The organism is uncultured Sphingomonas sp. (assembly GCF_964244265.1).
Taxonomy (GTDB): domain Bacteria; phylum Pseudomonadota; class Alphaproteobacteria; order Sphingomonadales; family Sphingomonadaceae; genus Sphingomonas.
In genome coordinates, this window is the sequence record NZ_CAXTHV010000018.1 from 1 (window position 1) to 53,374 (window position 53,374).

Genomic DNA, 53,374 nt, shown 5'->3' on the forward strand with positions numbered 1-53,374 from the left:
AACGGCATCGAATACGGCCTGATGCAGGCCTATGCCGAGGGCTTCGACATCCTGAAGGGCAAGGTGTCCGACAAGTTGCCCGAGGACGAACGTTTCGACCTCAACCTGGCCGACATTGCCGAGGTCTGGCGGCGCGGCAGCGTCATCTCGTCGTGGCTGCTCGACCTGTGCGCGGCGGGGCTGGCAAAGGATGTCGCGCTCGAACATTTCAGCGGCCGGGTGGCCGATTCGGGCGAAGGGCATTGGACGATCCAGGCGGCGATGGAAGAGGCCGTGCCCGCCTACGTTCTGTCGGCGGCATTGTTCGCGCGCTATCGCAGCCGAGTCGAACATACGTTCGGCGACAAATTGCTGTCGGCGATGCGCTTCGGCTTCGGCGGGCATGTCGAGATGCCGCAGTGAGCGACGTGCCGGTCCGGCTGGTCGTGTCCGACGTTGACGGCACGCTGGTCAGGAAGGACAAGTCGCTGTCGCCGCAGAATATCGCGGCGGCGCATAGATTGCGGGTTGCCGGCATTCCGATGACGCTGATCTCGGCGCGACCGGTATCGGGGGTCCTGCCGCTGATTACGCCGATGGTGATCGATATTCCGCTGGCTGCATTCAATGGGGGCACGATCTTCCGTCCCGACGGCAGCATCGTGGCCGCGCATCGCGTGCCGCCAGAGGTTGCCGCCGGCATCTTCGCGCTGGCCGAGGACGCCGCGGTCGATCGCTGGGTATTTGCCGATGATCGCTGGTTTGCGACAACGGTCAAGGGCGTCCATGTCGAACATGAACGCCTTGCGTCGAACCAGGAACCGGTCATCCGCGACCGTTTCGAAGACCTGTACGACCGGATCGACAAGATCACCTTCGTCAGCGACGATGCCGACACCCTGAAGGACCTTGCCGGACGCGCGACGGCGATTTTCGGTGGGCAGGCGACGATCGGGCAGAGCCAGACCTATTATCTCGACGTGACCTCTATCCACGCCAACAAGGGCGACGGGGTCAAGGCGATCGCCGGCCTGCTCGGCATTCCGCTCGACGCAATTGCCGTGATCGGCGACATGGACAACGACACCGCGATGTTCGCGGTCGCTGGCCTGTCGATCGCCATGGGGCAATCGCCCGACCGGGTTAAACGCGCGGCGCGCCTGGTCACGTCCAGCAACGACGAGGACGGCGTTGCGCACGCCATCGATGCGATAATTCTGCCACGAGTGGGAGCACAGGCATGATCAGATTGGTGGCGTTCGACCTGGACGGAACATTGGCGCTGAGCAAGCAGCCGCTGGACGACGACATGGTCGAACGCATCGCCGATCTGCTGGACGTGGCGATGATCGACGTGATCTCGGGCGGCGACTGGCCGCAATTTGAGAAACAGGTGATCGGCCGCATGGCGCCGCGGGCCAACCTGGCCAATTTGTTCGTTCAGCCCACCACCGGCACGAAGATGTACCGATTTGTCGATGGCGGCTGGCAGGCGGTCTATGCCGAGCTGTTCAGCGAGGAGGAGCGCAAGACGATCATCGACGCCTTCGATACCGCGATGCGCGAGGAGGGGTTCGACAGGGGAGAGACGTGGGGCGAGCGCGTCGAGGATCGTGGCAGCCAGGTGACCTTTTCGGCCCTCGGCCAACAGGCTCCGCTGGAGGCCAAGGACAGCTGGGATCCGGATCACGCCAAACGCAAGCTGCTCCAGGCGCGGCTGCGCAAGGTGCTACCGGACCTGTCGATCAATATTGGCGGCGCGACATCGGTCGATATCACGCGCAAGGGCGTGGACAAGCAATATGGCCTGCGCAAACTGATGCCGATCGCGGGGGTCGCCAAGGAGGAAATGCTCTTCATCGGCGACGCCATCTTTCCCGGCGGCAACGACTATCCGGCAAAGGAAATGGGGCTCGACGTGATCCGCGTCGCCTCCGTCGACCAGACCAAGGGCGCGATCGCGACGTTGGCGCTGCTTCTCAAGCGCTGAACATGGCGGCGGCGGGCGGGGCTGGCGTCGCCCAAAATTGCGGTTAGTGTCGCCCTCGTGCAAGGGGGAACGCCGGAATGAACGATGCCGTCGCGCGACCAAAGGGGTGGCGGCTGTTTGTACGCGCGGTGCAGACGCGCAAGTCGGCGTCCATGCTGGCGTTCGGCTTCTCTTCGGGACTGCCGTTCGCGTTGCTGGTCGGCACGCTGACCGCGTGGCTGGGGGAGGCGGGGGTCAAGCTGGCGACGATCGGCGTGTTGTCGTGGATCGGGCTGACCTATGCCTTCAAGTTCCTGTGGTCGCCGCTGGTTGATCGGCTGGAATTGCCGGTGGTGGGCGCGCTGGGGCGCCGCAAGGGCTGGATCGTGCTATGCCAGGCGGTCATGATCATCGCGCTGATCGGACTGGTGACGACCGATCCCACCCAGCACATCGCGCGTTTTGCGCTTTTTGCGTTCCTGGGGGCGATGGGGTCGGCGACGCAGGACATCGCGATCGACGGCTGGCGGATTGACGCTGCCGACGACGAATCCCCGGTGGAATTGCTTTCCGCGGTCAACCAGTTGGGTTTTCGCGTTGCCGGCATCGTCGGCGGAGCTGGCGCGCTGTACCTGGCGGCGCGGATAAGCTGGCCGTCGGTTTATCTGGTGATGACCGCGCTCATGGCGACGATGCTGATTATCGCGCTGACCGCACCCGACACGAAGCGACTGCCGAGCGAGGCGGTGGCCATGCTTTCCCAGCCGGGCGAGATCGAGCCGCGTACTCGCGCCGTCGCCCTGCTGGTTGTCGCGGTCAGTTGGGTCTGGGCGATCGTCACCTTGATCGCGTTCATGGCATTGATGCTGGCCCCCGTGCCGCCGGGCGGGAAGCCGCCGTCACCGGGCGACTTTCTGAAGGTGTACGGGCCGCTGATTGTCATCGCCACGGTGCTGGTGCCGCTGGGCGTGGCGGCGATCCTCAACGGGATGAAGGCACGGGGTCGCCACATCCAGGCGACTGCAGATCAGACGATTTCGGCCGTGCGCGGCATCGCCAACCACCTTTACGGCGCCCTGATCGCACCGCTTGCTGATCTGGTCGAGCGGTTGGGCTGGGGCGTGTTGGCGGTGATTGGCCTCATCCTCACCTATGCCTTGTGCTATAACATCTGGGCGTCATTCGCTTACCCCTTCTACCTCGACTACATGCACTATACGAAAGACGAGGTGGCGTTCGCCTCCAAGATCTTCGGGATCTTCATGTCGATCCTGGGGGTCAGCATCGGCGGGTATCTGTTCCTCCGGATCGGGCGTTTTCCGACCGTGCTGATCGGTGCGGTGCTGCCGATCTTCGGCAATTTCGTCTATGCCGATCTCGCCGATGGCGCGCGCAACATCGACGTCGTGCTGCATCTCTTGCGGCTCGACCTACTGGCCCAGATGCTGGGCAGTGATGCGCGGATGGCACGGCTGTTGCTGTCAATCTGTTACGAGAACATCTCGACCGGGCTCGCGCTCGCGGCATTCGTGGCCTATTTATCGAGCATCGTCAGCAAGCGGTTTGCAGCGGTGCAATATGCCGTGTTGTCGTCGCTGACGTTCCTGATCGGGTCCCTGGGCAAAGGCGTAGTCGGCGAGATGTTCGATGCGATCGGCTATGCCCCGGTATTCCGCTATGTCGCGGCAGTCGGGCTGTTCGCCATCATATTCGTGTTGATCGAGTGGCTACGCGCCGCCCGTGTAACCGCGATCGTCGAGCCGGGCCATACCGGGAAAGCGGCCTGACGCCTTGTGCTCTATACCGGCAGCTCGCCATTCGCCGCCAGCACGTGCCCCGCGAGATACAGCGACCCCAGGATAAGAATATTTCTCGGCACGGGACCGGCCAGCATATCCAGCCCCGCGGCAACGTCGGGTGCGGTGTCCGCGACCACCCCCAGCGACCGCGCGATCGCTGCGATCTGCCCCGGCGAATGATGCTCGTGGCCGGGGATCGGCACGGCGATGAGCCGGTCGATGCATGCTGCGATTGGCGACAGCAATCCTGCGGCATCCTTGTTGGCGAGCATGCCGACGATCAAGCTCCAGCCTTCATTCGAGCGGTTGCTTCCCAGCGTAGCAAGCGAAGCCGCAATCGCCTCGGCAGCGGCGGCATTGTGGGCACCGTCGAGCCAAACACTCGCGTGGGCGACGCGACGTGTCAGCGCTCCATTACCCAACCGCTGCATCCGAGCCGGCCAGCGCGCACTGCTTGCCGCGGTACGATAAGCCATGGCCGGGATGATCAGCCGGCGTTGATGGCGCAGCATCGCGATCGCCAGCGCCAGGTTGGCCGCCTGGTGTGCGCCTGCTAGCGCCGGCAGTGGCGTTTTGATGGCACCATTGCCATCTTCATAAATCAGCGCGTCGTCACCCGCCGACCACCGCCAGCGGACTTCCTCATCAGCCAGCAGCGCGCCTCGATCATGCGCGACCTTGGCTGTTATCGCCGCTACCGTCGCCGGATAGCGCATCGTCACCAGCGGCACGCCGGGCTTGGCGATCCCGGCCTTCTCCGCGGCAATTGCCTCGATCTTGTCGCCCAGGAAGCTCTGATGGTCGATGCCGAGTTGGGCGATGCCGGTAATGAGGGGCCGAGCTATCACATTGGTCGCATCCAGCCGGCCGCCAAGCCCCACCTCGATTATACATGCATCGGCGGGGATGCGCGCAAAGGCTAGGAACGCGGCCGCGGTCGTCACTTCGAAGAAGCTCGCGCCGATATCGCCGCCGGCATCGAGCACCTCGGCCAGCAGCGGCGCCAATGCGGCATCGTCGATCAGCTCGCCGGCCAGCCTGATGCGCTCGTTGAAGCGGACAAGATGCGGGCTGGAATAGACGTGCGCGCGATATCCCGCGGCTTCGAGCGCGGTACGCAGGAAGGCACAGGTAGATCCCTTCCCATTGGTACCCGCGACATGGAGCACCGGCGGCAATCGTTCCTGCGGATTGCCAACGCGCGCAAGGAGCGCGGTGATCCGCCCCAGCCCGAGGATGTCGGCACCAGGCGACAGCACCCGCAGACGGTCAAGCTGCACCTGGACGGCAGGATCGCTGGAAACGGCGTGATCGGGCATCGGTAGAACGGACGGACGATCCTACGCCGCCTGCCGCGACGTGCATAGATAATCGATCAGGCTGACCAAAGTCGCTTTCAGGTCACGGCGATGGGTGACCATGTCAAGCATGCCGTGCTCGAGCAGATACTCGGCACGCTGAAACCCTTGCGGCAGCTTTTCGCGGATCGTCTGCTCGATCACCCGCTGCCCAGCAAAGCCGATCAGCGCGCCGGGTTCGGCGATCTGGATGTCTCCCAGCATCGCATAGCTGGCGGTGACGCCGCCCGTGGTCGGATCGGTCAGGACCACGATGTACGGCAGACCGGCATCGTGCAGCATCTGCACCGCCACCGTCGCGCGGGGCATCTGCATCAGGCTGAGAATACCCTCCTGCATCCGGGCGCCCCCGGCGGCCGTGAAAATGATATAAGGCACCATATCGGTGATCGCATTCTCGATGCCGCGGATGAACGCCTCACCCACCGCCACTCCCATCGACCCGCCCATGAACGCAAAATCCTGAACGCCGACAACCACCTCGCGACCATCGATCAATCCGATCGCATTGACCAGCGCGTCGTTCTTGCCCGTGGCGACGCGGGCGGCCTTGATCCGGTCGACATAGCGTTTCTGGTCACGGAACTTCAGGGGATCGTCGGTCACTCGCGGCGAAGGCAACTCGCGACACGATCCGGCGTCGAAGAGTTGCGCGAAACGCTGTGCCGGGCCGATGCGCTCATGATAAGCGCAATTTGGGCAGACGTGGAGATTATCCTCCAGTTCCTTGACGAACACCATTTGCCCGCAGCCCCGGCATTTGTGCCATAGATTGTCGGGGCTCTCCTTTTTTGGAATGACGTAGGACAGCGCGTTGCGGACGTTGGTTAACCAGCTCATGTCAGTTCCTTGGCCACGGCATGGATAGCTGTCGACAGGGTTTCGATATAAGCGCGCACCGGGCCAGCCGCCGCCGTTCCATGCCGCGCGACGATCTCGACGATTGCCGAACCGACCACCACACCGTCGGCGACCCGCGCGATGGCCGCTGCCTGATCGGGGGTACGAACGCCGAAGCCCACCGCGACCGGAAGATTGGTCGCCGCCTTCAGCCTCCTGACGGCCTCCTCGATCGATGATTGCTGCGCTTGGTGCAGACCGGTGATGCCCGCAACCGACACGTAATAGACAAACCCTGCGGCGCCCGCGAGCACCACCGGCAGGCGCATGGCGTCAGTAGTAGGGGTAGCGAGGCGGATCGGCGCGATGCCGGCCACGCGCAGGGTCGGGCCGAGCGCGTCGTCCTCCTCGGGGGGTACGTCGACGCAGATCACGCCATCGACGCCGGCTTGCTGCGCAGCATTGGCAAACCATTCAGGACCCCGCCGCAGCATCGGATTGGCATAACCCATTAGAATTACCGGTATCGATGGATGCCGTGCTCTGAAGGTGGCCGCAATATTTAGGAGATCGGCAGTAGTAGTGCCCGCGGCAAGACTGCGCAGGTTGGCCGCCTGGATCGCCGGGCCATCGGCCATCGGATCGGTAAACGGCATGCCGAGCTCGATCACGTCGGCGCCGCCGGCGACGAGCGCGTCGAGGATCGCGCCTGTCGCGGAGGGCGATGGATCACCACCCGTGACGAAAGTTATTAGCGCGGGACGGCCCTGCGCGAAGGCAGCTGAAAGGCGGGTCACTTGCTTTATCAGATTTCCACACCCAGCGCGCTAGCGACTGTGAAGATGTCCTTGTCACCGCGCCCGCACAGGTTTGCGAGGATGATCTGGTCTGGCCGCATTTCCCGCGCGCGTTTCGCTACGGCAGCGATAGCATGGGACGGTTCGAGCGCGGGGATGATCCCTTCTGTGCGGCAGAGCAGCTGGAAGGCATCCAGCGCCTCGACGTCGGTTGCCGCCGTATAATCGATGCGGCCGGTCTCCTTCAGCCAGGCATGTTCCGGTCCGATACCGGGATAATCGAGCCCTGCCGAGATCGAATGCGCCTCGGTGATCTGGCCGTCCTCGTCCTGCAACAGATAAGTCTTGTTGCCGTGGAGGACGCCGGGAGAACCGCCCGCCAGCGATGCCGCATGCCGTGCATCCAAGCCTTCCCCCGCCGCCTCGACGCCCAGCATCTTCACGTCGGCATCGTCGAGGAACGGATGAAACAGGCCGATCGCGTTGGAACCGCCACCGATCGCCGCGACCAAGAGGTCGGGCAGGCGCCCGGTCCGATCCAGAATCTGGGCGCGCGCTTCGATACCGATCACGCTCTGGAAATCGCGGACCAGCTCGGGATAGGGGTGGGGGCCGGCGGCGGTGCCGATTAGATAAAACGTGTCGTGGACGTTCGCGACCCAGTCGCGCATTGCCTCGTTCATCGCGTCTTTGAGCGTTTTCGCGCCGCTGGTGACGGGTCGAACCTCGGCGCCGAGCAGCTTCATGCGGAAGACGTTGGGCGCCTGCCGCTCGACATCCTTGGCGCCCATGTAGATCACGCAGGGCAGCCCGAAACGGGCGCAGACGGTGGCGGTGGCGACGCCGTGCTGGCCCGCGCCGGTTTCGGCGATGATCCGCGTCTTGCCCATCCGCAGGGCGAGCAGGATCTGGCCGACACAATTGTTGATCTTGTGCGCGCCGGTGTGATTGAGCTCGTCGCGCTTGAACCACACCTGCGCGCCGCCCAATGCCTGGGTCAGGCGTTCGGCGAAATAAAGCGGGCTGGGACGGCCGACATAATGTTCGAGCAGATCGTCAAACTGCGCCTCGAACGCCGGATCGGCCTTGGCGGCGCGATATTCGCGCTCGAGGTCGAGGATCAGCGGCATCAGCGTCTCGGCGACATAACGGCCGCCGAACGCGCCGAAATGGCCGCGCTCGTCGGGCTGGGCGCGATAGGAATTGGGAGCGTTCATACGATGCGGCTTTATCACCAGCGCGGGGCGTGTCGAGCGAAGTCGCCGCCCTTTCCCTATATCGTCGCCACCGCCGCGAGGAATGCCGCGATGCTCGCCACGTCCTTTACCCCCGGCGCGCGCTCGACGCCCGACGACACGTCGACCAACGTCGCGCGCGTCCGCCGCGCCGCTTCGGCGACATTGGCGGCGGTCAGCCCGCCGGACAGCGCCCAGGGCAGCCGATGCCTGAAGCCGTCGAGCAACCCCCAGTCGAAACGGACCCCCAGGCCGCCGGGCAGTGCCGCGTCCCCGGGCGTCTTGGCATCGTACAAAAGGCGATCGGCGGCGCCGGCATAGGCGGCGCCGGCGGCAAGGTCGGCGGCGGTCCTGACCGGGATCGCCACCCATGTTTCGCAACGATAGCGGCCGCGGATCGCCGCCACGCGATCGGGCGCGGTCAGGTGCAGCTGGATCGCATCGAGCTGTCCTGCCGCGGTCGCGCCGGCGAGCAGCGCGTCGTCGGGATCGACAAAAATCCCGACGCGCTTCACCCGCGCCGGCACCCGCGGCGCCAATCCCGCCACGCGATCGAGCGGGATGTCGCGCGGACTGGGCGCGAAGAACACGAAGCCGACATGGCTCGCCCCGCCGGCGATCGCCGAGTCGAGCGTGTCGGGCGTCGACAGGCCGCAGATCTTGGCAGCCACCATCAGACCGTCGCGCGCAGCGGCTTTTCGAGGACGGCCATGAACAGGCGCGGGTCGAGGTCGATCGGGAAATCGCGCCGCTCGCCGGTCCGCGCATAGCCGCGCCGTTCGTAATAGGCGATCAGATCGAGCCGGCGCTCGATCACGGTCATCTCGATATGGCGTGCGCTGAACGTCCTGCGCGCCAGTTCCTCGGCGGCCTGGATCAATTGTCCACCCAGACCCGCCGCCTGCAACCGGGGATCCACGCACAGCATGCCCAGATAGGCCATGCAGTCGCCATGATCGGTCACCGCGACGCAGCCGATCGGCATGCCTCCACGCTCGGCGACTAGCAGTCGCATGTCGGGATCGTCGATGATCGCCGCCAGCGTCGCCTGGTCGGTGCGATCGCCCTCGATCAGGTCGGCTTCATGGGTCCAGCCGAGCCGGGCGGTGTCGCCGCGATAGGCGCGCTCGATCAGCGGGTGGAGCAGCGGCAGGTCGGCGCGCGTCGCCAGGCGGATGGTGGAATCATCGTTCATCCATCGCAGATAGCGTCCCGCCGGCGGACGGCAATGCCCGTCAAAACGTGGCGGCGATGGCACGCGCGGCGACGTCGGGATCGGCGGCGGCGGTGATGGGTCGCCCGATCACCAGGATCGACGCGCCGGCGTCGATCGCCGCGCGCGGGGTGACGACGCGCTTCTGGTCGCCGATCGCGGCATCGGCCGGACGCACGCCGGGGACGACGAAGAACCCCCCGGGCCACGCGCGATGCGCCGCCGCCACTTCGGCGCCCGAACAGACGATGCCGTCGACCCCCGCCTCCTGCGCCACCGTGGCCAGCCGCGCGACCTGATCGGCCAGGCCGCCCGACCCGCCGATGGCGGCCAGGTCAGCGTCGTCGAGGCTGGTCAGCATCGTCACCGCGACTACTTTCGTCCCGGTCGGCGCCGCCGCCTTGGCGTCCTCCATCATGGCGCGCCCGCCGGCGGCGTGGACCGTGAGGATCGCCGGGTCCAGCCCGCGCAAGGCCTGGATCGCCTTGCCCACGGTATTGGGAATGTCGTGGAGCTTGAGGTCGAGGAAGATCGGCAGACCCAGCGCATGCATCTCGACCACGCCGTGGCGACCATTGGCAAGGAAGAATTCCAGCCCCAGCTTGATCCCGCCGACATGGTGGCGAACCCGCGTCGCGATGGAGCGCGCCTGGTTGATGTCCGGCGTGTCCAGCGCGACGAACAGCGGGTTGCTCACGCAAGCGGCGCCGTACCGGGCGGGTTGGCCGGTGGGGGCAGCGGCTGCGCGCCCATCGGGACATGCGCCGGACGGATATCCAGGATCACGCGCTCCGCGGTCGCCAGCCGTTGCTGAAGGCGCCAGCGCGCCGCGCGATGATAGAGCCAGGTGGGGATCAGTCCCGCCAGGAAGGTCAGCAGCAGCAGGAACGGCAGATTGACGTCGGCGACCAGGCCGCCCCACAGGTTGATCGGCACCGTGTTCCAATTGCCGAAGGTGAACATCGCCGCGACGAACGCGATCAGGCACCAGAACAATATCTTGAGGAACTGCATTCCGAGAGGCTAGTCTCGGGCGCATGTTTTGACCAGCCTCCGGCAGGCCATTTTCATCGCCGCTCGATCGTCGCCCAGATCGGCAGATGGTCCGACGCCTGGCGGGCGAGCGCCGACATGTGCACGCCGCACGAAACGACGCGCAGGTCGGGCGAGGTCATGATGCGGTCGAGCCGGGCGACCGGGCGGCGCGAATGGAAGCTGGGCCCGGTGGGGGCGAGCGCGAACCGCCGCGTGAACTCGCCCAGGCAGCCGGCGGCGCGGCTCCATTCGTTGAGGTCGCCCATCATGATCGTCGGCAGCGCGCCAGCCTTGCCGTCGAGATGCGCCAGGACCGCGCGCGCCTGTCGCCGCCGCCACAATCCCGACAGATCGAGGTGCATGCCGACCACGCGCATCGTCGCCCCCGCCAGCGCGATATCGGCGCAGATCGCCCCGCGCGGTTCCAGCGTGGGCAGGTGGATCGCCGCGCAATCGGCCACATTGGCTGTCTTGCGCACCAGCAGGACGTTGCCGTGCCACCCCGCCGACAAGGCGCGCGCGCCAGGGGAGTGCGCGCCGGCAGAGTGGGCACCGGGGGCGCGCGTGCCGAACGACACCGCCTTCCACGGACTGTGGTCGGCGAGGTGGTGGGGGCTGAGGATCGCGGCGCGCGCGCCGAAACGGCGATCGGCCTCCTGCAGCGCGACGATGTCGGCATCGATCTCGTGCAGTACCGCCAGGATACGCTCCGGGTTGCGGATGCGGTCGGTGCCGACCGCCTTGTGGATGTTGTAGCTGGCGACCTTGATCATCGAGCAGATTTTATGCCGTTGGCTTTTCACGTGGTCGAAATGGTGCCGGTTGCAGGAATCGAACCCGCGACCTTCGGTTTACAAAACCGCTGCTCTACCAGCTGAGCTAAACCGGCATCCGCGCCGCCATGCGTCAGGGAATGCCGAAGGTCCAGTCGTAGCGGATCGGTCTATACTTGATTGAAAGGACTTTTCGAAAAAGACCGCTCCGTCGGCAGCGCGCCGAACCGGGGGAGAACATGACCGTGAAACGGATATTGGCGGCGATCATGGGGTGCATCCTGTCGGCGGCATGCACCCCCGCGGCAAACACCGGCGACCCGGCAAGCTATGCCAAGAGCATGACCGCGATGACCAGCGACATGGCCGCGGACCGCAAGGCCGAACTGCGCGATGCGCTGGTCGCGATCACCTTCGACCAGGCCGATCCCGCCGCCGGGATGTGGTCGCAGGCCGATGCCGCCTCGCCGGTCTTCGTGTCGGCGGGCGACAAGATCAACGGCAAGACCGCCGACCAGATCATCCGGCTGGGTTATCAGACCCGGATCGGACTGATCGACAAGGCGATCGCCGAGGACGCCGCGGCAATCCAGCGGATCAAGGCCGAGCGCGCCAAATATGCCGCGGTGTTCGACAACATCCATATCGACGGCGCGCGTTACCACGTCGTCAACAACGGGTTCATGGACGACCCGACGATATCGTTCACGATCACCAACGGCGCGAAGTTCCCGATCAAGCGCGTCTATCTCCACGGCATCCTGACCTCGCCCGGCCGCGCGATCCCGTGGGTCAGCGACGACATCAACTATGAATTCAGCGGCGGGCTGGAGCCGGGGGAGAACCAGGCGCTCGACCTGGCGCCCAACATGTTCGGCGCGTGGAAGATCGACGATCGCTACAGCCGCCGCCCCGACCTAATGCTCGTATTGACCGTGACCAATGTCGAGGATGCCGGTGGCCAACAGCTGTTGCAGGGCGACCCCGGCGACGTCGCGGCCAAAGCGGCCGATGCCGACAAATTGCAGCGGCTGCGCGCCGGTCTAGCAGCGAAACTCGCCAAGCTGTAGCACGCGGCGCGTCAGGGAATGCCGAAGGTCCAGCCTTCGCTGTCGGCGATGTCGGGGGTGAGCGCGGACGGGTGCCACAGATCGTCGCGCCCGGCGGACGCCCGCAGCCATGCCGAAGCCAGGATCGCGTCGGTCGCATGGTCGTCGAGCCAGGTTTCGCCGGCGTGCGGCGCGCTGTCGACCCGCGCCAGCGCGGCGTTCAGCGCGGCGATGCTGCGCAGCTTGGCGCGCCCGCGTGGGACCCCGGCGGCACGCGCCGCGATCGTCGTGTAGATCTCGACCACCAGCGCGCCCGACGGCGGCACCGGATCGAACGGCCAGACGGGAATGCGGCCATCCAGATGATGGAGCAGGCGCATGCCGGCGAAGCTGGCCTTGGCGACCTGGGCCGCGCCGATCGCGTCATAGACGGTCGACGCCTTGCCGCCGCCCGCGTCGTTATAGCGCATCTCACAGGCGCGATAATGCAGGAAGGCGGACTTTGCGCCGTCCGCCGCGCCCAGGTAGAAATGCCGCCCGCGCCGTTCCTCCAGGAATGCGGCGGCGCCGAGATCCGGGTCGGCGCTGTGGCGGTCGACATAGGCCCATAAAGCGCGGGCGCCGGGCGCGTCGGTTTCGCCCGGCAGGTGCGCGCCGCGCGTCATGAACGGCGCCGAAAAGCTGAAGTCGAACCCGACCAGCAGCGGCGTTTCCCGCTGGGCGAGCAGCCAGTCGAGAATGCCGCCGCGCGACCAGGCCCGCCCCGGCGGCGCGACCAGTTGCGGCGCCGCCCGGCCGGCCGCGCAGATCGCCAGCGCGATGCCGGGATGATGCCGGCCCCTGGCGCCCGACCAGTCGATCGCGGCGAAGCGGGTGAAATGGTTCCGGCGCCCGATCGCGTCACCGGCCATCGCGCAGCGCCTGCCAATGCGCCAGCCGATCGCGCAGCCGCGCCTCGAACCCGCGATCGGTCGGCGCGTAGAATTTCTGCGCGCCCATCTCGTCGGGCCAGTAGTTCGCGCCCGAAAAACCTTCGTCTTCGTCGTGATCATATGCATAATCCTTGCCGTAGCCGATGTCCTTCATCAGCCTGGTCGGCGCGTTCAGGATGTTCGCGGGCGGCATCAGCGAGCCGGTCTCCCTTGCGCTGCGCCACGCCGCCTTCTGCGCGGCGTAAGCGGCATTCGATTTGGGCGCGGTGGCGAGGTAGAGGCAGGCCTGGGCGATCGCCAACTCGCCCTCCGGGCTGCCGAGGAAGTCGTAGGCGTCCTTCGCCGCGATACACTGCGTGAGCGCCTGCGGGTCGGCAAGGCCGACATCCTCCACCGCGGCGCGGATCAGGCGGCGCAGGACGTAGAGCGGCTCCTCGCCTGCGGTCAGCATGCGCGCGAGGTAATAGAGTGCTGCCTGCGGGTCCGACCCGCGAATCGATTTGTGGAGGGCGGAAATGAGGTTGTAATGCCCGTCGCGATCCTTGTCGTATACCGCGACGCGACGTTGCAGGAACGCCGACAGCCCGGCCGGATCGAGCGGGTCGGGCAGGTCGACCGAGAACAGCGTCTCGGCCTGGTTGAGCAGGAACCGCCCGTCGCCGTCGGCGCAGGCGATCATCGCGTGGCGCGCATCGGGGGTGAGGGGCAGGAGCCGGCCCTCGACCGCCTCGGCGCGATCGAGCAGCCGTTCGAGCGCGGCCGCGCCGAGCCGGTGGAGGATCAGCACCTGCGCGCGGCTGAGCACGGCGGCGTTGAGCTCGAAGCTGGGATTTTCGGTGGTCGCGCCGACGAGGGTGACGGTGCCGTCCTCGACATAGGGCAGGAAGCCGTCCTGCTGCGCGCGGTTGAAGCGGTGGATCTCGTCCACGAACAGCAACGTGCGTCTGCCGATTCGGGCATGCTCGCGCGCCTCGGCAAAGGCCTTTTTGAGATCGGCGACGCCGGAGAATACCGCGCTGATCGCGACAAAGCGCAGGCCCACCGCATCGGCGAGCAGGCGCGCGATCGTCGTCTTGCCCGTGCCCGGTGGCCCCCACAGGATCATCGACGACAGCCGCCGCGCCGCGACCATCCGCCCGATCGCGCCGTCGGGGCCGGTGAGGTGCTCCTGCCCCACGACATCCTCCAGCCGCCGTGGCCGCAGCCGGTCGGCGAGCGGAGCGTCGGCGGGCGCCATGTCGGGAGCGGCGGCAGGTTCGAAACCGGCGAAGAGATCGGCCATCGGGCGAGGATAAGCCAATGTTCACCAAAGTTCACGGGGGTAATCGCCAACCTGGGCCGGACGGCTGGGGTCGAAACGTCATCGTGCGCAGGACGAATATTCCCAAGATACATCTTGACATCGTTAAACTAAGATATATCTTGATGCTATCGTGATAACAAAGGAGTCCACGAATGTTTGCCTATTTCGAAAACGGTCGCTGCCGTCCCGGCGGCGATGGCCAGGTTCATGGCCGGCATGCCATGCGCGGCGGTTGGGGCCATAAGCGCGGCTTTGGCGGTCCGGGCGAGCGCGGGGGACGAGGCGAAGGCCGCAGCCGGCGCATGTTCGACGGCGGCGAGTTGCGGCTCGTGCTGCTCAAGCTGATCGCCGACGAGCCGCGCCACGGCTATGACCTGATCCGCGAGATCGAGCGGCTGACCGGCGGCGCCTATGCGCCCAGCCCGGGAATCGTCTATCCGACGATCACCCTGCTCGACGACATGGGCCTGATCGAACCGCGGCAGAGCGAGGGCGCCAAGAAGGCGTTCGCGATCACCGACTGCGGCACCGCCGAACTCGACGCCAATCGTGCGCTGGTCGAGGCGCTGATCGCGCGGCTGACCGCCCTAGGCGAGGATCGGCAGAAGACCGATTCGACATCGCTACGTCGCGCAATGGGCAATTTGCGCGAGGTATTGGTCAACCGCCTTCGTGCGGTCGATGTCGATGACGACACGCTGCACCAGGTCGTTGCACTGATCGACGAGGCCGCGCAGAAGATCGATCGGCTGTAGGAGTCGGTGTGGAAATTCGCGGAACAGCGAATTTCGGCATCGCACAATGCGCTATCAGCGCGTTTCAACCAAAGGCTATAGCATCATGACCATTACCTCGACCGCCCGCGTGCCGACGGCGAACGCCAGCAAATACCTCCAGCAATTGTGCAAGCACTGGCAGCACAATCTGACCGTAGACTTCACCCCGGACCATGGCACCGTGGTGTTCCCGAAGAACGCGCGCGGCGCCGACTGGCCCGACGATGCGCTGGTAACCTTCGAGGCCGAGGCCGAGACGCTCGAGGTCAGGATCGACGCAAGCATTGAGCCACAGCTCGAGGGTTTGAAAGGCGCCGTCGCCAGCCATCTCGATCGATTCGCCTTCCGCGAGGCACCGCTTGCCTTCGACTGGCGCTGACCGCGTCGGGACAATTGCGAGGATGCCGATCGGCATCACGTTCGCCTGTCAATCGAGCGGGCGGTCCGAGGCGAAGCGCGCGGCGATCGCGCGGATCAGCGCGATCATGTTGGGGATGCCCTGGGTGCGGTTCGAGCTCAGCTGCGCCTTCAGGTCGAACGGCGCCAGCGCGGCGCCGATGTCGGTCGCCAGGATGTCGGCCGGCCCGCGATCCTGCACCGCGATCAGGACAAGGGCGATGATCCCCTTGGTGATGGCCGCATTGCTGTCGGCTAGGAAGTGGAGCGCGCCATCGTCGCGCACCGTCGGATAGACCCATACCGACGCCGAGCAACCGCGCACCAGCGTCGCGTCGGTCTTGAGCGGACCCGGCATCGGCTCCAGCGTGCGGCCGAGGTCGATCAGCAGGCGATAGCGGTCGTCGGCATCGAGGAACGAATAGTCGTCGTGCAGGTCGGCAAGGGTCGGCATGCCAGCGCTATACCGTGGCCCGCGGCCCTGCCAAGCGCATGGGTCTGCACCCGGTCAGAGATCCACCCCGGACGCGATCGCTTCGAGCTTGCGGATGCGCTCCTTGAGGTCGGCGATGTCGATCCGGGCGCCGGCATTGGGTAGCGACGGTCCGTCGTTCGGCTCGCGGCGGCCGCCGAACGTCGCCAGTTCCTGCGCCTTGAGGGTCAACCACCCGCGCCAGCCGGCAAGCGCGGCGAGGCAGATCATGCCCAGACCGGCGAGGCCGGCGACAGCGGCGGTGAAATAGAAATTGGGGTCGGTCATGACAGACGTCTCCATGATTGGTCTCGGCCGGTTCAGCGATCGCGGTCGCGCAGCTTTTCGATCTTGCGGTCGAGATTGCTGCTGCTGCCATTGCTGTCGGTAATGACGCGCTCCAGCACGGCGACGCGCTCCTTCAAGCCCTGGATGTCGCCGCGCAGCCGCTGGTTCTCGTCGGCCGCGGCGGTATCGCGCAGGGCATAGTCGTTGCCGTGCTTGTCGCGCCCGACGCCGTATCTGGCGCGGATCACGCCACCGACCGTCACGATCACCACGATCGCCACCACCATCTCGAACGGGTTCATGAAATCCTCCCTATGCTCGTGTCGTTCACTCGGCCGGCTGGACCAGTGATTCGAGGCGCATCGCGCGGCGGCGGGGACGGTCGACCCGTTCCGTGAAATAGACGGCGATGCCCGTCGGGATCGCCAGGATGGTCCAGAAAATCAGCATGCCCATGGTAGGTCCTCGTTCAGTTGAGCAGCGCGGGTAGATCGCGCAGGCTTTCGATTTGGTTGGCGACATGAGCCGGCCACGACCATCGTCGAACCGTTCATTCCGCTTTCATCAACCGCGCGTGCGCAGGTCGTCGATCTCGCGGCTGATCCGCTCGGCGGGGTCGGTGGCGATGCGTTCCAGCACCCGCAGCCGTTCCTCGAGGCGGCTGATCTGATCGACCAGTTTCTGGTTCTCGCCCGACAGCAGTTCGATCTGCCGTTCCGCGGCGAGGTCGGTATCGGCGAAGCGTTGCCGCCGATTATTGCGTCGTCCGCCGTCCTCGATCGGCAGGCCGTGCCTGGCGCGGATCGACATCTTGATGATGCCGCCGATGGTCACCATGGCGATGATGCAAAGGACGAAGAGTTGCCCGTCGTGCATCGTATTTCTCCCTTGATGCGGTTGGTTCAGCGCAGGCTGTCGATCTCGTCGGCCAGGCGGCTGTTGCGGCTGGTATAGAGCATCTCGATGTCGGCCAGCCGGCGGTCGATGTCGCGGAACTTCGATCGCACCTCGGCGGTCGAGCGCTTGGTGTTGGTCCTGACGCCCTGCCAGAACTTGGCGTCCTCGGCGTCGTCGTAAAGTCCATAGGGCTTGATCGGCGCCAGCCAGCCCGCGGCGAAATAGGCCAACAGGACCCAGCCGCTAGTGACGAAGGCCAGGATGACCGCGCTGACCCGGACGATCGTCAGGTCGATGCCGGTATAATCGGCGATGCCGGCGCAGACGCCCATCCATTTGGCGTTCTGCTTGTCGCGATAGAAAGTCGTGCGTGACGGGGACATCTCAATTCCTCCGGGAAACGGGGTAGTCGGCCGGCTCGGCGAGCGGCAGGCTCGCCTTCCAGTCGGGATGGTCGGCGGCGACGATGCGTTCGACCGTGGCAACGCGATCCTCAAGGCGGCGGGCGAGCGAATACATCTCGTCCAGCAGCTTCTCGTCCTCGTTGGTGATCCGGGGCGCCTGCTTCCACTTGGTGACGTAGTGCAGGATCACCCAGGGCAGTCCGAGGAACAGGATGCCGACGACGACGATCGGGACGATCAACTCATCCATCTCATGCCTCCTTGTTCAGGCGGGCCTTGAGCGCGGCGAGCTCGGCGTCGACCTTCTCGCTCGATTTCAGCTCGGCGATCTCTTCCTCAAGCGTCTTGGGCGCGGCGCCCAGGCCGGCGGCTTCGGCACGGCCCTCGGCCATGTCGACCCGGCGGTCGAGCACGTCGAAGCGCGAAAAGGCCTCCTGCGTGCGTCCGCTGTTATAGACCTCGCGCATGCGGAAGCGGTTGTTGGCGCTTTCCAGCCGCGTCGCGATCGCATTCTGGCGCGAGCGCGCTTCGGTCAGCTTCTTCTGCAGCTTGGCGATGTCCTCTTCCGACGCGCGCAGCGCATCGTCGAGCACGGTGATCTCGGCGGTCAGCTGGTCGGCCATGTCGCCGGCCTTCTGCCGCTCGACCAGGGCGGCCTTGGCCAGGTCCTCGCGGTCCTTCGACAATGCCAGCTCGGCCTTCTCGGTCCAGCTCTCCTGGAGCTTGTCGAGCTTGGCGATATGCCGGCGCATTTCCTTCTGGTCGGCGATGGTCCGCGCGGCGGAGGCGCGAACCTCGACCAGCGTCTCTTCCATCTCCAGGATGATCATGCGGATCATCTTTGCCGGATCTTCCGCCTTGTCGAGCAGGTCGGTGAAATTGGCGGCGATGATGTCGCGGGTGCGGGAGAAAATGCCCATTGGTGTTACTCCTCGAAGGTACGCGGTACGAAAGGGGGCGCCGGGACGGGAAGGGGGGTGACCCGCCCCGGCGAGCCGCGCGCGGGGTCAGCGCGCGACGTTGGCGACGGGAGCGATCGGCTGCGCCTGGGCCCCGGCGGGGCCAAGGGCGGCAAACATCAGAGCCGAGCCGCAGGCCAGGGTGCTGGCGAGAACCACGATGGTCCGACCGATGCTGTACGAAACCGAATGCATTGCAGTAACTCCCTGAAGCCGTTCATTGGCGCCGGACGATCCGGCGATGCCAGCAGCTTTGCAGGTAGCGTGCCATTTTCGGGAATGGCGGATTTGCGTGGCTTACCACCTCTACGCCATCGCTTCCGCAACAATCCCCTTGCCGACAATTGGGAAGATGCGCCAATGATTGGTGATGGAGCGAGCATCCCAGGTCATCGGCCAGTCAGGGCCCTTTCTCGACGCGCTTGAACGCGCCAGCCGGGCCGCGGCACTCGACCGCCCGGTATTGGTGATCGGCGAGCGCGGCACCGGCAAGGAACTGGTCGCCGAGCGCCTGCATCGCCTCAGCCCCCGTTGGGAGCACCCGCTGATCGTGATGAACTGCGCGGCGTTGCCGGAAACGCTGATCGAGGCGGAGTTGTTCGGTCATGAAGCGGGGGCCTTTACCGGCGCGACCCGCGCGCGGGTGGGGCGGTTCGAGGAGGCGCATCGCGGGACACTGTTCCTCGACGAGCTCGGCACGCTGAGCATGGCGGCGCAGGAGCGGCTGCTGCGCGCGGTCGAATATGGCGAGGTTACCCGGATCGGCGCCTCGCGCCCGCAGCGCGTGGACGTGCGGATCGTCGCGGCCACCAACGAGCATCTGCCCGCCCGGGTCGAGGCCAACCAGTTCCGCGCCGACCTGCTCGACCGGCTGAGCTTCGAGGTCGTGACGCTGCCGCCGCTGCGCGCGCGTCCGGGCGACGTGCCGGTGCTCGCCGACCATTTCGGCCGGCGCATGGCCGCCGAGATGGGACGCGACGACTGGCCCGGGTTCGGCGCGGCGGCGATGGATGCGCTGATCGACTATCAATGGCCGGGCAACGTCCGCGAGTTGCGTAACGTCGTCGAGCGGGCGGTCTATCGCTGGGAACGGCCGGGCCCGATCGAGGCGATCGAGTTCGACCCGTTCCTGTCGCCCCACCGCCCGGGCGCGCCGCTGACGCCGCCGCCGCTGGTCGACCATGTCGCGCCGCCGCCGTCGCCCGGCGAGGAACCGGCGGCCGACTTCAAGTCGCGGGTGGCCCGGTTTGAGCGCGACGTCCTGACCAAGGCGCTGGCCGCGAACCGGTTCAACCAGCGCCAGACCGCCGATGCGCTGGGTCTGAGCTATGACCAGCTGCGCCATGCGCTCAGGCGCCACGACCTGCTGCCCGGTTGAGGCTCGGCCCGGCCCGCGCCGACCCGGAGGTGGAATCGCTTGCGCAACGATGCCGGGGGACCCATTTGGCGGGAGCGGGCGTTCCAGTGCGATCGCCCCGGCCCCAGAAGGAGGAACTCCCCCATGGCTTTCGAACTCCCGCCGCTGCCCTATGACTATGACGCGCTTGCCCCGACGATCGACGGCGAGACGATGCGATTCCACCACGACAAGCACCACAAGGCCTATACCGACAAGCTGAACGAGGGCGTCGCGGCCGACCCGAAGCTGGCGGGCAAGACGATCGAGGAGATCCTCGGCACGATCTCGTCGCAGCCGCCGCTGGTGCGCAACAATGGCGGGGGATATTGGAACCACGACTTCTTCTGGAAGATCATGGCTCCGAACGGTTCCGGGGGCGGCGGCGCGCCGTCGGGCAAGCTGGCCGAGGCGATCGAGAACTATGGTGGCCTCGACAAGCTCAAGACCGATTTCAACACCAAGGGCGCGGGACAGTTCGGGTCGGGCTGGGCCTGGGTCGTGGCGGACGCATCGGGCACGCTGGCGATCGCCTCCACCCCCAACCAGGACAATCCGCTGATGGACGACGTGGCCGTCAAGGGTACGCCGATCCTGGGCAACGACGTGTGGGAACACGCTTATTACCTGACCTATCGCAACGACCGGGCGAAATACCTGGCGTCATGGTGGGACGTGGTCAATTGGGACGAGGCCGGCCGGATCTACGACGGCATCGCCGGCTGATCGGATCGGCGGGGCGCGCCCGCAGGGGCGTCCCGGTTCATTCGGGCGGCACCTGATCGATTGCCGCGTCCGCTTCCTTCGTCATCAGCCCGTGCCGCATCATCATCGGCACGTTGGCGAACGCGAACAGCATGGTCAGCGGGATCGCGCCCCACAGCTTGAACCCCGCCCAGAAGGTGATCGGATCACCGGCATGGGGCGCCGTCGCCCGCCACACCGCCTCGTTCAACATCGCCATGAAGACGAAGAACAACGCCCAGTTGCGCGTGAGCCTGCGCCAGCCGTCGGCGCTGAGACCGGGATAGGCGGTGCCGAGCAATTGTTCGAGCAGCGGCCGACCGGTCAGCAGCCCGAAGCCCAGCGTTCCCGCGAACAGCAGGTAGACGAAGGTCGGCTTCATCTTGATGAAGCTCGGGTCGTGGAAATAGACCGTAAGGCCGCCGAACACGACGACCAGCACGCCCGAAATCCACAGCATCGGCGAGATCGAGCCGAGCCTGATCTGGGATGCGATCATGGCGATGATCGTGGCGATCATGAACGCCGCCGTCGCGACGATGACGCGGGCGATGACCACCGCCTTCAGCCGTTCCATCCCGTCCAGCCCGTGCGTGACATAGGCCACCGACCTCATCAGCGGCGCGTCGGGCGCGAGAAAGGTGATCGCGACGAAGATCAGCAGCGGCGCATAATCGATCGCCAGCCGCAGTCCGGAATTGCCCTTTCCTGTAGCCGTCACAGCAATTCCTCCACCCCGGCGATGATCCGCGCGACTTCCCTCGGATCGAACGGGCGCAGATCGCCGATCTGTTCGCCGACGCCGATGGCGTGGATCGGCAGGCCGTATTTCTCCGCCGCGGCGACCAGCACGCCGCCGCGCGCGGTGCCGTCCAGCTTGGTCATGACCAGCCCGGTCACGCCCGCCATTTCGCGGAACACCTCGATCTGGTTGAGGGCATTCTGGCCGGTGGTCGCGTCGAGCACCAGGATGACGTCATGCGGCGACGCCGGGTTCAGGCGCCCGAGCACGCGGCGGATCTTCGCCAGCTCGTCCATCAGCTCGCGCTTGTTCTGAAGGCGTCCGGCGGTGTCGACGATCAGCGCGTCGATACCCTGGGCGGTCGCCTGCCTGACGCCCTCGAACACGATGCCGGCGGCGTCGCCGCCCTCGGCGCCGCGCACCAGGGGAACGCCGGCGCGGTCGGCCCAGGTCTGCAACTGGCCGATCGCGGCGGCGCGGAAGGTATCGCCGGCGGCGAGCATCACGCCGTAATCCTGCTCGGTCAGCAAATGGGCGAGCTTGGCGATGGTCGTCGTCTTGCCGGAACCATTGACCCCGATCACCAGGATGACCTGCGGCCGGGGGAAAGCCGCGATCTCCAGGGGCCGCGCGACGGTGGCCAGGACCTTCTCGATCTCCTCGGCGACGACCAGGCGAATGCCGAGTTCCTCCATGTTGCGCTCAAAGCTGCCTTCGGCCAGCCGGGCGCGGATGCGGGCGGCGGTGACGGGGCCGAGATCGGAAGCGACCAGCGCCTCCTCGATCGCGTCGAGCGTCGCATCCTCCAGCCGCGCCGTGCCGAGCCCCGCAAGGTTGCCGACGAGCTTGTCGGAGGTCTTGCGCAGGCCGCCGAGCAGCTTCTGGTGCCAGGAAGGGGTGGTGCTCATGCGGGGACGCCGACGAGATAGTCGGCCGTGACGGCGACGATGCGAACAGCCGCGATCGTTCCGACCGCGGCCGATGCCACGGGAAAACGCACGTCGGCGAAATTTCCGGCATGGCCGTGATCGCCCGGCGCCTCGATCAGCACCTCCTGCATCGTGCCGACCAACGACGCCAGCCAGCCGCTTCGTCGCCGCGCGGCCGCTTCCCTCAGCCTTGCGGCACGTTCGCGCCGGATTTCGGGCGCGACCTGCGGCATCCGCGCCGCCGGGGTGCCGCTGCGCGCCGAAAAGGGGAAGATATGCGCATGGACGATCCGGCAATCATCGATCAGCGCGAGCGTATTGACGAACTGCGCCTCCTCCTCGGTCGGGAAGCCGGCGATCAGGTCGGCGCCGATCGCGATGTCGGGGCGCGCGGCGTGCAGCCGAGCGACCAGGGCAAGGGCGTCGGCGCGGGCGTGACGGCGCTTCATCCGCTTGAGGATCAGGTCGTCTCCCGCCTGGAGCGACAGGTGGACGTGCGGCATCATGCGCGCGTCCTGGGTCAGCAGCGCGAACAGCAGGTCGTCGATTTCGGGCGCGTCGAGCGACGAGAGCCGCAGCCGTTCCAGCGCGGGCACGTGGCGCAGGATGCGCTCGACCAGCCCGCCGAGCGTCGTCGGGCCGGGCAGATCATGACCGTAGCTGGTCAGGTCGACCCCGGTCAGCACGACCTCGCGCTTGCCGCCGTCGACCAGCCGGGCGATCGTGTCGACCACCGCACCGGCCGGCACCGAGCGGCTGGGCCCGCGCCCGGCGGGGATCGCGCAGAAGGTGCAGGAATGGTCGCAGCCATTCTGCACCTCGACAAAGGCGCGCGCCTGGCCATCGGCGACCGCCGGCGCCTGGCCGGGCGCGACCGGCACGAAGTCGCCGAAGACGAGCGGGTCGGTCGAGGCCCAGGCAGCACGAGCAAGCTTGTCGGCATTGCCGATCACGCGGTCGACTTCGGGCATCGCCGCGAAGCTCGCCGGGTCGATCTGGGCGGCGCAACCGGTCACCGCCAGGATTGCGCCCGGCCGGTCGCGACGCGCCCGACGAATTGCCCGGCGCGTCGCCTTGACCGCTTCATTGGTCACGGCGCAGCTGTTGACCACCAATATGTCGGCGTTGCCCAGCAGCGCGCGGATCGTTCCACCTTCGGCGATGTTGAGCCGGCAGCCCAGGTTGATAACGGACGGCCCGGCGGCGGGGGAAGAAGCCATGGCGGGCGACTTAGGATCGATGGGCCGTCAAGTCCATGAAGAGGCGTACGAACCGCACCTGCCTCCCCGCCTCTACCCGCCGGTCCGCCGCTGGCTGGCGGCATCGGCTTCTTTTTCGGCATAGGGCGCCGACTGGACGATCAACAGCCGGCGTTGCGCGAGCAGCAAGCGCGTCTTGGCGATCGATACCGGACGATTGTACAGATATCCCTGCCCCCGGACGCAGCCCAGCGACCGCAGCCGTTCCTCGATGGCCTTGTCCTCGATACCCTCCGCGGTGATCGGCAGGTTCAAGCTGTCGCCCAGCCTGGTGATCGCGTTGACGATCGCGACGCTTTCCGAACTCTCGTTGATCGACATGACAAAGCTCCTGTCGATCTTGATCCGGTCGAACGGCAGCGCGCGGAGATGGGCCAGGCTGGAATAGCCGGTGCCGAAATCGTCGAGGGCCAGCGTGATGCCCTGGTTCTTCAGGCTGCCGATGATCGACTGGGCGAGCGTCAGATTGTGGAACAGCGCCGATTCGGTAATCTCGATCTCCAGCCGGCTCGGCGCGAAGCCGGTCTCGGTCAGAAGCTTCATGATCTTCTGCGCGAGCCAGGGATCGCGCAGCTGCCATGGCGAAATATTTACCGCCAGCGTCAGCGTCGGGCTCCAGTCGCGCGCGGCCAGGAATGCCTGGCGCATGACCGACAGCGACAGGTCGGCGATCAGGCCGGTTTCCTCGGCGATCGGAATGAAGATCTCGGGACCGATCAGCCCGCGTTGCGGATGTTCCCATCGCGCCAGCACCTCGAACCCTAGAAGGCGACCAGTTTCCAGATCGATCTGCTGTTCGAAATAGGGAACGATGTCCTCGCGCGGTATCGCCAGGCGCAGGCCGCTTTCCAGGTCGTTGCGCGATTGCAGTTCGCGCTCCATCGAGCGGTCGAACCACCGGTGGCGATTACGGCCGGCGCTTTTGGCGGCATACATCGCGATATCGGCCGATCGCATCAGCCCGTCGATGCTCGTACAGTCGAGGTCCGATCGCGCCGCGCCCAGCGAAGCCGAAATGTGCAGGTGCAGTCCCTCGACCAAGAAGGGCTGGCTGATGCGCGCGACCAGCCGGTCGATGATCCGGTCGACGCCATCGACTTGGGCGGGATCGAGCAGGATGCCGCAAGCGAATTCGTCGCCGCCGAACCGTGCCGCCAGCGCCGTCGGCGGCAATGCGGCGGCGATCTCGCCGGCGACTTCCCGCAACAGCGCGTCGCCGACCGCATGGCCGTGCATGTCGTTGATCGTCTTGAAATGGTCGAGGTCCAGCATCAGCAATGCCATGACGCCGCCCTGCTGCCGGGCGGCCGCGAACATCAGCGCGCCTTCCTGGGACAGGCTGCGGCGATTGAGGAAGCCCGTCAGCGGGTCGCGCGAGGCAAGCTGGTAGGCGCGTTCCTCGGCGGCGGCCCGGACCGATACCTCCTGCATCAGGTCGCGATGCCGGCGCCAGCCGAACAGGATCAGCGCGACGTTCAGCAGCAGCGCGATGATCAGCGTCTGATCGGTGGCGGCGCGTCCCGACAGATAGTCCGACAGCATCGCCGACAACACCGCGCTGCCGATCCCGATGAACATCAGGATCGCGATAGCGGTGATGGCGCCTGCGAACAGGTTCCGACGCGCGGTCGCCGGTTCGCTCATGTATCTTGCCCTTTAATCCGGCGCCGCGATTTCAGCGCGGCGAGTGCACCCTGTCCCGGCCCATCTCATCGGCTGGGTGTAGAAGGGGTTAAGCGTCGATCGATTCACCATGTTTTGCTGCTGGTTGCGCGCCGCCCACTATTGCCCTATCATCTTCTTTGTCCGTTCCTTGGCGAACGCGCGATACGACCCCTTGTGGGTACGCCGGCCGACGAGGTTTCGTCCGCCGGCGCGTTTTGCGCTTCGGTGAAGCGGCGGCCAGGAGGAGTTTTCATGTTCGACAGCCTAAGCGATCGTCTTGGCGGTGTGTTCGACCGGTTGCGCGGCCGTGGCGCGCTGACCGAGGCCGACGTCCGCGCGGCGATGCGGGAGGTGCGCGTCGCGCTGCTCGAAGCCGACGTGGCGTTGCCAGTGGCGCGCGACTTCGTCGATCGGGTAACCGAGCAGGCGATCGGCCAGAACGTGCTGCGATCGGTCACGCCCGGGCAGCAGGTCGTCAAGATCGTCCATGATGCGCTGGTCGCGATGCTCGGCGCCGACGAAAGCGAGCTCAATCTGGGCGTCACCCCGCCGGCGGTGGTGATGATGGTCGGGCTGCAGGGATCGGGCAAGACCACCACGACCGCCAAGATCGCCAGGCGGCTGGCGGGGCGTTCCGCCAAGAAGGTGCTGATGGCATCGCTCGACGTCAACCGCCCGAATGCGCAGGAACAGCTGGCGGTGCTGGGCGGGCAGGTCGACGTTCAGACCCTGCCGATCGTCGCCGGGCAGCAACCGGTCGATATCGCCCGGCGCGCGGTCCAGGCGGCCAGGCTCCAGGGCTATGACGTCCTGCTGCTCGACACTGCGGGCCGGCTCCATGTCGATCAAGCGCTGATGGACGAGATGAAGGCGGTCGCCGACCTGACGCGGCCGCAGGAGATCCTGCTGGTCGTCGACAGCCTGACCGGGCAGGACGCGGTCAACGTCGCCAGGTCGTTTTCCGATCAGGTGCCCCTGACCGGCGTGGTGCTGACGCGGATGGACGGCGATGCGCGGGGCGGCGCGGCGCTGTCGATGCGCGCGGTCACCGGCAAGCCGATCAAGTTCGCCGGCACCGGGGAGAAGCTCGACGCGCTGGAGGGCTTCCACCCCGAACGCGTCGCCGGGCGCATCCTGGGGATGGGCGATGTCGTCAGCCTGGTCGAGCGCGCGGCCGAGTCGATCCAGCAGGAAGACGCCGAGCGTCTGGCGCAGCGGCTGGCCAAGGGCCAGTTCGACATGAACGACCTGCGCGGGCAGCTCGCGCAGATGCGCCGGATGGGCGGGATCGGCGCGCTCGCCGGCATGATCCCGGGCATGAAGAAGGCGCAGGCGGCGATGGCCGGGGGCGGAGTCGACGAACGCATCCTGCTGCGGATGGACGCGATGATCACCTCGATGACGCCAAAGGAACGCGGCAAGCCCGAACTGCTCAACGCCAAGCGCAAGATCCGCGTCGCCAAGGGATCGGGTACGACCGTCCAGGACATCAACAAGCTGCTCAAGATGCATCAGGAAATGGCCGGCGCGATGAAGCGCATCAAGAAGATGGGCGGGCTGAAGGGCATGATGGCGATGCTCGGCAAAGGCGGCCCCGGCGACGGTATGGGCAGTACCGGCCTGGGCGACGCGATGAACCAGATGGGCGGCTTGCCCGGCGTGCCGGGGACGGGCGCCAAGCTGCCGCCCGGTTTCCAGAATTTCATGAACGTGAAGAAGAAGAAGTAATCCGCGTCGCCCGGCGCAAGTCAGCCGACGATTGTAAAAGAAGGAAGCAGAACACCCATGTCCCTCAGCATTCGCTTGTCACGCGGCGGCTCGAAGAAGCGCCCTTATTATCGGATCGTGGTCGCCGACGCGCGCAGCCCCCGTGACGGCCGCTTCATCGAGAAGATCGGCAATTATAACCCGTTGCTCGCCAAGGATGCCGAAGCGCGCATCGTGCTCGATGCCGACCGTGCGCGGCATTGGCTGGGCGTCGGCGCGCAGCCGACCGACCGCGTCGCCCGCTTCCTCGACGCTGCCGGTGTCAAGGAACGCGCGGCGCGCAACAATCCCAACAAGGCCAAGCCCGGGGAGAAGGCGACCGAGCGCGCCGAGGAGCGTGCCGAGAAGCTGAAGGCGCAGCAGGAAGCCGAGGCCGAGACGAAGGCGACCGCCGCCGCCGCGGTCGAGGTCGCGACCGACGATGTCGCCCCGGAGGCCCATGCCGTCGTCGAGGCGACCTCGGAGGAAACCTTGGCCGTCAACGAAGCGACTCCCGACAGCGAAGCCGGCGATACCGGCGCCAATGAGGGCCAGAGCGCCCAGGCGCCGGCCGAGGGTTGATGCGCGACCGCCCCGTCACGCTGGCGGCCGTGATCGGCGCGCACGGCGTGGCGGGAGAGGTTCGGTTGAAGGTGTTCACCGACGACCTGACGCCGTTCAAGGTGTTCAACGATGGCGCCTTGACGCTCACCTCGCTGCGCCCCACGCCGCAGGGCGCGATCGCGCGTTTTTCCCAGGTTTCCGGTCGCGACGCCGCCGAGGCGCTGCGCGGGACTGAATTGACGGTCCCGCGATCCGCGCTGCCGCCGCTGGCCGAGGGCGAATATTATCACGCCGACCTGATCGGATTGCCGGCGGTATCCGATAGCGGCGTCGCCCTCGGCATCGTGATGCTCGTCGAGAATTTCGGCGCGGGCGACGTGCTGGAGATCGAGCGCTCCGACGGCACGCGCTTCATGGTGCCGATGCGACCCGAAGCAGTGCCCGAGTGGAGTGACGAGCGGATGGTGCTTGACGCGAGTTTTGCGGGCTAGTATATACTGTATGTGTATACGGAGGTCGTCATGAGCGAGGAATATCACACGAAGGTGTTCAAGTCGGGCAACTCGCTGGCTGTTCGCCTGCCCAAGGGCCTGGGCGCCGTCGAAGGCACCGAAATGCGTGTGCGCGAGGTCCGTGGGACGTTCACGTTCGAGCCGAGCAATGTTCAGCGCAAGATCAGCGGCGAGGGCTGGATCGGCCAGGCACCCTCACTCGTCGTTCCGCCGCGGGAGGATTTCGACGATCCGCCGCGGGCTTGGGATGATCCGGAGTGGCCAGATTTCCGCAAGTGAAGTTCCTGCTGGATACCGACATCTGCGTCTATCTTTTCACCGGACGCCATCCCGCGCTGAGCGATCGCGTGCGTGCCTGCGATGCGGGCACGCTCGCCTTCTCGACGATCACGCTGGCCGAACTGGCGATTGGCTCGGCCAATGGCAAGCTGCCTTCCAGCGCGATGCTCGATGCCTTTTCGCGCGACGTCGTGCCGGTGGACTTCGACGCGCCGGCCGCGCGCGCTTATGCCGGCTTGCCGTTTCGTCGAGGTCGCTTTGACCGCTTGATCGCGGCCACGGCGTTGTCGCTCGGGCTGACGCTCGTCACCAACAATGGATCGGACTTCGCCTACATTCCCGGCCTGACGGTCGAGAACTGGACGACGTGACCTTCGCGGTCACGGTGCTGACGCTGTATCCCGAGATGTTTCCCGGGCCGCTGGGCATATCGCTGGCGAGGCGGGCGCTTGACGCCGGGCGGTGGCGCCTGGATGCGGTCAACATCCGCGATTTCGCGGTCGACCGACATCGAACGGTGGACGACACGCCGGCCGGCGGCGGGGCGGGGATGGTGCTCCGCGCGGACGTGCTTGCCGCCGCGATCGACAGCGTTGCCACTGGCGCGCCGCTGATCGCCATGACGCCGCGCGGTAAGCCGCTGACCCAGGCCAGGGTCCGTGCCCTCGCCGCCGGCCCCGGCGTCACGATCCTGTGCGGCCGGTTCGAGGGATTGGACGAGCGGATCTTCGCGGCGCGCGGGATCGAGGAGGTGTCGGTCGGCGACTATGTCCTGTCGGGCGGTGAAATGGGCGCGCTCGTCCTGCTCGACGCTTGCGTTCGCCTGCTTCCCGGCGTAATGGGCGCGCCTTCCAGCGGCGACGAGGAAAGCTTCGACAGCGGCCTTCTCGAATATCCGCATTATACCCGTCCTGCTGAGTGGGAAGGGCGCACGATCCCCGAAGTGCTGCGATCGGGGGATCATGCGAGGATCGCGGCCTGGCGAAAGTCGATGGCCGAGACCGATACACGGCTAAGGAGGCCGGACCTTTGGGAGCGTCATGAGGGCGCTCGGGTCGATCCTCCCTCTGGCGCGCGGCACGAGAAGAAGGACGAATGAGATGAACCTCATCGAGCAGATCGAGGCCGAGCAGATCGCCAAGTTGAGCGCGGCCAAGAAGATTCCCGAATTCCGCCCCGGCGACACGCTGAAGGTCGGCGTCAAGGTCGTCGAAGGCGAACGCACCCGCGTCCAGAATTACGAGGGCGTGTGCATCGCGCGCTCGAACAAGGGCATGGGCAGCAACTTCACCGTCCGCAAGATATCGTTCGGCGAGGGCGTCGAGCGCGTCTTCCCGCTCTATTCGCCCAACGTCGACAGCATCGAGGTCGTCCGCAAGGGGGCCGTGCGTCGCGCCAAGCTCTATTACCTGCGGGGCCGTACCGGCAAGTCGGCGCGCATCGCCGAGCGCCGCGATCCGCGACCCGCCAAGGGCAGCACGCCCGCCGACTAACCGGTTTGTCCGTCGGAAGATGAGGGCGCCGGGACGATGGTTCCGGCGCCCTTTCCTCGGGCCGAGCATGCCGCCGGCGTCAGGCGGGCGACATCGCCCGCCACGCCAGGCAGGCGATCAGCGCGAGCAGCGGCGGCGTCGCGGCAAGCGCCCGGCGCCAAGACGGCGTCGGCGCGCCACCAAGCAGGTCGGCGCCGGCAATGACCGCCGCAATCGCCGCGGCGAGGATCGTCCACAGGTGATAACGCAGCTCGGACGCGACGCCGAATGCGGCATAGCCCATGCCGTAGAGGAAGGATGACCGCGCCAGCGGCATGATCAACCGGCTCGAGGGCAAGGCGGGGGCGACGATCATCATGCCCAGCGCCAGCGCGATCCACACGATCGGCCAGCCCGGCGGGGTCGTCGCGCTCCACACCGCCGCTGCGTCGATCGCGGCGAGCAGCGGCGTCGGCGTGACCTTATAGCCCCAGTCATTGGGCGGCGGGTCGATCTGCACCGCGCGTTCGCCGGGATCTCGCGAGAACAGCCGACTGCTAATGGCGAAATGGGCGAGGCGGTGTCGGGCATAGGCGATTGGATGCGCGGCAATCCGGCCCAGCCACCAGCGGTAGGGATCGAGATGCCGGGCCGCAAACGCCGCGCCGACATTGTCGAAGCCGATGTCGCATGGCGCCGGGCCCCACCAGGCGTAGCGGTCCCATTGCGCCGGATTGTAGCAGGCGGCGACGATGCCGGCGGGATCGTCGCCGTCGTCGAAATCGGCGATCGGCGGGAAGGCGTTCCGGCCACTGAACCTGGTGATGCCGCCGAGATCGAAGACGACCAGCGACAGCCCGACTCCGCTGGGCTTCGCCCCGAGCAGCCGATTGGCGGCGGGCAGGGCGGCGACCATCACCGCGGTGGCGAGCAGCATCCCGGCGGCGCGTCGCCGGCGGCCGTTGCGCCACGCCGCCGGCAGCAAGGCGATGCATAACGGCACCGTCGCGAGGAAGGCGTTGAAGCGCAATGTCGCGGCGAACACCAGCAGCGCGATGCCGATGGCGCGCACCGCCGGGCGTCCGCCTGGCTCCGTCCATGCCAGCGTGCCGGTGGCGGCGAGGAGCGCGCCGGCCATCAGGCAGTCCTTGAGCACCTCGCCGGTCAGCGCGAGCACCAGCGGCATCCATCCGCAGGCGACGATCGCCACCGCCAGGACAGGCCGACCGCCCCTTGCCGTCCGGCAAGCGAGCGCCGCCAGCCCACCCCATTCGAGCCCGATCTGCAACACCAGCATCGGCGCCGGCCCCGCCTGGAGGGGGATTGCCTGCCGCCACACCCATTCCATCATCGGTGGATGCCAGTCGTCGAAATCGCCGCTGACCGCCTGGCCGTATTGGCGGATCGCATCCCACGTCATGAAGCCCGGCCAATAAGCAAGCGCGGTCAGCGCGGCACCGGCAATGGCGATCAGCGCCACCAGCGCCATCGCCCCACCATTGCCTGCGCCGCGCAACGTCAATCTCATTCCCTCGCTTTGCATCGCCACACCCGCTGCAGGGTTTACCAATATGTCACGCGCCGTGATAAACCTCGGGAAATGAGGCGTGGCGGGAGATGATCGATGAAGAAAAGCTGGTTGACCGCCTGTCTCGCGCTGGCGGCCGGGGGCATCGCGATGGCTACTGACACCGGCGCCGCCCCGCCCGCGCCCGTGCTGACGCTGGCCCGCATCTTCGCCAGCCCCGATCTGTCGGGGCCGCAGCTGCAGTCGCTCCAGCTGTCGCCCGACGGTAGGCTGGTCACCCTGCTCAAGCCGCGTGCCGACGAGAAGACACGGTTCGATCTGTGGGCGCTCGATACGACCACCGGCACCGAACGCATGCTGGTCGATTCGAAGAAGGTCGGCTCGGGCGCCGAGCTGTCCGAGGCCGAGAAGATGCAGCGCGAGCGCGACCGCACGCTGACGGGCAAGACCGGGATCGTGAGCTATGACTGGTCCGTCAACGGCTCAGGCGTGCTGTTTCCGCTCGACGGCGACCTCTATTTCGCGTCGTCAGCCGGGGAGGCCGCCCGGTTGGAGCAGGTGCCGCGCGGCGCGCTCAATCCCGCGCTCAGCCCGCTCGGCGGCTATGTCAGCTTCGTCCATGACGGTAATCTCTATACGGGATCCATGGTGGTGACGGGGCCGGGCCCCGCGTCGCCGCCGGCAAAGCTGACGCCGGACGGCGGCGGCACGGTCCATTGGGGTGAGGCCGAGTTCGTCGCGCAGGAGGAAATGGCGCGCCGCACCGGTTACTGGTGGGCGCCCGACGATGCGCGAGTGGCGGTCGAGCGGTTCGACGAGGCGCCGGTCGGCGTCGTTACCCGCGCGGCGATCGGTGCCAACGGCACCAAGGTGTTCGACCAGCGCTATCCCGCCGCGGGCACGCCCAACGTGCTGGTCGACCTGTACGTGATCGATCCGCAGTCGAAGGCGCAGGTCAAGGTCGATCTGGGCACCGACCGCGACATCTACCTGGCGCGGGTCGATTGGGCGCCCGACGGCAAGACGCTGTACGTCCAGCGCGAGAACCGCGCGCAGACCCGGCTCGACATGCTCCGCGTCGATCCCGCCACCGGCAAGGCAATGGTGCTGTTCACCGAAACCGCGGGCCCCAGGAGCTGGATCAACCTGTCCTCCTCCTATCATCTGATGAAGGACGGCAGCCTGATCTGGTGGTCGGAGCGTGACGGCTACGGCCATCTCTATCATTTCGCGCGTGGCACATGGACCCAACTGACCAGCGGCCCGTGGGTGGTCAGCGACCTGGTCGGCGTCGACGAAGCCAGGGGGCGGCTGTATTTCACCGGCGACAAGGACGACGTGCTCGAACAGCAGGTCTATGCCGTCGACATCGCCCGCCCGGGCAAGGTGACGCTGCTGACCGAGCGCGGCTGGACCAACCGTGCCGCGATGGACGCCAAGGGATCGCGGCTGATCGTCACGCGCTCCAATCCCGGCCAGCCGCCGCAGACCTATCTGGCCGACACCGAAGGCAAGCGGATCGCGTGGATCAGCGAGAACGCGTTGGTCGCCGGCCATCCCTATTTCCCGTATCTCGCGCAGCATCGCGAGCGGAAGTTCGGGACGTTGAAGGGCCCCGACGGCAGTACGCTTTATTGGGAGATGATCACCCCGCCGCTGATCCCCGGCAAGCGCTATCCGGTGTTCTTCCAGCATTATGGCGGACCGCACAGCCAGACCGTGACGCGCGGCTGGGGCGGCGCGATGGAGCAATATATCGTCGGCAAGGGCTATGTCTTCTTCCAGGTCGACAATCGCGGATCACCCAATCGCGGCACGGCGTTCGAAGACCAGATCTATCGCGCGATGGGCAGCGTGGAGGTCGAGGACCAGCTGGCCGGTGCGCAATGGCTGAAGCGGCAGCCGTTCGTCGACCCCGATCGGATTGCGATCTATGGCTGGTCCTATGGCGGTTACATGACGCTCAAGATGCTGGCCGCCAATCCGGGGGTATATGCCGCCGGCATCGCCGGCGCGCCGGTGACCAAGTGGGAACTCTACGACACACATTACACCGAGCGCTACATGGGCATGCCCGCCGCCGATGCCGCCGCCTATGCCACGTCCGACGCGATCGGTAGCGCGGGACGGATCGCGGACCCGTTGCTGCTGATCCACGGCATGTCGGACGACAATGTCGTGTTCGAGAATTCGACCGCCTTTGCCGCTGCGATGCAGGCGCAGAACCGGCGGTTCGAAATGATGTTCTACCCGGGCAAGACCCATGCGGCGGCGCGCGACATCCATGTCTGGACGACGATTTTCGACTATCTCGACCGCACGGTGGCGGGTAAGCGGACCGGGTAGACCGGGGGCGTATCGGCGCGTTCCGCATTGAAGTTGGAGCAGGCACATGGGCTACCGGATCGTCGTCGCCGGCGCGACGGGCAATGTCGGGCGCGAAATGCTCAACATCCTCGCCGAGCGGGAATTTCCCGCCGAGGAGATCGCGGTCGTCGCGTCGTCACGCAGCCAGGGCGACCAGGTCGACTATGGCGATACCGGCCGCATGCTGAAGGTCCAGAACATCGAGCATTTCGATCCCGGCGGGTGGGACATGGCACTGTTCGCGATCGGCAGCGAGGCGACGAAGGTCCACGCCCCCCGCTTCGCCGCCGCCGGATGCACGGTGATCGACAATTCGTCGCTCTACCGGATGGACCCCGACGTGCCGCTGATCGTGCCCGAGGTGAACGCCCACGCGATCGACGGTTATCGCCGCAGGAACATCATCGCCAACCCGAACTGCTCGACCGCGCAGATGGTCGTCGCGCTGAAGCCGCTGCACGATTTCGCGACGATCAGGCGCGTCGTCGTCGCGACCTATCAGTCGGTGTCGGGCGCGGGCAAGGCGGGGATGGACGAACTGTTCGAGCAGTCGCGCAACATCTTCGTCGGCGATCCCGCGACCCCGGCCAAGTTCACCAAGCAGATCGCGTTCAACGTGATCCCGCATATCGACAGCTTCCTGGAGGACGGGTCGACCAAGGAAGAATGGAAGATGGTGGTCGAGACCAAGAAGATCCTCGATCCCAAGATCAAGGTTACCGCGACGTGCGTGCGCGTGCCGGTGTTCGTCGGCCATTCGGAAGCAATCAACATCGAGTTCGCCGAGGAGATTTCGGCGACCAGGGCCAAGAGCATCCTGCGCGAGGCGCCGGGCGTGATGCTGGTCGACAAGCATGAGGACGGGGGATACGTCACGCCCGTCGAATGCGTCGGCGAATATGCGACGTTCATCAGCCGGGTTCGCGAGGATTCGACGGTCGACAACGGCCTGTCGCTATGGTGCGTGTCCGACAATCTCCGCAAGGGCGCCGCGCTCAACGCGGTCCAGATCGCCGAGCTGCTTGGACGACGGCATCTGAAGAAGGCGGCATGAGCATTTCGCTGGCACCTTATGCCGGCGAAGGCGAACTCTCCGACCCGGAAAATGCGGGCGAATGGGCGGTCGACCTTGCGAAGATGGCGGCGCAATTATCATAGCAAACGTCGAGCGGCGCCGACGCCTCATTCGGCGTGCACCACCTCGACCTTGCCCTTTGCGGTCTGCAGCACCAGCACGAACGGAACGACCGCGAAACACAGCCACGACATCAGGTAGAAATTGTCGAGATAGGCGATCATCGCCGCCTGGCGGTTGATCATCGCATCGGCCATGCCGAAGATCGCGCCCGAGAACGAACCGAGCTGGTCGAGCTGGCCGATGTTGATGCCGGGCACGGTCTTTTCGGTGACGTTCTGGACCAGGTCGGCATGGCTGACCTGGATATTGCGCGCGAGCAGCACGGTGACCATCGAGATGCCCGCCGACTGGCCGATCGACCGCATGAGGTTGAGCAGGCTGGCACCGTCGGTCCGGAACTGTGCGGGCAAGGTCGCAAAGGCGAGGCTGTTGAGCGGCAGGAACACCAGCCCCATGCCCAGCCCCTGGACGAAACCCGAGGTGATCACCGGCCAGAAATCCATCTCCAGCGACCAGAACGACATCATTCTGAGCGATCCGCCGAACACCACGAATCCCGTGACGATCAGGATACGCGTGTCGAGCTTGCCCATCAGCTGGCCGCTGATCAGCATCGTGACCGTGACCCCGATCCCGCGCGACGCCATCATCACGCCGGTGTCGACCACTGGATAGCCGAACAATTGCTGCAGCAGCGACGGCAGCAACGCCATCGGCGCCATCGTCGACAGCCCCACGATCACCATGAATGCCATCCCCAGAACCAGGTTGCGGTTGGCAAACATGCCGGGGTTGAACAGCGGCCGTTTGGCCGTCGCCAGATAGATGACCGCGACCCATGCCGATGCCAGCGCCACGCAACCCTCGATCACGATTTCCCAGCTGGAAAACCAATCCTGGTTCTGGCCCCGGTCGAGCATCAGCTGGAAACTCGCGATCGCCAGCCCCACGAAGACAAAGCCGGTGAAGTCAAAACTTCGCTTCTCGATCGGCCGCGACGGCAACAGGAACCACAGGATCGCCAAGGTCAGCATGCCGACCGGAAGGTTGACGTAGAATACCCAGCGCCAATTGTAGCTTTCAGTCAGGAAACCGCCGAGCACGGGACCCAATATGGGTCCGACGATGACGCCCATGCCCCAGATCGACATCGCCTTGGCCTGGCCTTCGGGCGGGGTGATGTCGATCATCGTGGTCTGCGACAGCGGGCTGATGAACGCCGCGGCGACGCCCTGAAGGATGCGGAACAGCACCATCTCGCCTAGCGACACCGCTGTCCCGCACAGCATCGACGCGACGATGAAGCCGCCGACGGCCAGCAGGAACAGGTTGCGCGATCCCAGCCGGCCACTGAGCCAGCCGGTCGCGGGCAAGGCGACGGCGGTGGCGATGATGTAGCTGGTCAATACCCAGGTGACGCTGTCCGGCGTCGCCCCCAGACTGGTCTGCATGCGGGGCAGCGCGACATTGGCGATCGTCGTATCAAGGATCACCATGACCACCGCGCCCATCACGCCGACCATCAGCAGCCCGCGATTTCGTGTCGCCAGCATGGCGACGCCCGGGACGGGTGCGGCGCTAGCCATTGGAGTTTATATCGACCGTCACGTCGGTCGATAGTCCCGCAATCATCGCCCGGTCGGTGCGGCAGGTGATCGCGATCCGCACCGGCACGCGCTGCGTCACCTTGACCCAATTGCCGTTGGCGTTCTGCGCGGGGAGGATCGAGAATTCGGACCCCGTGCCCGCGCCGATGCTCTCGACCCTGCCGCACAGTTTCAGGCCCGGATAGGCATCGAAGGTCAGCGTGGCGGGTTGGCCGATCCGCATCCCGGCAAGGTCGGTTTCCTTGAAATTGGCGGTCACCCACGGCGACTTGCTGATCACCAGGCTGAGCGCCGGAACGGCCGTCGGCGTGATGTTGCCGATCTGCAGCCGGCTGGTCTGGCTGATGATGCCGTCCTTGGGCGCGCGGACGACCGTGCGCGCGAGGTTCAGCGCGGCGCGCTCGCGCTCGGCCATCGCCATCTGCACCGCGGCGGGCAGGCCGCTGGAGCCGGTGCCGCTGCCCAGCTGCGACCGCGCCTTGGCCGCCGCGGCGCGTGCCGTCGCCAGCCGCGCGCGCGCCGCCGCGACTTCATGCGCCGCCGCGTCGAGCGAGGCGCGGGTCGTGAACCCCTGCTTCATCAGTGCCGCCTGGCGATCATAGGTTGCCTGGGCCAGCGTAATGTCGGCATTGGCGCTTTCAATGTCGGCCTGCGCACTGCCGGTGTCGGTCGCCAGCGTGCTGACCTGGACGCGAGCGGTGGCCAGCTGCGCGTCGGCCTGGACCAAGGCGATGCGATAGGGTTCGGGATCGATCACGAACAAGACATCGCCGGCCTTCACGCGCTGGTTCTCGCGCACGCGCACGTCGACGATCCGGCCGCTGACATCGGGGGCGATCGAGATCAGGTCCTGTTGGACATAGGCATTGTCGGTCGACACATAACGCCCGCCGGTCAGCCAGAACCAGCCGGCAATGGCGGCGATCAGCAACGGCACGCTGACCATCAGCGCGATGCGTCCCCACCGCCGCCGTGGTCGTACGGCAGCCGGCGCCTCGACCGCCTCAATGGGGTTGATCGCGGCAACCAGATCGGCTTGCGGCTGGAACTTGGGATCGGCGTCAGCCATTGGCGGCCTCCGAAACTTCGAGTTGGACCATAGTGGAAAGGTTATCGCGAACCTGCGTCAGCGATGCACCGAGGCGGGCCCGTTCCGCCTCATCCAGGCCGGCGAGCGCCTGTTCGAACAGATGCTCGCCGATGACATGGAGGTCGTCGAGCATCGGCCGCGACCGGTCGGTCAGGAATAATTGCCACGCGCGCCGGTCGGCCGGATCGCGGCGGCGTTCGACCAGGCCCGATTCCTCCAGCCGGTCGATCATCCGGCACAGCGTGATCGGTTCGACCTCCAGCAAGTCGGCAAGGGCGCCCTGGTTCATGCCCTGATTGCGGCTGAGCATCTTGAGGGTCCGCCATTGCTCGCGTGTCGCGCCCGCCAGGCGGGCTCGTTCATTGAAGCGTTTGCGCATCAGCCGGGATACGTCGCTGATCAACAGGGCCAGAGTTTCGGTCATGATCCGGCATATAGTAAGCATGCACAAATAACTAAGAGGTTGATCCAAATTTTTTTGCTGTGCAGCAGAGCACGGGTGATGAGCGACGTGGCGACCGGCGGCGTCGCGACCGCGTTGAAGCAAGTGCCGCGCGCCTCGGTAACCTGGCTGACCCGCGAGCCGATCGCTATCGCTCGTCGTCGATCGCGCTTCGCGGCTTCTGAGCGCGATGTGGAACATCATTGACCTATGAAGGCGACGGCTCCACGCAACTCGACCTCACCGTCGGCAGTTTCGACGATCCCTATCGGTGGCGGCCGACCGGCCATGCCGGCGCTGAAGCGATCAACCGGCCATGGCTCGACACGTACGGCCTGCCGGAGAAGCGTACCGACGAATTGCCTAACATCGTCGCAAAATGGATGGAAGCCTGTGGCCAGCTACCCGACTGAACCGCATTATTTCGACAGCGGCGACGGCCAGCGGCTGGCCTGGTGGGAGAGGGGCGAGGGCAGGCCGGTCGTCCTGATCCACGGCTATTTCTCGAACGCGCACACCAATTGGATCCGCTATGGCCATGCCGCGCTGATCGCGCAGCGCGGCTTTCGCGTAATCATGCCCGATCTGCGCGGCCACGGGCACAGCGCGAAGCCCCATGATCCTGCGGCCTATCCGCCCGACATCCTGATGAGGGACGGTTTAGCGCTGATCGACCACCTCGGGCTGACCGATTATGATCTGGGCGGCTATTCGCTTGGCGGAAGGACGACGATGCGCCTGCTCGCCGCCGGCGCGCGTCCCTGTCGCGCGGTGATCGCCGGCATGGGCCTGGACGGGATCGTCGATACGGGTGGGCGCGGCACTTACTTCCGGCACGTCCTGGAAAATCTCGGCACCTTCGGGCAAGGTAGCCCCGAATGGCTGACGGAGGCGTTCCTCAAGACGACCAGGGGCGATCCGGTAGCGCTCGGCCTGATCCTCGATACCTTTGTCGACACGCCGATCGAGAAGGTCGCGGCGGTGACGGTGCCGACGCTCGTGTTGTGCGGGGTGGAGGATGACGACAACGGCTCGGGCGCGGCACTGGCCGGGGCGATGCCGCACGGCATTTTCGTCGAGATGCCCGGCAATCACATGAGCGCGGTGGTCAAGCCCGAACTGGGGCGGGCGATCGCAGACTTCCTCTCGGCTTGACCCATACGGGTGCTCGGCCCCAATCAAGCGCAATCGAATAAGGGGGGAATCGTCCATGATCCGCATCGCCCTGGCGTCGAGCTTTGCGCTGGCCCTGGTCCTGTCCGGCACGCTGGCGCTGGCCAGCGGCGCGGATAAGAGCGTGGTTACCGCCGCCGATGCCGACAAGTTCGTGGCCGAGGCCGAGATCGAACTGGCGGCCGCATCGATCGAGAGCAACCGGGTGGGCTGGATCAACGAGACCTATATCACCGACGATACCGATGCGATGGCGGCGCAGGTCGGCGCGCGGGTGACGCTCCTTCAGGTGAAGTTCGCGACCGACGCCGCGAAATACCAGCAGGTTTCGGGATTGTCGCCCGACACCGGCCGCAAGCTCTATCTGATCCGCAATTACCTGGTGCTGCCGGCACCATCGCGAGCGGGCGCGGCCGAGGCGCTGACGACGATCGCGACCAGGCTACAGTCCGATTACGGCAAGGGCAAGGGCACGCTGGACGGCCAGCCGATCGGCGGATCGGACATCGAGGCGGCGATGGGCAGCACCCGCGATCCCGCCAAGCTCAAGGAGATGTGGGTCAGCTGGAACGACAATGTGGGCGCGCCGATGAAAGACGATTACGCGCGGATGGTCGGCATTGCCAATCAGGGCGCGGTCGAACTCGGCTACAAGGATGTCGGCGCGATGTGGCGCTCGGGGTATGACATGTCCCCGCAGGAATTTGCGGGCATGACCGACCGGCTGTGGAAACAGGTCGAGCCGCTCTATCTTTCGCTCCACACCTATGTCCGCTGGAAGCTGAACGCGAAATATGGCGACGCGGTCCAGCCCAGGACGGGGCCGATCCGCGCCGACCTGCTCGGCAATATGTGGGCGCAGGAATGGGGCAACATCTATGATCTCGTCGCTCCCAAGGGCGCCGGCGATATCGGGTACGACACCGGGGCGCTTTTGAAGGCCAAGGGATACGACCCGCTCAAGATGGTCAAGACGGGGGAGGGCTTCTACTCGTCGCTGGGCTTTGCGCCATTGCCCGACACGTTCTGGGCGCGTTCGATGATCACCAGGCCGGCCGACCGCGACGTGGTATGCCACGCCTCGGCCTGGGACATCGACAACAAGGAAGATCTGCGCATCAAGATGTGCACCAGGGTCAATGCCGACGACTTCGTCACCATCCACCACGAACTCGGCCACAATTACTATCAGCGCGCCTATATGATGCAGCCGTTCCTGTATCGGAACGGCGCCAATGACGGCTTTCACGAGGCGATCGGCGATTTCGTCGCGCTATCGATCACGCCCGATTATCTCGTCCAGATCGGCCTGCTCGACAAGGACAAGGTGCCCAGCGCCGACAAGGATATCGGCCTGCTGCTGCGCCAGGCGATGGACAAGGTGGCGTTCCTGCCGTTCGGGCTGATGGTCGACAAATGGCGCTGGGGCGTGTTCGACGGGACGATCAAGCCGGCCGGATACGAGGCGGCGTGGAACGCGCTCCGGCTGCAATATCAGGGCATCCGGCCGCCGGTCGATCGCGACGACACCCGGTTCGATCCGGGCGCCAAATTCCACATCGCGTCGAACACGCCGTACATGCGCTATTTCCTCGCGCGGCTGCTCCAATTCCAGTTCTACCAGGCGGCGTGCAAGCAGGCCGGCTGGACCGGCCCGCTCCACCGCTGCTCGTTCTATGGCAACAAGGAGGTCGGCGCGAAGCTGAAGGCGATGCTGGAGATGGGCCAGTCGAAGCCTTGGCCCGAAGCGCTGGAGACGTTCACCGGCAGCCGCGAGATTTCGGGCCAGGCAATGGTCGATTATTTCGCGCCGCTCAAGGCGTGGCTGGACGAGCAGAACAAGGGCAAGCCGCAAGGATGGTGACCTGACCGGCGGCGGCCGGGGCTGGGGCTACCGTACCGGTCACACCAGTTCCGTCATGATGCGGCGGCCCCAGCCTTCGCCGGGGCGACGAGATTATTCCGGCGTCACCTTGCCGTCGGGGTCGAGCGGGGTCGAGCGATCGCTGCCATCTTTTTTGGGTGGCGTGGTGAACGGGTCGCGCTTGCGCAACGCATAAGCGGTTGCGGCCACCGCGCCGACCGCGCCGATCAGCCCCGCAATAACCCCGCCGCGCTTGGCCAGGCCGCCGCCGGAGGGCGCCGCGGCCTTTCGGGGCCTGCCGGTCTTTGCGGGCTTGGCGGCGGGCTTGCGGGTGATCGTCCGCTTGGTCGCGCTCTTCTCTGTGGCGCGCGGCTTGTCGGCGGCGGCAGGCTTGGCGGATGTCCTGGACTTGACGGGCGGCTTCGGCTTGTCGGGGGCAGCGACCTTCGCCGGAGCGGCAGATTCGGTCTTGGCGGCCTCCGTCCCGGTCTCGCCCGGCTTGTCGTGAGTATCGTTCGATGTCTCGGAAGCCCGGGTGCGGGTGGTCTTGGGAGGTGTCGCCATGATGTGTCCTTTAAAAAACTTGTCCGTCGGGTCCGCAACGCATTACCGTTCGTTTCGTTTCCGTGATAGCGCCTGCTATCGGAAAGGCGGTTCGTTGAACGCGCGCAGCTTGCGGCTGTGCAGCTTGTCGCCCTCGCGGCGGAGTTCCTCGCAGGTTTCGATCCCGATCCGCAGATGCTCGCTGATCGCGCGCTCATAGAATAGATTGGCCTGGCCCGGCAGCTTGAGTTCGCCATGAAGCGGCTTGTCGGACACGCATAGCAGCGTCCCGTACGGCACGCGGAACCTGTAGCCCTGCGCGGCGATCGTCGCCGATTCCATGTCGATGGCGACCGCGCGGCTGAGCGAGAAGCGCAGTGCCGATTGGGTGTAGCGCAATTCCCAATTGCGGTCGTCGGTGGTGACGATGGTGCCGGTGCGCAGCCGGCGCTTGAGATCCTCGCCGGATTGGCCGCTGACCGTCTCCGCCGCGCGCGCCATGGCGGTCTGGATTTCCGCAATCGCCGGCACCGGGATTTCCGGCGGCAAGACGTCATCCAGCACGTGGTCGTCGCGCAGGTAAGCGTGGGCGAGCACATAGTCGCCGATCCGCTGGCTCGGTCGCAATCCGCCGCAATGGCCGATCATCAGCCACGCCTCGGGACGGGTGACCGCGAGATGGTCGCAGATCGTCTTGGCGTTGGACGGACCGACGCCGATATTGACCAGCGTGATTCCGGTGCGGTCGGGCGCCATTAAATGATAGGCCGGCATCTGGTGCCGCCGCCACGCGCTGGTATCGGCCAGCACCGTCTCGATATCGTCGCCCGCGTGCAGCATGACGCCGCCGGCACCCGATACGCCAGTAAACCGGCTCGCATTGCCATGGTCGTTCGGGCCGAGCTGGGCAAAGGCCCAGCGCACGAACTCGTCGACATAACGATGGTAGTTGGTGAACAGCACATAGCGCTGGACATGTTCGGGGGGCGTCCCGGTGTAATGACGCAGCCGCGCGAGGCTGAAATCGGTGCGCAGGCCGTCGAACAGCGCCAGCGGGCGCACCGCCTCGGTCGCCCATAGCCCGTCGGCAATCTCGTCGCCGATATGGGCCAGTTCGGTGGCGGGAAACCAGCGCGCGAGTTCCAGCGCGGACACCTGATCCAGCCTGACCGCATGGCCGGCATCGAGAACATAGGGGAACGGTATCTCCTGACGTCCCGGCACCGCATCGACCGAGACGTCGTAATCCTCGATCAGGAGGTCCAACTGTTGGGTCAGATAATCGGCGAAGATCGCGGGCTTGGTCACGCTGATCCGATAATCCCCCGGCGTGACCAGACGGCCGAACGAGCGCATCGTCTTGGGGCGATCGTTCCCGCCATGATACGTCAGCCGGATTTCGGGATAGGCGAACGAGCCGTCGGTGCGCGACGCGATGTCCGGCGGCCGGCCGGTATCAAGATAGTCGTTAAGCGCCCGCCGAAGACGCTCGACCGATCCCTGATAGAGCCGATCGAGCTCGACGACGATATCTGCGGCCTGCGTCATCCCCTGCGGCTAGGACCTGAGGAAGGCGCTGGCAAGACGCGGGAAGTCGGTGGCGCGACGCCCGCGTCACCGCGGGCGATCATGCCTTGGGCTTGGGCTTGGTCGTCTTCTTGTCGTCCTCGTCGCTGCCGATCAGCTTGCTGGCGCCGTAAGCGACACCAGCGACGGTCACGGCCGCGCCGGCGGCAATGCCGGCGGCGGTGATCGGGCTGGCCTTGACCGCGTCGATCGTCGCCTCGACGGCGTCGCCGATCGCTTCCTGCGCCCGCGACAATAGCGACTTCGCTTCTTCCGCGGCGTCGCCGGCGAGTGCCTGCGCCTGGTCGATCACCGACTTGGGTTCTTCGGGTTTATCGATTTCTTCGGCCATCATGTGTCTCCCGGGCAGCGAGTCGGATCGGATACAGGCGTGTAACGTCGCGACGGCATCGGCGTTCCACACCGGCCACGGAACCGATGACGGGCAACCCGGTCAGAGCTGCCCGAGCAGATGCTCGGCAGAGCTTATCTTGAATTCTCCCGGTGCCTCGATGTTGATCTCCTCGACGATGCCGTCGTTGACTATCATCGAATAACGCTGGCTGCGCTCGCCCATGCCGAACTTGCTGCCGTCCATGGTCAGCCCCAGCGCCCGGGCGAATTCGCCGTTCCCGTCGGCCAGCATCGTCACCTTGCCTGCCGCATCGCTCGCCTTTGCCCAGGCATTCATCACGAACGCGTCGTTGACCGAGGTGAAGGCGATCTCGTCGACCCCCTTGGCCTTGATCTCGTCGGCCCTATCGACGAAGCCCGGCAGGTGGCGCGCCGAGCAGGTGGGGGTGAACGCCCCCGGCACGGCGACCAGCGCGACCTTGCGTCCGCTGAAGAAATCTTCCGAACTGACCGAGTCCGGACCATTGTCGGTGGCGCGGATCAGCGTGGTGGAGGGCAGGCGGTCGCCGACGGAAACGGTCATCATATTCTCCCAGGGATGGTGTGTACGCGCGCGGTCAAGCTCGTCACGATACCGGGTTTTTTCAAGCGGTGACAGGCCGCTATCGTGGCGGGTACAGACATTCGGATGGAGTCGACGCGTTTCCTGGTCGGCCAGTTCCTGCTGGCGATGCCGGGCATCGGTGATCCGCGGTTCGCGCGGGCCGCCATCGCCATGTGCGCGCATAGCGACGAGGGCGCGATCGGCATCGGCATAGGGGCGGCGATCCCGGGCCTTGGCCTGCACGATGTCCTCGACCAGTTGGAGATCGACCATGGCGCGGCGCCCGACGCGCCCGTCCATTTTGGCGGCCCGGTGGAGCCGCGCCGCGGATTCGTACTCCATTCGGGCGACTGGAGCGGCGAGGATACGATCGACGTCGCGAAGCGCTGGTCGCTGTCGGGAACGGTCGACGTGCTGCGCGCGATTGCCGAGGGCAGGGGGCCCTCGCGCTGGCTCGTCGCGCTAGGTTATGCCGGCTGGGGGGCGGGGCAGCTCGACGGCGAATTGTCGCGCCACGGCTGGTTCAACGTCGCTGGAGACGACGCCTTGCTCTACGACCTGGCGGCGGACGAGCGATGGTCCGCCGGGTTTGCGGGCGCGGGAATCGATCCGCGCCTGCTGGCCAGCGAGACCGGCACCGCCTGACGCCTTGGCGTGAACGACGAGCCAGCATATTGTTGCCGGGCGGATGATCGCCCGTGGCGAAACCCCGTTCCTCCATGCCAATGCCGGCAATGTCGGGGCGATCCGGCTGTACGAGACATCGGGCTTTCGCCATCGCGCGACGATGCAGACCAGCATCCTGGTCCGCGACAGACAGTTCATATAAAGATATCTTTATATTGAGTTTGCAATCGTTGCCCTGACCATTTAGGGGCTGGCTATCACAATCAGTTCTGGAGATATTGCCGTGGCCACCGTGCTCGACCGTACCGACTATGTCGTGAAGGACATCGCGCTTGCCGATTTCGGCCGCGCCGAGATCAACATTGCCGAGACCGAGATGCCCGGCCTGATGGCATTGCGCGACGAATTCGGCGCGTCGCAGCCGCTGAAGGGCGCGCGGATCACCGGATCGCTGCACATGACGATCCAGACCGCGGTGCTGATCGAGACGCTGACCGCGCTTGGCGCGAAAGTCCGCTGGGCGACGTGCAACATCTTCTCGACCCAGGACCATGCCGCCGCCGCGATTGCCGCGTCCGGCGTGTCGGTATTCGCGATCAAGGGCGAAAGCCTGGCCGATTATTGGGACTATGTCGGCGCGATCTTCGATTGGGGTGATGAAACCTGCAACATGATCCTCGACGACGGCGGCGATGCGACGATGTTCGCCTTGTGGGGCGCCAAGCTCGAGGCGGGGCACACCATGGCCGAGCCGGAGAATGACGAAGAGGTCGAGATGCAGCGCGCGCTCAAGGCGTTCATCGCCAAGCGTCCGGGCTACCTCACCGAGACCGTCAAGAACATCAAGGGCGTCTCGGAAGAGACCACCACCGGCGTCCACCGCCTCTACGCGATCGCCAAGAAGGGCGAGCTGCCGTTCCCCGCGATCAACGTCAACGACAGCGTCACCAAGTCGAAGTTCGACAACCTTTACGGCTGCAAGGAGTCGCTGGTCGACGCGATCCGCCGCGGCACCGACGTGATGCTTGCCGGCAAGGTCGCCTGCGTCGCGGGCTTTGGCGATGTCGGCAAGGGATCAGCGCAAAGCTTGCGCAACGGTGGCGCGCGCGTGATGGTGACCGAAGTCGATCCGATCTGCGCGCTCCAGGCGGCGATGGAAGGGTTTGAGGTCGTGACGATGGAGGAAGCGGTGACCCGCGCCGACATCTTCTGCACCGCGACCGGCAATGCCGACGTGATCACCGCCGAGCACATGAAGAACATGAAGAACATGGCGATCGTGTGCAATATCGGCCATTTCGACAGCGAGATCCAGATCGCTGCCTTGTCCAATTATAAATGGACCGAAGTGAAGCCGCAGGTCGACCTGGTCGAGTTCCCCGACGGCAAGCAGATCATCATCCTGTCCAAGGGTCGGCTGGTCAATCTTGGCAACGCCACCGGCCACCCGTCTTTCGTAATGTCGGCATCGTTCACCAACCAAACGCTGGCACAGATCGAACTGTTCACCAAAAGCGAGCAATACGGCAATGACGTGTTCGTCCTGCCCAAGCATCTCGACGAGAAGGTCGCCGCGCTCCACCTGGAAAAGCTGGGCGTCAAGATGACGACGCTGACCAAGAAGCAGGCCGATTATATCGGCGTACCCGTGGAAGGGCCGTTCAAGCCCGACCATTACCGCTACTGACGGCGGGCTCTCTCCACAAACGATATAAAGGGCCGGTTTGCCGGCCCTTTTTTTTGCTCGGTATCAGCGTCGGCAACTGTTCGGTGGAGCACGAAAAAAGGGGGCCGCACAGCGACCCCCTTGATGTGACCCAACGAAGCGGAAGATCAGAAGTTGATCTTCGCGCCACCGTAGAAATAGCGGCCGATATTTTCATATGGCACGCCGCCTTCATTACCGATCAGACCGAGCGGCGGCTTTGTATCGAACATGTTGTCGATACCCAGATAGAACGTGAAATTCCTGTTCACTTCCAAGTCAAGCTTGGCCGAGTGATAGAACGTCTCAGGGTAGTAAACCTCGGCGGTATTATCGGCGTTCTGCGCCGGCCGACCATCGAGACTGAAATAATTCTCATAGGCACCGATCGTTTGTTTGCCAATATAGTTGATTGAATAGCGCAGGGTCGCAATGCCGTATCCCAAGCCGATGTTAGCATTTGCAGCGAGTGCAGGATCGCCGAGCTCGGACTTGATCCGGTCACGGAATGTCGGATCAGTCGGGCTGACGAAGTTGTCGCGACGGATCACGTACGTCATGATACCACGCAACGAGAGTCGGAAATCGCCAAATGTACGGTTATAGTTCATCTCGAAGTCGATGCCGTCGGCTTTATACTGGGCAAAGTTCACGCCTGCGGAGATCAACGCGGGATTCTTGAAGGTCGAGTCGGCGTTGCGCGGGCTGAGCAGAGCACAATATTGGTTGTTCAGCGAGGGCAGGTCGAAGCACTGGTTCAGGATGGTCTGCGCGCCCAACACCGCGATAAGGTTATTCACCCGGATGCGGTAATAGTCCGCCGAAAAACTGAAGCCGGGCATGAAGCGGGGCGTGAGCACGCCGCCGACCGTCAGGCTCTTCGATGTTTCCGGCGTGAGTCCAGGATTACCCGCAGACAGATATCCTTGAGTCTGCGTCCTCGCCGAGGTATTTACAAAGCCAACGGGAACTCCGGCCGCCGCGCAATTGGTCGGACGGTTCGTTGTGCCGACATTGATATACAGGACGTCGCACGGATCGGTGACCTGCGCGAAGTTCTGTGAAGCCGGCGAGAACAAGTCGCTCAGCGTAGGAACGCGCACGGAGCGCGAGTAATTTGCGCGGAATCGGATGTCGCTGACCGGCGCGTAGGTCGCGCCATAATTATAGGCGAAGGTATTGCCTGCGCTGGTGTTGTAATCCGAATAACGCACCGCTCCGCTGACCGACAATTCCTTGACGAATGGCAAGTCCTTGATCAGCGGTATATCGATCTCGCCGAACGCTTCCTTCACTTCGAATGCCTGCGGGGCGAACGGCTTGAAGGCGTTGAAGAACGTGCCGCCCGACGACGACAACGGATCGGCCGAGCGGCTGGCCGTTTCGCGGCGATACTCGCCACCGACCACGAACCGCACCGGACCGCCAGGCAGGGAAAACAACTGCGACGAGTCCCCGCCGACATAGCCGAGCACGTCGAGCTCGGTTGCCCTGCTATCGACATAAGACGTCGTGTTGACGAAGTTGAGCGCGGCCTGGCTCGGGCGGCCATCGCCGAAGAGATTGACCGGTACGCAGTCCGGCCGCGTGACCGTCACCGAGTTGACACGGCAGACAGGTGTGCCGTTCACGAGCACCGAATCATAGGCCAGCAGGAAGCCGTCGGGATTGCCGTTCAGGTCGTACAGCTTCAGGTCGTTATATTCGTCCTGGTGGATCTTGACCTCACCATAGGTTGCCGACAGCTCGTAATTCCAATCGGTGTTGAACGTGCCCTTGATGCCGCCGACGATGCGGAAGGTATCGCGTTTCACAAATTCCGACCGGCCACCAAAATCGATGTTGAAGCGATTGAGCCCGAAGGTGCCGGTGGCCACGTTTGTGCACACGCCGACCGCTTGCAACGCGGCGAGGTTGGCCGCCGTCAGGAAGGCGTTGCTGCAACGCGGATTCGACGCGCCGATCGTGGCGGCCACGCTTGAGAAGAAGCTGGGCTGACCCTCTTGCAGAGAGCGGATACGGACGTATTTGGCCTCAACGAACGGCACGAAGGCCGGGCTGATTTCGAAATGCGCCAGCAGGTTGGCGGTGAAGCGCTTCAGGCCCGGCGCGAGCTGGCCGGTATCGCGCAGGGTCGAGCCGGGTACCAGCGAGGTGGGCGAATCGATGATGTTGCCGGACCCGAACGGCCGGAAGTCATAGGCCGGAATATCCTGAAGCAGGTTCCCGCTGCCATCGAAGCGAAAAATACGCTGCACGCCCTGCGCCGTACCGGCATTGAGGCAGCGCGCGGCGCCGATCGCCGCATTGGCGCCGGCGGGCGCGAGCGTGGTGTTGGTGCATGCCACGGTTGTCGTGACACCGCCGACCAGGATCGCCGGGTTCGCAGCCAGGACGGTGCCGCCGTTCGAGATCGTCGCATTGCGCACGCCGCAGAAATAGACCTGGTCGGGAACCCCGTCGCCGGACTGCGGTTCACCGGCCGTGTTCTGATTGAGGTTAAGCTGGCAACGGCCGGTATAAGCGCCGGTCAGATCGTTGCGCTGGGTGAAATAGAGCGGATCGGCAATCGCATATTCCAGGTTGATCGCGATGTTGCCACGACCTTCGGCGAAATTCCGTCCCGCCGTCAGCGAAATGAATTTGATCGCTCGGTCGCCACGACTGGAAACGCCGCTTTGCGCACGCGCCGTAAAGCCCTGATAATTGTTCTTGAGAATGAAGTTGACGACGCCCGCGACCGCATCCGAGCCGTATACCGCCGAGCTGCCGCCCGTGATCACGTCGACTCGCTCGACAAGGTCGGTCGGAATGGTGTTGGTGTCGATCAGGAAGTCGCCCGGGCTGGCGGTGATGTGCCGACGACCGTTGACCAGCACCAGCGTGCGGCTGACGCCCAGGCCGCGAAGGTCGAGCAGGTTGAGACCGGTGGTGCCGATAAAGCGTGTCGAGTTTGCCTGGCTGTAGGTCGAGCGGATCGAGGGGAGGTCGTTCAGAGCGTCGCCGATGCTGATGTCGCCCGTCTGTGTCAGTTCCTCCGCGTTGATCGATGTAACCGGCACGGCCGATTCCTCGTTCGGCCGGCGGATGCGGGATCCGGTGACGACGATCGCGTCATCATCGTTCGTATCCGTCGGCTGGGTCGTCGGCGTAGGCGAGGGCGTCGGCGTGGTCTGTGCCGATGCCGGTATGCTGCTCAACAATAATGCGGCGAACGCGGCCGACGTAATCGTGGTCGAACCGAGCAATGCGGTTTTGGTCATGATGGCCCCTTTTTGATCGGCGCGCGTTTTCCCGACGCGGCTTAACCAGACCAAGGTTGGAAGAGCCGTTCTGCGGGCGCAAGTCTATTTGCACCTGCGGCATAAATCTTTGCGGCTTGTCACTTTTTGGCAACAATCACCCGTCGGCCGCCACGCCGCCGCAGTCGCCGTCCCGGCGGATCACGGGTGACCTCGACGGCTTCAGGCGTTGTGCAGGTTGCAGGTCGATCGCGTCGCGGTCGGCGACGGATTGAATATACGCGAGAAATCGCGGCGGTCGCGGACGATGAAGGACGCAACGTAATGGATCTTCTGCGCCCCGAACAGCCATTTGGCGATCACCGGCTGGTAGTCGTAGTTGATCTCGACGAACATCACGCCGGAATTGGGCGGTGCGGTTACCTGGTTGCCGGCATCGCCCATGCCACCGGGCGCCAGCGTACCGTCATTGGCGGGGGTGGTGTCGGTGCCGTCCGTGACGGTTGTCGTCCCATAGCTCGAATCATAGCCGGCACCGCTCCTGACGCCGATGCAGCGCTGCCAATGGATGCTCTGGACGCCCGCTGAATCGGCCTCCAGGCTCGACACCGTGACCCGACCGAAGGTGGTCAGGTTGATCGGCGCGCCCTGCAGCCGCGTCGCCTGCAGCACGTCGTTCATGTCGACCTCACGCAGCTGTTCGGTCTGGAGTGCATTCATCAGCCCGACGCGCGCGGCATTGTCGGCCAGGTTCAGCGCGACCTGGCTGACGCGCAGATTGGTGAGCGAGAAGTTCCCTGTCTCGATCGCCCACACGCCGATGCTGAGAAAGATCGGCAGCGAAAAACCGAATTCGAGAAGCGCGTTGCCGCTGCGGCTGGCGCCGAGCCGGGCGAGCAACGACCGTGTCGCATGAACAGGCGGGATCATGTGCATATCGAGGCCACCGCCTGCGCGCTCTGGGTGGCATAAGGCTGGTTCTTGAGCACGGTCGTCGCGCTGATCGACTGGTTGGGCGACCAGCCGAACAGTCCGTAGACCGGGAACAGCCGAGGGTAGCTTACCGTCATCGAATAGACCGTGACGTCGTTGGCGCCGCCCTGGCTGGCAATGCCGGGATCCGCGTCCCACGTCTTGTTGCCGTTAATGTCGGTGAAGCATTCACCGGCGTCACGCTTGCCGTTGCCGTTGCTGTCGGTGAAGTCCTCGGGCTTGATATTGGCGAACTGGGCATAGGATTTGCGCGTCGAGCACCAGGTGAAGGCCCCGGTGGCGGCCACCGGGCAGGCCTTGGTCGGGTTCTTCATGATCGCCGTCATCATGCCGATGACGGTGCCGTCGATCGTCGCCGTATTCTGCGCGCCGCCCTGGATCGACGAATCGCGCCCCGCCTTCTGCAGGGCGCCGTTGAGCAGCGCCTGCGCATATACCTGGTACAAGAGGTCGAAGATGCCCATCAGCAGCGCCAGCATTACCGGCGCGACGATCGCGAACTCGATGACGGTCGCGCCGCGCCGGTCGCGACGCAGGCGGCGCAGCAGCGCGTGCGTGATCATTTCGACACCCGCAGCATCGCGACCTGCTGCGCGATCGCCTTGAACGCCGCCTGCAATTGGGGCTTGCTGGTCGCGGTGTAGGCGAAACCGTTGCCGGACGAGCAGCTCTTGAGGTCGTCGTTCAGGTCGGTGCCGAGGGCAACGACATAGATCGCGATATTGAGGTGGTCCTTGGCATATCTGCATTCCGCCAGGAAGCGCGCGACATGCTTGTCGTAATCCGTACTGACCGAGCCTCCGGTCACGCGGCTGTCAAAGCCGGTATCCTCGATTCCGTACAGGCTGTAGATCGAGGTGCTGGGCGCCATCTGCCCGTCGGTCATGAACACGATGTTGCGTGACGGGGGGTTGCGGCCCGGCCAGGCGGCGGTGTCGCTGCCGAAGATCCCGTCGGGCGACAGCATCCGGACTCCCCAGATCATGCCCACGTCGTGATAGGTGCCGCCCAGCGCCTTGAAATCGTTGTTATAGACGTAATTCTGGACGTCGCTGGCGGTCATCACGCTCAGCCGGCGGGCGGGCATGCCGCACGAATAATAACCGGCGGCGTTGTAGGTCGAGCTGCCATAGAAATAGGCATCGCGGTTCGCCGAAGTATCCTCGTAATAGGTGCTGGTCGCGTTGTCGTAGCTCGAATTGTTCCGGTCCCATTCCACGTTGGGCCACATCGGCCGCCACTTGGTGGCGTCGCTGGACGGGATCAGATCGGGATTGAGATCTGGCGGCAGGTTATCGATGTCAAAGGTCGACGCGGTGGTGGTGTCGCGCTCCTCGATGCAACCCTGCCAGGTCGCCGTGCTGCCGTCGAGGCGCGCGGGATTGGGCACTGCGACCCCGGTGACATATTGGCTGATGTCGAGCGGCCATTGCTGATAGCGCCAGATCGGGATGTAATTCTGCCGGGTGCCCTTGCAATTGCCGCTGCCGCCGGAACTCCACGCCGCCCCCGTTATGTAATAAGCGGTGCTGTCGGTATACCAGCCGCTGGCGGGGTAGCGGGCGTTCGCGCTGCTGCAATTGCCCGCATTATAGCCGGTCAGCGTGACCGCGGTCGCGCTGCCGCTCTTGGCCTCGCCGATGACGCGGCGGGTCTGGTATTTCCAGGTGGTGTTGACCAGATACTGGCTGGGGATCAGCTTGCCGACATTGACCGTCGACGAATAGGTCACGAAGCCATAGCGGATATGCGTCGACGGATCGGCATTGGCGCGCATCGTCGAATCGAAATCCTGGACCGCGTCGCGTAGCGCCTGGAGCTTCGAATCACTCTTTTCCTGGACATAATAGCCCGTCGTGCCGTCGTTGCGGGTATAGCTCAGATTGGCCTGCGAGCAGCTGGCGTCGGCGGGCGCGCAGGCCATCGATCCGGTCGTGTCAAGCACGAACATGATGTCCGAATCGGCCAGGTCGTAGCGCGCCTCGCAACTGACCTTGATCGTCTGGTCGGGCAACTGGAACATCTTCATGATGCTCATCGGCACCGTGGCCTCGGCTTTTCCCGCGACCTGCTTGTCGCTGGTCTTGGTCGGGGTGAAGGACACCGCGCTGGTCTGCATCCAGCCGGAGCGGAAGTTGTTGCGGAAGAACGTTGCCGCCTTGTCCGCGGCATTCGCGTCCAGCGTGGCGTCGTTGCTGTCGGCCATGAACTTGCGGCCGGCCAGCGCACCGGCATCGCAGGCCTGTTGCAGGCGGACCTTGACCATGTACAGGCGACCCATGTCGATCGCCGAGCCGGACAGCGCGCAGAGCGGAATCAAGGCGATGGCCATCATCGCAAGCGTATTGCCGCGCACGTCCCCGCGCAGCCGCCCCAGGAACGTTCGCGGCGCCCCCCGCGCATGACCATCTTGTCCGATCATCTGCCCCGTACCGTCGATAAGGTCCTACGAGGTCCATGATGCGGCCAAACAGGATAACCCACTCTCAAGCGTCATGGTTAAGGCGGCGTTGACGACGATCCACGATCCCGAGCGTGCGCTGATCGTCAGCTATGCCCCGGCCGGCCGGCGGGACGGCCTGGCCGCGCTGCTCGCGCTCGACGCGGCCCTGGCAGGCGTGCTCCGAACGACGCGCCAGCCGCTCGTCGGCCAGATGCGGCTGGCCTGGTGGCGGGAAGCGCTGGAGCGGCTCGACCGTGCGGCAGCGCCGGCCGAGCCGGTGCTGCGCGCGCTGGCCGCGGATGCCTT

At 65.5% G+C, this 53,374-nt stretch carries 61 protein-coding genes, 1 tRNA gene and 1 pseudogene (1 of these 63 cut by a window edge); 26 read left to right on the top strand and 37 right to left on the bottom strand.

What is annotated here, in order from left to right; genetic code table 11:
* The 4 genes and pseudogenes from ACFE7K_RS08955 to ACFE7K_RS08970 form a co-directional block, all read left to right on the top strand.
* A pseudogene (locus tag ACFE7K_RS08955) lies at window positions 1-402 on the top strand (6-phosphogluconate dehydrogenase (decarboxylating)); the annotation flags it as partial.
* Window positions 399-1,223, top strand: coding sequence for a Cof-type HAD-IIB family hydrolase (locus ACFE7K_RS08960; protein ID WP_375397844.1), 825 nt, complete (start codon window positions 399-401; stop codon window positions 1,221-1,223). The pseudogene ACFE7K_RS08955 and the gene ACFE7K_RS08960, both read left to right, overlap by 4 nt.
* Entirely contained in the window at window positions 1,220-1,969 is a 750-nt protein-coding gene (locus ACFE7K_RS08965; RefSeq protein WP_375397845.1) for an HAD-IIB family hydrolase, read from the top strand. Before ACFE7K_RS08960 ends, ACFE7K_RS08965 begins: the two co-directional genes overlap by 4 nt.
* Before the next feature lie 77 nt (window positions 1,970-2,046).
* A complete protein-coding gene (locus tag ACFE7K_RS08970; protein WP_375397846.1) occupies window positions 2,047-3,735 on the top strand; it encodes an MFS transporter in 1,689 nt (562 codons plus the stop codon).
* 11 nt (window positions 3,736-3,746) lie between these two features.
* On the opposite strand, the gene ACFE7K_RS08975 is transcribed toward ACFE7K_RS08970, so the two are convergent.
* The 10 genes from ACFE7K_RS08975 to ACFE7K_RS09020 all read right to left on the bottom strand — a co-directional run bounded on the left by ACFE7K_RS08975 (window position 3,747) and on the right by ACFE7K_RS09020 (window position 11,114).
* Window positions 3,747-5,066 carry a bifunctional folylpolyglutamate synthase/dihydrofolate synthase gene (locus ACFE7K_RS08975; RefSeq protein WP_375397847.1) on the bottom strand — a complete coding sequence of 440 codons (1,320 nt, stop codon included), beginning with the start codon at window positions 5,064-5,066 and terminating at the stop codon, window positions 3,747-3,749.
* A gap of 21 nt (window positions 5,067-5,087) precedes the next feature.
* On the bottom strand, window positions 5,088-5,945 hold the full coding sequence (gene accD / locus ACFE7K_RS08980) for an acetyl-CoA carboxylase, carboxyltransferase subunit beta (protein ID WP_375397848.1): 858 nt from the start codon (window positions 5,943-5,945) through the stop codon (window positions 5,088-5,090).
* Window positions 5,942-6,742, bottom strand: a complete 801-nt coding sequence (trpA, locus tag ACFE7K_RS08985) for a tryptophan synthase subunit alpha (RefSeq protein ID WP_375397849.1) — start codon at window positions 6,740-6,742, stop codon at window positions 5,942-5,944. The genes accD and trpA overlap by 4 nt, the downstream gene beginning before the upstream one ends.
* An 8-nt stretch (window positions 6,743-6,750) precedes the next feature.
* Window positions 6,751-7,959 carry a tryptophan synthase subunit beta gene (gene trpB / locus ACFE7K_RS08990; protein ID WP_375397850.1) on the bottom strand — a complete coding sequence of 403 codons (1,209 nt, stop codon included), beginning with the start codon at window positions 7,957-7,959 and terminating at the stop codon, window positions 6,751-6,753.
* 56 nt (window positions 7,960-8,015) lie between these two features.
* Complete coding sequence (locus ACFE7K_RS08995; RefSeq protein ID WP_375397911.1) at window positions 8,016-8,654, bottom strand: phosphoribosylanthranilate isomerase; 639 nt, start codon at window positions 8,652-8,654, stop codon at window positions 8,016-8,018.
* A complete protein-coding gene (locus tag ACFE7K_RS09000; protein ID WP_375397851.1) occupies window positions 8,651-9,172 on the bottom strand; it encodes a GNAT family N-acetyltransferase in 522 nt (173 codons plus the stop codon). The genes ACFE7K_RS08995 and ACFE7K_RS09000 overlap by 4 nt, the downstream gene beginning before the upstream one ends.
* A 40-nt stretch (window positions 9,173-9,212) precedes the next feature.
* Window positions 9,213-9,887: an orotidine-5'-phosphate decarboxylase gene (pyrF, locus tag ACFE7K_RS09005; RefSeq protein ID WP_375397852.1), complete on the bottom strand. Its 675-nt coding sequence runs from the start codon at window positions 9,885-9,887 to the stop codon at window positions 9,213-9,215.
* Complete coding sequence (locus ACFE7K_RS09010; RefSeq protein WP_375397853.1) at window positions 9,884-10,204, bottom strand: hypothetical protein; 321 nt, start codon at window positions 10,202-10,204, stop codon at window positions 9,884-9,886. The genes pyrF and ACFE7K_RS09010 overlap by 4 nt, the downstream gene beginning before the upstream one ends.
* 53 nt (window positions 10,205-10,257) lie before the next feature.
* Entirely contained in the window at window positions 10,258-10,998 is a 741-nt protein-coding gene (locus ACFE7K_RS09015; RefSeq protein ID WP_375397854.1) for an endonuclease/exonuclease/phosphatase family protein, read from the bottom strand.
* 40 nt (window positions 10,999-11,038) lie between these two features.
* Window positions 11,039-11,114, bottom strand: a tRNA-Thr gene (locus ACFE7K_RS09020).
* Between the two features lie 123 nt (window positions 11,115-11,237).
* On the opposite strand from ACFE7K_RS09020, the gene ACFE7K_RS09025 reads away from it, so the two are divergent.
* Window positions 11,238-12,068: a hypothetical protein gene (locus tag ACFE7K_RS09025; RefSeq protein WP_375397855.1), complete on the top strand. Its 831-nt coding sequence runs from the start codon at window positions 11,238-11,240 to the stop codon at window positions 12,066-12,068.
* A gap of 11 nt (window positions 12,069-12,079) precedes the next feature.
* On the opposite strand, the gene ACFE7K_RS09030 is transcribed toward ACFE7K_RS09025, so the two are convergent.
* Together ACFE7K_RS09030 and ACFE7K_RS09035 are read right to left on the bottom strand one after the other, a co-directional pair.
* On the bottom strand, window positions 12,080-12,958 hold the full coding sequence (locus ACFE7K_RS09030) for a hypothetical protein (protein ID WP_375397856.1): 879 nt from the start codon (window positions 12,956-12,958) through the stop codon (window positions 12,080-12,082).
* Window positions 12,948-14,261 (bottom strand): replication-associated recombination protein A, encoded by a 1,314-nt coding sequence (locus ACFE7K_RS09035; RefSeq protein WP_375397857.1) that lies wholly within the window; start codon window positions 14,259-14,261, stop codon window positions 12,948-12,950. The genes ACFE7K_RS09030 and ACFE7K_RS09035 overlap by 11 nt, the downstream gene beginning before the upstream one ends.
* A gap of 242 nt (window positions 14,262-14,503) precedes the next feature.
* Here ACFE7K_RS09035 and ACFE7K_RS09040 point away from each other — a divergent pair, with 242 nt between their 5' ends.
* Window positions 14,504-15,037, top strand: a complete 534-nt coding sequence (locus ACFE7K_RS09040; RefSeq protein ID WP_375397912.1) for a PadR family transcriptional regulator — start codon at window positions 14,504-14,506, stop codon at window positions 15,035-15,037.
* An 85-nt stretch (window positions 15,038-15,122) separates the two neighbouring features.
* Window positions 15,123-15,437: a DUF2218 domain-containing protein gene (locus tag ACFE7K_RS09045; protein ID WP_375397913.1), complete on the top strand. Its 315-nt coding sequence runs from the start codon at window positions 15,123-15,125 to the stop codon at window positions 15,435-15,437.
* A 48-nt stretch (window positions 15,438-15,485) separates the two neighbouring features.
* Here ACFE7K_RS09045 and ACFE7K_RS09050 read toward each other — a convergent pair whose 3' ends face one another.
* The 9 genes from ACFE7K_RS09050 to ACFE7K_RS09090 form a co-directional block, all read right to left on the bottom strand.
* On the bottom strand, window positions 15,486-15,908 hold the full coding sequence (locus ACFE7K_RS09050) for a SufE family protein (protein WP_375397858.1): 423 nt from the start codon (window positions 15,906-15,908) through the stop codon (window positions 15,486-15,488).
* Between the two features lie 54 nt (window positions 15,909-15,962).
* Window positions 15,963-16,214, bottom strand: a complete 252-nt coding sequence (locus tag ACFE7K_RS09055; RefSeq protein WP_375397859.1) for a hypothetical protein — start codon at window positions 16,212-16,214, stop codon at window positions 15,963-15,965.
* 32 nt (window positions 16,215-16,246) lie between these two features.
* Complete coding sequence (locus tag ACFE7K_RS09060) at window positions 16,247-16,516, bottom strand: hypothetical protein (protein ID WP_375397860.1); 270 nt, start codon at window positions 16,514-16,516, stop codon at window positions 16,247-16,249.
* Between the two features lie 25 nt (window positions 16,517-16,541).
* Window positions 16,542-16,670 carry a hypothetical protein gene (locus tag ACFE7K_RS09065; protein ID WP_375397861.1) on the bottom strand — a complete coding sequence of 43 codons (129 nt, stop codon included), beginning with the start codon at window positions 16,668-16,670 and terminating at the stop codon, window positions 16,542-16,544.
* 108 nt (window positions 16,671-16,778) lie between these two features.
* The gene (locus ACFE7K_RS09070) at window positions 16,779-17,090 is read right to left on the bottom strand and encodes a hypothetical protein (protein WP_375397862.1); all 312 of its coding nucleotides are present in this window, start codon (window positions 17,088-17,090) and stop codon (window positions 16,779-16,781) included.
* 26 nt (window positions 17,091-17,116) lie between these two features.
* Entirely contained in the window at window positions 17,117-17,494 is a 378-nt protein-coding gene (gene pspC / locus ACFE7K_RS09075) for an envelope stress response membrane protein PspC (RefSeq protein WP_375397863.1), read from the bottom strand.
* Window position 17,495: 1 nt separating this feature from the next.
* Window positions 17,496-17,765 carry an envelope stress response membrane protein PspB gene (gene pspB, locus ACFE7K_RS09080; protein ID WP_375397864.1) on the bottom strand — a complete coding sequence of 90 codons (270 nt, stop codon included), beginning with the start codon at window positions 17,763-17,765 and terminating at the stop codon, window positions 17,496-17,498.
* 1 nt (window position 17,766) lies between these two features.
* Window positions 17,767-18,435, bottom strand: a complete 669-nt coding sequence (pspA, locus tag ACFE7K_RS09085) for a phage shock protein PspA (RefSeq protein ID WP_375397865.1) — start codon at window positions 18,433-18,435, stop codon at window positions 17,767-17,769.
* Between the two features lie 87 nt (window positions 18,436-18,522).
* Entirely contained in the window at window positions 18,523-18,669 is a 147-nt protein-coding gene (locus ACFE7K_RS09090; protein WP_375397866.1) for a hypothetical protein, read from the bottom strand.
* A 175-nt stretch (window positions 18,670-18,844) separates the two neighbouring features.
* Between ACFE7K_RS09090 and pspF the strand changes: the two genes are divergently transcribed.
* Together pspF and ACFE7K_RS09100 are read left to right on the top strand one after the other, a co-directional pair.
* A complete protein-coding gene (pspF, locus tag ACFE7K_RS09095; protein WP_375397867.1) occupies window positions 18,845-19,852 on the top strand; it encodes a phage shock protein operon transcriptional activator in 1,008 nt (335 codons plus the stop codon).
* Window positions 19,853-19,975: 123 nt separating this feature from the next.
* A complete protein-coding gene (locus ACFE7K_RS09100) occupies window positions 19,976-20,596 on the top strand; it encodes a superoxide dismutase (RefSeq protein ID WP_375397868.1) in 621 nt (206 codons plus the stop codon).
* Window positions 20,597-20,633: 37 nt separating this feature from the next.
* Here the strand turns inward: ACFE7K_RS09100 and ACFE7K_RS09105 are convergent, their stop codons facing one another.
* From ACFE7K_RS09105 to ACFE7K_RS09120, 4 genes are all read right to left on the bottom strand, one after another.
* Entirely contained in the window at window positions 20,634-21,335 is a 702-nt protein-coding gene (locus ACFE7K_RS09105) for an inner membrane-spanning protein YciB (protein ID WP_375397869.1), read from the bottom strand.
* Window positions 21,332-22,264, bottom strand: coding sequence for a signal recognition particle-docking protein FtsY (gene ftsY / locus ACFE7K_RS09110; RefSeq protein WP_375397870.1), 933 nt, complete (start codon window positions 22,262-22,264; stop codon window positions 21,332-21,334). Before ftsY ends, ACFE7K_RS09105 begins: the two co-directional genes overlap by 4 nt.
* Window positions 22,261-23,505 carry a tRNA (N(6)-L-threonylcarbamoyladenosine(37)-C(2))-methylthiotransferase MtaB gene (gene mtaB, locus ACFE7K_RS09115; RefSeq protein WP_375397871.1) on the bottom strand — a complete coding sequence of 415 codons (1,245 nt, stop codon included), beginning with the start codon at window positions 23,503-23,505 and terminating at the stop codon, window positions 22,261-22,263. Before mtaB ends, ftsY begins: the two co-directional genes overlap by 4 nt.
* Before the next feature lie 72 nt (window positions 23,506-23,577).
* Window positions 23,578-25,188 (bottom strand): putative bifunctional diguanylate cyclase/phosphodiesterase, encoded by a 1,611-nt coding sequence (locus ACFE7K_RS09120; RefSeq protein ID WP_375397872.1) that lies wholly within the window; start codon window positions 25,186-25,188, stop codon window positions 23,578-23,580.
* Window positions 25,189-25,461: 273 nt separating this feature from the next.
* On the opposite strand from ACFE7K_RS09120, the gene ffh reads away from it, so the two are divergent.
* From ffh to rplS, 7 genes are read left to right on the top strand one after another with little or no spacing between them, the layout of a single operon-like run.
* Window positions 25,462-26,937, top strand: a complete 1,476-nt coding sequence (gene ffh / locus ACFE7K_RS09125) for a signal recognition particle protein (protein ID WP_375397873.1) — start codon at window positions 25,462-25,464, stop codon at window positions 26,935-26,937.
* Between the two features lie 57 nt (window positions 26,938-26,994).
* Entirely contained in the window at window positions 26,995-27,537 is a 543-nt protein-coding gene (rpsP, locus tag ACFE7K_RS09130; RefSeq protein WP_375397874.1) for a 30S ribosomal protein S16, read from the top strand.
* The gene (rimM, locus tag ACFE7K_RS09135) at window positions 27,537-28,010 is read left to right on the top strand and encodes a ribosome maturation factor RimM (protein ID WP_375397875.1); all 474 of its coding nucleotides are present in this window, start codon (window positions 27,537-27,539) and stop codon (window positions 28,008-28,010) included. Before rpsP ends, rimM begins: the two co-directional genes overlap by 1 nt.
* Before the next feature lie 30 nt (window positions 28,011-28,040).
* Window positions 28,041-28,310 carry an AbrB/MazE/SpoVT family DNA-binding domain-containing protein gene (locus tag ACFE7K_RS09140; protein WP_375397876.1) on the top strand — a complete coding sequence of 90 codons (270 nt, stop codon included), beginning with the start codon at window positions 28,041-28,043 and terminating at the stop codon, window positions 28,308-28,310.
* Window positions 28,307-28,681 (top strand): type II toxin-antitoxin system VapC family toxin, encoded by a 375-nt coding sequence (locus tag ACFE7K_RS09145; RefSeq protein ID WP_375397877.1) that lies wholly within the window; start codon window positions 28,307-28,309, stop codon window positions 28,679-28,681. The genes ACFE7K_RS09140 and ACFE7K_RS09145 overlap by 4 nt, the downstream gene beginning before the upstream one ends.
* Complete coding sequence (gene trmD, locus ACFE7K_RS09150) at window positions 28,678-29,409, top strand: tRNA (guanosine(37)-N1)-methyltransferase TrmD (RefSeq protein ID WP_375397878.1); 732 nt, start codon at window positions 28,678-28,680, stop codon at window positions 29,407-29,409. The genes ACFE7K_RS09145 and trmD overlap by 4 nt, the downstream gene beginning before the upstream one ends.
* Window position 29,410: 1 nt before the next feature.
* Entirely contained in the window at window positions 29,411-29,803 is a 393-nt protein-coding gene (gene rplS / locus ACFE7K_RS09155) for a 50S ribosomal protein L19 (protein WP_375397879.1), read from the top strand.
* Between the two features lie 79 nt (window positions 29,804-29,882).
* Here the strand turns inward: rplS and ACFE7K_RS09160 are convergent, their stop codons facing one another.
* Window positions 29,883-31,310 (bottom strand): hypothetical protein, encoded by a 1,428-nt coding sequence (locus tag ACFE7K_RS09160; RefSeq protein ID WP_375397880.1) that lies wholly within the window; start codon window positions 31,308-31,310, stop codon window positions 29,883-29,885.
* Window positions 31,311-31,406: 96 nt separating this feature from the next.
* On the opposite strand from ACFE7K_RS09160, the gene ACFE7K_RS09165 reads away from it, so the two are divergent.
* Window positions 31,407-33,656, top strand: coding sequence for a DPP IV N-terminal domain-containing protein (locus tag ACFE7K_RS09165; protein WP_375397881.1), 2,250 nt, complete (start codon window positions 31,407-31,409; stop codon window positions 33,654-33,656).
* A 46-nt stretch (window positions 33,657-33,702) separates the two neighbouring features.
* Entirely contained in the window at window positions 33,703-34,731 is a 1,029-nt protein-coding gene (locus tag ACFE7K_RS09170; protein ID WP_375397882.1) for an aspartate-semialdehyde dehydrogenase, read from the top strand.
* 128 nt (window positions 34,732-34,859) lie between these two features.
* Here the strand turns inward: ACFE7K_RS09170 and ACFE7K_RS09175 are convergent, their stop codons facing one another.
* The 3 genes from ACFE7K_RS09175 to ACFE7K_RS09185 are packed head-to-tail and all read right to left on the bottom strand — an operon-like array spanning window position 34,860 to window position 37,936.
* The gene (locus tag ACFE7K_RS09175) at window positions 34,860-36,368 is read right to left on the bottom strand and encodes a DHA2 family efflux MFS transporter permease subunit (protein WP_375397883.1); all 1,509 of its coding nucleotides are present in this window, start codon (window positions 36,366-36,368) and stop codon (window positions 34,860-34,862) included.
* A gap of 25 nt (window positions 36,369-36,393) precedes the next feature.
* A complete protein-coding gene (locus ACFE7K_RS09180; RefSeq protein WP_375397884.1) occupies window positions 36,394-37,491 on the bottom strand; it encodes an HlyD family secretion protein in 1,098 nt (365 codons plus the stop codon).
* Window positions 37,484-37,936 carry a MarR family winged helix-turn-helix transcriptional regulator gene (locus tag ACFE7K_RS09185; protein ID WP_375397885.1) on the bottom strand — a complete coding sequence of 151 codons (453 nt, stop codon included), beginning with the start codon at window positions 37,934-37,936 and terminating at the stop codon, window positions 37,484-37,486. Before ACFE7K_RS09185 ends, ACFE7K_RS09180 begins: the two co-directional genes overlap by 8 nt.
* A gap of 78 nt (window positions 37,937-38,014) precedes the next feature.
* On the opposite strand from ACFE7K_RS09185, the gene ACFE7K_RS09190 reads away from it, so the two are divergent.
* Genes ACFE7K_RS09190 through ACFE7K_RS09205 form a run of 4 tightly spaced genes read left to right on the top strand, consistent with a single transcriptional unit; the run spans window position 38,015 to window position 40,991 of the window.
* Window positions 38,015-38,161, top strand: a complete 147-nt coding sequence (locus tag ACFE7K_RS09190) for a hypothetical protein (protein WP_375397886.1) — start codon at window positions 38,015-38,017, stop codon at window positions 38,159-38,161.
* Window positions 38,158-38,367, top strand: coding sequence for a hypothetical protein (locus ACFE7K_RS09195; RefSeq protein ID WP_375397887.1), 210 nt, complete (start codon window positions 38,158-38,160; stop codon window positions 38,365-38,367). Before ACFE7K_RS09190 ends, ACFE7K_RS09195 begins: the two co-directional genes overlap by 4 nt.
* Window positions 38,348-39,109: an alpha/beta fold hydrolase gene (locus ACFE7K_RS09200; protein ID WP_375397888.1), complete on the top strand. Its 762-nt coding sequence runs from the start codon at window positions 38,348-38,350 to the stop codon at window positions 39,107-39,109. Before ACFE7K_RS09195 ends, ACFE7K_RS09200 begins: the two co-directional genes overlap by 20 nt.
* Before the next feature lie 55 nt (window positions 39,110-39,164).
* Window positions 39,165-40,991: a M2 family metallopeptidase gene (locus tag ACFE7K_RS09205; protein ID WP_375397889.1), complete on the top strand. Its 1,827-nt coding sequence runs from the start codon at window positions 39,165-39,167 to the stop codon at window positions 40,989-40,991.
* Between the two features lie 93 nt (window positions 40,992-41,084).
* On the opposite strand, the gene ACFE7K_RS09210 is transcribed toward ACFE7K_RS09205, so the two are convergent.
* The 4 genes from ACFE7K_RS09210 to ACFE7K_RS09225 form a co-directional block, all read right to left on the bottom strand.
* Window positions 41,085-41,555, bottom strand: a complete 471-nt coding sequence (locus ACFE7K_RS09210; protein ID WP_375397890.1) for a hypothetical protein — start codon at window positions 41,553-41,555, stop codon at window positions 41,085-41,087.
* Between the two features lie 75 nt (window positions 41,556-41,630).
* Complete coding sequence (locus ACFE7K_RS09215; protein ID WP_375397891.1) at window positions 41,631-43,082, bottom strand: AMP nucleosidase; 1,452 nt, start codon at window positions 43,080-43,082, stop codon at window positions 41,631-41,633.
* 79 nt (window positions 43,083-43,161) lie between these two features.
* On the bottom strand, window positions 43,162-43,452 hold the full coding sequence (locus ACFE7K_RS09220; protein WP_375397892.1) for a hypothetical protein: 291 nt from the start codon (window positions 43,450-43,452) through the stop codon (window positions 43,162-43,164).
* 102 nt (window positions 43,453-43,554) lie between these two features.
* Window positions 43,555-44,037 (bottom strand): peroxiredoxin, encoded by a 483-nt coding sequence (locus ACFE7K_RS09225; protein ID WP_375397893.1) that lies wholly within the window; start codon window positions 44,035-44,037, stop codon window positions 43,555-43,557.
* Window positions 44,038-44,142: 105 nt separating this feature from the next.
* Between ACFE7K_RS09225 and ACFE7K_RS09230 the strand changes: the two genes are divergently transcribed.
* The 3 genes from ACFE7K_RS09230 to ahcY all read left to right on the top strand — a co-directional run bounded on the left by ACFE7K_RS09230 (window position 44,143) and on the right by ahcY (window position 46,372).
* Complete coding sequence (locus ACFE7K_RS09230; protein WP_375397894.1) at window positions 44,143-44,703, top strand: YqgE/AlgH family protein; 561 nt, start codon at window positions 44,143-44,145, stop codon at window positions 44,701-44,703.
* A gap of 43 nt (window positions 44,704-44,746) precedes the next feature.
* A complete protein-coding gene (locus ACFE7K_RS09235; protein WP_375397895.1) occupies window positions 44,747-44,887 on the top strand; it encodes a GNAT family N-acetyltransferase in 141 nt (46 codons plus the stop codon).
* Window positions 44,888-44,968: 81 nt separating this feature from the next.
* On the top strand, window positions 44,969-46,372 hold the full coding sequence (gene ahcY / locus ACFE7K_RS09240) for an adenosylhomocysteinase (RefSeq protein ID WP_375397896.1): 1,404 nt from the start codon (window positions 44,969-44,971) through the stop codon (window positions 46,370-46,372).
* A 146-nt stretch (window positions 46,373-46,518) separates the two neighbouring features.
* Here the strand turns inward: ahcY and ACFE7K_RS09245 are convergent, their stop codons facing one another.
* From ACFE7K_RS09245 to ACFE7K_RS09260, 4 genes are all read right to left on the bottom strand, one after another.
* Window positions 46,519-49,653, bottom strand: coding sequence for a TonB-dependent receptor domain-containing protein (locus ACFE7K_RS09245; RefSeq protein ID WP_375397897.1), 3,135 nt, complete (start codon window positions 49,651-49,653; stop codon window positions 46,519-46,521).
* A 201-nt stretch (window positions 49,654-49,854) separates the two neighbouring features.
* Window positions 49,855-50,562 (bottom strand): TadE/TadG family type IV pilus assembly protein, encoded by a 708-nt coding sequence (locus tag ACFE7K_RS09250; protein WP_375397898.1) that lies wholly within the window; start codon window positions 50,560-50,562, stop codon window positions 49,855-49,857.
* Window positions 50,559-51,188 (bottom strand): TadE/TadG family type IV pilus assembly protein, encoded by a 630-nt coding sequence (locus ACFE7K_RS09255; protein WP_375397899.1) that lies wholly within the window; start codon window positions 51,186-51,188, stop codon window positions 50,559-50,561. The genes ACFE7K_RS09250 and ACFE7K_RS09255 overlap by 4 nt, the downstream gene beginning before the upstream one ends.
* Window positions 51,185-53,047 carry a TadE/TadG family type IV pilus assembly protein gene (locus ACFE7K_RS09260; protein ID WP_375397900.1) on the bottom strand — a complete coding sequence of 621 codons (1,863 nt, stop codon included), beginning with the start codon at window positions 53,045-53,047 and terminating at the stop codon, window positions 51,185-51,187. The genes ACFE7K_RS09255 and ACFE7K_RS09260 overlap by 4 nt, the downstream gene beginning before the upstream one ends.
* A 73-nt stretch (window positions 53,048-53,120) precedes the next feature.
* Here ACFE7K_RS09260 and ACFE7K_RS09265 point away from each other — a divergent pair, with 73 nt between their 5' ends.
* Window positions 53,121-53,374, top strand: the 5' portion of a protein-coding gene (locus tag ACFE7K_RS09265) for a squalene/phytoene synthase family protein (protein WP_375397901.1). Its footprint extends 427 nt past the window's final position; only the first 254 of its 681 coding nucleotides appear in the window; the start codon lies at window positions 53,121-53,123; its stop codon lies beyond the right edge, outside the window.

What these genes read in the sequence shown, in the direction of transcription:
- ACFE7K_RS09120 (WP_375397872.1), bottom strand. Translation starts at nt 25,188, where the DNA reads ATGAGCGAACCGGCGACCGCGCGTCGGAACCTGTTCGCAGGCGCCATC.
- accD (WP_375397848.1), bottom strand. Translation starts at nt 5,945, where the DNA reads ATGAGCTGGTTAACCAACGTCCGCAACGCGCTGTCCTACGTCATTCCA.
- ftsY (WP_375397870.1), bottom strand. Translation starts at nt 22,264, where the DNA reads ATGAGCACCACCCCTTCCTGGCACCAGAAGCTGCTCGGCGGCCTGCGC.
- ACFE7K_RS09250 (WP_375397898.1), bottom strand. Translation starts at nt 50,562, where the DNA reads ATGATCCCGCCTGTTCATGCGACACGGTCGTTGCTCGCCCGGCTCGGC.
- ACFE7K_RS09015 (WP_375397854.1), bottom strand. Translation starts at nt 10,998, where the DNA reads ATGATCAAGGTCGCCAGCTACAACATCCACAAGGCGGTCGGCACCGAC.
- ACFE7K_RS09225 (WP_375397893.1), bottom strand. Translation starts at nt 44,037, where the DNA reads ATGACCGTTTCCGTCGGCGACCGCCTGCCCTCCACCACGCTGATCCGC.
- ACFE7K_RS09190 (WP_375397886.1), top strand. Translation starts at nt 38,015, where the DNA reads ATGAGCGACGTGGCGACCGGCGGCGTCGCGACCGCGTTGAAGCAAGTG.
- ACFE7K_RS09140 (WP_375397876.1), top strand. Translation starts at nt 28,041, where the DNA reads ATGAGCGAGGAATATCACACGAAGGTGTTCAAGTCGGGCAACTCGCTG.
- ACFE7K_RS09070 (WP_375397862.1), bottom strand. Translation starts at nt 17,090, where the DNA reads ATGCACGACGGGCAACTCTTCGTCCTTTGCATCATCGCCATGGTGACC.
- ACFE7K_RS09175 (WP_375397883.1), bottom strand. Translation starts at nt 36,368, where the DNA reads ATGCTGGCGACACGAAATCGCGGGCTGCTGATGGTCGGCGTGATGGGC.
- ACFE7K_RS09235 (WP_375397895.1), top strand. Translation starts at nt 44,747, where the DNA reads ATGATCGCCCGTGGCGAAACCCCGTTCCTCCATGCCAATGCCGGCAAT.
- ACFE7K_RS09185 (WP_375397885.1), bottom strand. Translation starts at nt 37,936, where the DNA reads ATGACCGAAACTCTGGCCCTGTTGATCAGCGACGTATCCCGGCTGATG.
- ACFE7K_RS09050 (WP_375397858.1), bottom strand. Translation starts at nt 15,908, where the DNA reads ATGCCGACCCTTGCCGACCTGCACGACGACTATTCGTTCCTCGATGCC.
- ACFE7K_RS09035 (WP_375397857.1), bottom strand. Translation starts at nt 14,261, where the DNA reads ATGGCCGATCTCTTCGCCGGTTTCGAACCTGCCGCCGCTCCCGACATG.
- ACFE7K_RS08970 (WP_375397846.1), top strand. Translation starts at nt 2,047, where the DNA reads ATGAACGATGCCGTCGCGCGACCAAAGGGGTGGCGGCTGTTTGTACGC.
- ACFE7K_RS09055 (WP_375397859.1), bottom strand. Translation starts at nt 16,214, where the DNA reads ATGACCGACCCCAATTTCTATTTCACCGCCGCTGTCGCCGGCCTCGCC.
- ACFE7K_RS09215 (WP_375397891.1), bottom strand. Translation starts at nt 43,082, where the DNA reads ATGACGCAGGCCGCAGATATCGTCGTCGAGCTCGATCGGCTCTATCAG.
- ACFE7K_RS08975 (WP_375397847.1), bottom strand. Translation starts at nt 5,066, where the DNA reads ATGCCCGATCACGCCGTTTCCAGCGATCCTGCCGTCCAGGTGCAGCTT.
- ACFE7K_RS09040 (WP_375397912.1), top strand. Translation starts at nt 14,504, where the DNA reads ATGCGCGGCGGTTGGGGCCATAAGCGCGGCTTTGGCGGTCCGGGCGAG.
- ACFE7K_RS09165 (WP_375397881.1), top strand. Translation starts at nt 31,407, where the DNA reads ATGAAGAAAAGCTGGTTGACCGCCTGTCTCGCGCTGGCGGCCGGGGGC.
- trpB (WP_375397850.1), bottom strand. Translation starts at nt 7,959, where the DNA reads ATGAACGCTCCCAATTCCTATCGCGCCCAGCCCGACGAGCGCGGCCAT.
- ACFE7K_RS09060 (WP_375397860.1), bottom strand. Translation starts at nt 16,516, where the DNA reads ATGAACCCGTTCGAGATGGTGGTGGCGATCGTGGTGATCGTGACGGTC.
- ACFE7K_RS09230 (WP_375397894.1), top strand. Translation starts at nt 44,143, where the DNA reads ATGGAGTCGACGCGTTTCCTGGTCGGCCAGTTCCTGCTGGCGATGCCG.
- rimM (WP_375397875.1), top strand. Translation starts at nt 27,537, where the DNA reads ATGCGCGACCGCCCCGTCACGCTGGCGGCCGTGATCGGCGCGCACGGC.
- ACFE7K_RS09245 (WP_375397897.1), bottom strand. Translation starts at nt 49,653, where the DNA reads ATGACCAAAACCGCATTGCTCGGTTCGACCACGATTACGTCGGCCGCG.
- rplS (WP_375397879.1), top strand. Translation starts at nt 29,411, where the DNA reads ATGAACCTCATCGAGCAGATCGAGGCCGAGCAGATCGCCAAGTTGAGC.
- ACFE7K_RS09100 (WP_375397868.1), top strand. Translation starts at nt 19,976, where the DNA reads ATGGCTTTCGAACTCCCGCCGCTGCCCTATGACTATGACGCGCTTGCC.
- ACFE7K_RS09210 (WP_375397890.1), bottom strand. Translation starts at nt 41,555, where the DNA reads ATGGCGACACCTCCCAAGACCACCCGCACCCGGGCTTCCGAGACATCG.
- ACFE7K_RS09000 (WP_375397851.1), bottom strand. Translation starts at nt 9,172, where the DNA reads ATGAACGATGATTCCACCATCCGCCTGGCGACGCGCGCCGACCTGCCG.
- ffh (WP_375397873.1), top strand. Translation starts at nt 25,462, where the DNA reads ATGTTCGACAGCCTAAGCGATCGTCTTGGCGGTGTGTTCGACCGGTTG.
- ACFE7K_RS09160 (WP_375397880.1), bottom strand. Translation starts at nt 31,310, where the DNA reads ATGAGATTGACGTTGCGCGGCGCAGGCAATGGTGGGGCGATGGCGCTG.
- ACFE7K_RS09205 (WP_375397889.1), top strand. Translation starts at nt 39,165, where the DNA reads ATGATCCGCATCGCCCTGGCGTCGAGCTTTGCGCTGGCCCTGGTCCTG.
- mtaB (WP_375397871.1), bottom strand. Translation starts at nt 23,505, where the DNA reads ATGGCTTCTTCCCCCGCCGCCGGGCCGTCCGTTATCAACCTGGGCTGC.
- ACFE7K_RS09045 (WP_375397913.1), top strand. Translation starts at nt 15,123, where the DNA reads ATGACCATTACCTCGACCGCCCGCGTGCCGACGGCGAACGCCAGCAAA.
- ACFE7K_RS09030 (WP_375397856.1), bottom strand. Translation starts at nt 12,958, where the DNA reads ATGGCCGGTGACGCGATCGGGCGCCGGAACCATTTCACCCGCTTCGCC.
- ACFE7K_RS09065 (WP_375397861.1), bottom strand. Translation starts at nt 16,670, where the DNA reads ATGGGCATGCTGATTTTCTGGACCATCCTGGCGATCCCGACGGGCATC.
- pspF (WP_375397867.1), top strand. Translation starts at nt 18,845, where the DNA reads ATGGAGCGAGCATCCCAGGTCATCGGCCAGTCAGGGCCCTTTCTCGAC.
- ACFE7K_RS09010 (WP_375397853.1), bottom strand. Translation starts at nt 10,204, where the DNA reads ATGCAGTTCCTCAAGATATTGTTCTGGTGCCTGATCGCGTTCGTCGCG.
- pspA (WP_375397865.1), bottom strand. Translation starts at nt 18,435, where the DNA reads ATGGGCATTTTCTCCCGCACCCGCGACATCATCGCCGCCAATTTCACC.
- ACFE7K_RS09090 (WP_375397866.1), bottom strand. Translation starts at nt 18,669, where the DNA reads ATGCATTCGGTTTCGTACAGCATCGGTCGGACCATCGTGGTTCTCGCC.
- ACFE7K_RS09220 (WP_375397892.1), bottom strand. Translation starts at nt 43,452, where the DNA reads ATGGCCGAAGAAATCGATAAACCCGAAGAACCCAAGTCGGTGATCGAC.
- ACFE7K_RS08965 (WP_375397845.1), top strand. Translation starts at nt 1,220, where the DNA reads ATGATCAGATTGGTGGCGTTCGACCTGGACGGAACATTGGCGCTGAGC.
- ACFE7K_RS09170 (WP_375397882.1), top strand. Translation starts at nt 33,703, where the DNA reads ATGGGCTACCGGATCGTCGTCGCCGGCGCGACGGGCAATGTCGGGCGC.
- pspB (WP_375397864.1), bottom strand. Translation starts at nt 17,765, where the DNA reads ATGGATGAGTTGATCGTCCCGATCGTCGTCGTCGGCATCCTGTTCCTC.
- ACFE7K_RS09260 (WP_375397900.1), bottom strand. Translation starts at nt 53,047, where the DNA reads ATGATCGGACAAGATGGTCATGCGCGGGGGGCGCCGCGAACGTTCCTG.
- rpsP (WP_375397874.1), top strand. Translation starts at nt 26,995, where the DNA reads ATGTCCCTCAGCATTCGCTTGTCACGCGGCGGCTCGAAGAAGCGCCCT.
- pspC (WP_375397863.1), bottom strand. Translation starts at nt 17,494, where the DNA reads ATGTCCCCGTCACGCACGACTTTCTATCGCGACAAGCAGAACGCCAAA.
- ACFE7K_RS09025 (WP_375397855.1), top strand. Translation starts at nt 11,238, where the DNA reads ATGACCGTGAAACGGATATTGGCGGCGATCATGGGGTGCATCCTGTCG.
- ACFE7K_RS09255 (WP_375397899.1), bottom strand. Translation starts at nt 51,188, where the DNA reads ATGATCACGCACGCGCTGCTGCGCCGCCTGCGTCGCGACCGGCGCGGC.
- ACFE7K_RS09180 (WP_375397884.1), bottom strand. Translation starts at nt 37,491, where the DNA reads ATGGCTGACGCCGATCCCAAGTTCCAGCCGCAAGCCGATCTGGTTGCC.